Annotated in this window: 67 protein-coding genes, 1 tRNA gene and 2 pseudogenes (2 of these 70 cut by a window edge); 23 read left to right on the top strand and 47 right to left on the bottom strand. The window is 45.5% G+C overall.

Going from position 1 to position 56,627, the window contains the following annotated elements:
• The 9 genes from gmk to alr all read left to right on the top strand — a co-directional run.
• Positions 1-254, top strand: partial view of a guanylate kinase gene (gmk, locus tag A4E54_RS15680; RefSeq protein WP_240082852.1) — the end only. It extends 364 nt beyond the left edge of the window; 254 of the gene's 618 nt are visible here — the last part of the coding sequence; its start codon lies beyond the left edge, outside the window; its stop codon occupies positions 252-254.
• A gap of 23 nt (positions 255-277) precedes the next feature.
• Positions 278-484, top strand: a complete 207-nt coding sequence (rpoZ, locus tag A4E54_RS15675; RefSeq protein ID WP_240082853.1) for a DNA-directed RNA polymerase subunit omega — start codon at positions 278-280, stop codon at positions 482-484.
• A gap of 16 nt (positions 485-500) precedes the next feature.
• Positions 501-1,718, top strand: coding sequence for a bifunctional phosphopantothenoylcysteine decarboxylase/phosphopantothenate--cysteine ligase CoaBC (gene coaBC, locus A4E54_RS15670; RefSeq protein WP_240082854.1), 1,218 nt, complete (start codon positions 501-503; stop codon positions 1,716-1,718).
• A 179-nt stretch (positions 1,719-1,897) separates the two neighbouring features.
• Positions 1,898-2,743, top strand: coding sequence for a sensor histidine kinase (locus tag A4E54_RS15665; protein WP_312038067.1), 846 nt, complete (start codon positions 1,898-1,900; stop codon positions 2,741-2,743).
• Positions 2,718-3,539, top strand: coding sequence for a LytR/AlgR family response regulator transcription factor (locus A4E54_RS15660; protein WP_286726668.1), 822 nt, complete (start codon positions 2,718-2,720; stop codon positions 3,537-3,539). Before A4E54_RS15665 ends, A4E54_RS15660 begins: the two co-directional genes overlap by 26 nt.
• Before the next feature lie 150 nt (positions 3,540-3,689).
• The gene (gene acpS / locus A4E54_RS15655) at positions 3,690-4,106 is read left to right on the top strand and encodes a holo-ACP synthase (protein ID WP_286726665.1); all 417 of its coding nucleotides are present in this window, start codon (positions 3,690-3,692) and stop codon (positions 4,104-4,106) included.
• Between the two features lie 3 nt (positions 4,107-4,109).
• Positions 4,110-5,666 carry an NAD(P)H-hydrate dehydratase gene (locus A4E54_RS15650; protein ID WP_240082857.1) on the top strand — a complete coding sequence of 519 codons (1,557 nt, stop codon included), beginning with the start codon at positions 4,110-4,112 and terminating at the stop codon, positions 5,664-5,666.
• Between the two features lie 28 nt (positions 5,667-5,694).
• Positions 5,695-6,810, top strand: coding sequence for an alanine dehydrogenase (ald, locus tag A4E54_RS15645; protein ID WP_240082858.1), 1,116 nt, complete (start codon positions 5,695-5,697; stop codon positions 6,808-6,810).
• A gap of 45 nt (positions 6,811-6,855) precedes the next feature.
• A complete protein-coding gene (gene alr, locus A4E54_RS15640; protein WP_240082859.1) occupies positions 6,856-7,980 on the top strand; it encodes an alanine racemase in 1,125 nt (374 codons plus the stop codon).
• Between the two features lie 322 nt (positions 7,981-8,302).
• On the opposite strand, the gene A4E54_RS15635 is transcribed toward alr, so the two are convergent.
• Complete coding sequence (locus A4E54_RS15635) at positions 8,303-8,695, bottom strand: TIGR04086 family membrane protein (RefSeq protein WP_240082860.1); 393 nt, start codon at positions 8,693-8,695, stop codon at positions 8,303-8,305.
• 101 nt (positions 8,696-8,796) lie between these two features.
• Here A4E54_RS15635 and A4E54_RS15630 point away from each other — a divergent pair, with 101 nt between their 5' ends.
• On the top strand, positions 8,797-9,402 hold the full coding sequence (locus A4E54_RS15630; RefSeq protein WP_240082861.1) for a TatD family nuclease-associated radical SAM protein: 606 nt from the start codon (positions 8,797-8,799) through the stop codon (positions 9,400-9,402).
• Here A4E54_RS15630 and A4E54_RS15625 read toward each other — a convergent pair.
• Positions 9,392-9,526, bottom strand: coding sequence for a hypothetical protein (locus tag A4E54_RS15625; RefSeq protein WP_282442300.1), 135 nt, complete (start codon positions 9,524-9,526; stop codon positions 9,392-9,394). The genes A4E54_RS15630 and A4E54_RS15625 overlap by 11 nt on opposite strands.
• Before the next feature lie 204 nt (positions 9,527-9,730).
• Between A4E54_RS15625 and queD the strand changes: the two genes are divergently transcribed.
• From queD to surE, 7 genes are read left to right on the top strand one after another with little or no spacing between them, the layout of a single operon-like run.
• Positions 9,731-10,120 carry a 6-carboxytetrahydropterin synthase QueD gene (gene queD, locus A4E54_RS15620; RefSeq protein ID WP_240082862.1) on the top strand — a complete coding sequence of 130 codons (390 nt, stop codon included), beginning with the start codon at positions 9,731-9,733 and terminating at the stop codon, positions 10,118-10,120.
• Between the two features lie 5 nt (positions 10,121-10,125).
• On the top strand, positions 10,126-10,815 hold the full coding sequence (queC, locus tag A4E54_RS15615) for a 7-cyano-7-deazaguanine synthase QueC (RefSeq protein ID WP_286726701.1): 690 nt from the start codon (positions 10,126-10,128) through the stop codon (positions 10,813-10,815).
• On the top strand, positions 10,815-11,378 hold the full coding sequence (locus A4E54_RS15610; protein ID WP_240082864.1) for a DUF366 family protein: 564 nt from the start codon (positions 10,815-10,817) through the stop codon (positions 11,376-11,378). Before queC ends, A4E54_RS15610 begins: the two co-directional genes overlap by 1 nt.
• The gene (locus tag A4E54_RS15605) at positions 11,379-12,116 is read left to right on the top strand and encodes a 7-carboxy-7-deazaguanine synthase QueE (RefSeq protein ID WP_240082865.1); all 738 of its coding nucleotides are present in this window, start codon (positions 11,379-11,381) and stop codon (positions 12,114-12,116) included.
• Between the two features lie 31 nt (positions 12,117-12,147).
• Positions 12,148-12,708, top strand: a complete 561-nt coding sequence (gene folE / locus A4E54_RS15600) for a GTP cyclohydrolase I FolE (protein ID WP_240082866.1) — start codon at positions 12,148-12,150, stop codon at positions 12,706-12,708.
• Between the two features lie 58 nt (positions 12,709-12,766).
• Positions 12,767-12,955 carry a YpmA family protein gene (locus tag A4E54_RS15595; RefSeq protein WP_240082867.1) on the top strand — a complete coding sequence of 63 codons (189 nt, stop codon included), beginning with the start codon at positions 12,767-12,769 and terminating at the stop codon, positions 12,953-12,955.
• Positions 12,956-12,969: 14 nt separating this feature from the next.
• Positions 12,970-13,728 carry a 5'/3'-nucleotidase SurE gene (gene surE, locus A4E54_RS15590; protein ID WP_286726657.1) on the top strand — a complete coding sequence of 253 codons (759 nt, stop codon included), beginning with the start codon at positions 12,970-12,972 and terminating at the stop codon, positions 13,726-13,728.
• On the opposite strand, the gene spoVB is transcribed toward surE, so the two are convergent.
• A complete protein-coding gene (spoVB, locus tag A4E54_RS15585) occupies positions 13,725-15,290 on the bottom strand; it encodes a stage V sporulation protein B (RefSeq protein ID WP_240082869.1) in 1,566 nt (521 codons plus the stop codon). The two genes, surE and spoVB, sit on opposite strands and share 4 nt — an antisense overlap.
• 329 nt (positions 15,291-15,619) lie before the next feature.
• Here spoVB and A4E54_RS15580 point away from each other — a divergent pair, with 329 nt between their 5' ends.
• From A4E54_RS15580 to A4E54_RS15570, 3 genes are all read left to right on the top strand, one after another.
• Positions 15,620-17,635, top strand: coding sequence for an elongation factor G (locus tag A4E54_RS15580; RefSeq protein WP_240082870.1), 2,016 nt, complete (start codon positions 15,620-15,622; stop codon positions 17,633-17,635).
• Positions 17,636-17,743: 108 nt separating this feature from the next.
• Entirely contained in the window at positions 17,744-18,262 is a 519-nt protein-coding gene (locus A4E54_RS15575) for a DedA family protein (RefSeq protein ID WP_286726654.1), read from the top strand.
• 756 nt (positions 18,263-19,018) lie between these two features.
• Positions 19,019-19,234 carry a hypothetical protein gene (locus tag A4E54_RS15570; protein WP_286726652.1) on the top strand — a complete coding sequence of 72 codons (216 nt, stop codon included), beginning with the start codon at positions 19,019-19,021 and terminating at the stop codon, positions 19,232-19,234.
• 84 nt (positions 19,235-19,318) lie between these two features.
• On the opposite strand, the gene A4E54_RS15565 is transcribed toward A4E54_RS15570, so the two are convergent.
• The 11 genes from A4E54_RS15565 to A4E54_RS15515 all read right to left on the bottom strand — a co-directional run bounded on the left by A4E54_RS15565 (position 19,319) and on the right by A4E54_RS15515 (position 24,258).
• A tRNA-Pro gene (locus A4E54_RS15565) sits at positions 19,319-19,395 on the bottom strand.
• Positions 19,396-19,552: 157 nt separating this feature from the next.
• The gene (locus A4E54_RS15560) at positions 19,553-19,954 is read right to left on the bottom strand and encodes an iron-sulfur cluster assembly scaffold protein (RefSeq protein ID WP_240082873.1); all 402 of its coding nucleotides are present in this window, start codon (positions 19,952-19,954) and stop codon (positions 19,553-19,555) included.
• 47 nt (positions 19,955-20,001) lie between these two features.
• Complete coding sequence (locus A4E54_RS15555; RefSeq protein ID WP_240082874.1) at positions 20,002-20,235, bottom strand: hypothetical protein; 234 nt, start codon at positions 20,233-20,235, stop codon at positions 20,002-20,004.
• A gap of 296 nt (positions 20,236-20,531) precedes the next feature.
• Positions 20,532-20,738, bottom strand: coding sequence for a 4Fe-4S dicluster domain-containing protein (locus tag A4E54_RS15550; RefSeq protein WP_240082875.1), 207 nt, complete (start codon positions 20,736-20,738; stop codon positions 20,532-20,534).
• 150 nt (positions 20,739-20,888) lie between these two features.
• A complete protein-coding gene (locus tag A4E54_RS15545; RefSeq protein ID WP_240082876.1) occupies positions 20,889-21,254 on the bottom strand; it encodes a C-GCAxxG-C-C family protein in 366 nt (121 codons plus the stop codon).
• 287 nt (positions 21,255-21,541) lie between these two features.
• Positions 21,542-21,784: a hypothetical protein gene (locus A4E54_RS15540; protein WP_286726649.1), complete on the bottom strand. Its 243-nt coding sequence runs from the start codon at positions 21,782-21,784 to the stop codon at positions 21,542-21,544.
• 24 nt (positions 21,785-21,808) lie between these two features.
• On the bottom strand, positions 21,809-22,021 hold the full coding sequence (locus A4E54_RS15535) for a permease (protein ID WP_282442304.1): 213 nt from the start codon (positions 22,019-22,021) through the stop codon (positions 21,809-21,811).
• A gap of 4 nt (positions 22,022-22,025) precedes the next feature.
• Positions 22,026-22,214, bottom strand: coding sequence for a hypothetical protein (locus tag A4E54_RS15530; protein ID WP_240082878.1), 189 nt, complete (start codon positions 22,212-22,214; stop codon positions 22,026-22,028).
• A 187-nt stretch (positions 22,215-22,401) separates the two neighbouring features.
• Entirely contained in the window at positions 22,402-22,680 is a 279-nt protein-coding gene (locus A4E54_RS15525; protein ID WP_240082879.1) for a lipoyl synthase, read from the bottom strand.
• A gap of 109 nt (positions 22,681-22,789) precedes the next feature.
• Positions 22,790-23,854: an ACR3 family arsenite efflux transporter gene (arsB, locus tag A4E54_RS15520; protein ID WP_240082880.1), complete on the bottom strand. Its 1,065-nt coding sequence runs from the start codon at positions 23,852-23,854 to the stop codon at positions 22,790-22,792.
• A 5-nt stretch (positions 23,855-23,859) separates the two neighbouring features.
• Positions 23,860-24,258, bottom strand: a complete 399-nt coding sequence (locus tag A4E54_RS15515) for an ArsR/SmtB family transcription factor (protein WP_240082881.1) — start codon at positions 24,256-24,258, stop codon at positions 23,860-23,862.
• Between the two features lie 119 nt (positions 24,259-24,377).
• Here A4E54_RS15515 and arsC point away from each other — a divergent pair, with 119 nt between their 5' ends.
• Positions 24,378-24,809, top strand: a complete 432-nt coding sequence (gene arsC / locus A4E54_RS15510; protein ID WP_240082882.1) for an arsenate reductase (thioredoxin) — start codon at positions 24,378-24,380, stop codon at positions 24,807-24,809.
• A 134-nt stretch (positions 24,810-24,943) separates the two neighbouring features.
• Here arsC and A4E54_RS15505 read toward each other — a convergent pair whose 3' ends face one another.
• The 28 genes and pseudogenes from A4E54_RS15505 to A4E54_RS15365 form a co-directional block, all read right to left on the bottom strand.
• Positions 24,944-25,459, bottom strand: coding sequence for a methylated-DNA--[protein]-cysteine S-methyltransferase (locus A4E54_RS15505; RefSeq protein WP_240082883.1), 516 nt, complete (start codon positions 25,457-25,459; stop codon positions 24,944-24,946).
• Between the two features lie 127 nt (positions 25,460-25,586).
• Positions 25,587-27,236 carry a chaperonin GroEL gene (gene groL, locus A4E54_RS15500; RefSeq protein WP_240082884.1) on the bottom strand — a complete coding sequence of 550 codons (1,650 nt, stop codon included), beginning with the start codon at positions 27,234-27,236 and terminating at the stop codon, positions 25,587-25,589.
• Between the two features lie 22 nt (positions 27,237-27,258).
• Complete coding sequence (gene groES, locus A4E54_RS15495; RefSeq protein ID WP_240082885.1) at positions 27,259-27,546, bottom strand: co-chaperone GroES; 288 nt, start codon at positions 27,544-27,546, stop codon at positions 27,259-27,261.
• 279 nt (positions 27,547-27,825) lie between these two features.
• Positions 27,826-28,329 carry a MogA/MoaB family molybdenum cofactor biosynthesis protein gene (locus tag A4E54_RS15490; RefSeq protein WP_240082952.1) on the bottom strand — a complete coding sequence of 168 codons (504 nt, stop codon included), beginning with the start codon at positions 28,327-28,329 and terminating at the stop codon, positions 27,826-27,828.
• A 21-nt stretch (positions 28,330-28,350) separates the two neighbouring features.
• Entirely contained in the window at positions 28,351-28,836 is a 486-nt protein-coding gene (gene moaC, locus A4E54_RS15485) for a cyclic pyranopterin monophosphate synthase MoaC (RefSeq protein WP_240082886.1), read from the bottom strand.
• Positions 28,837-28,882: 46 nt separating this feature from the next.
• Positions 28,883-29,491, bottom strand: a pseudogene (locus A4E54_RS15480) (substrate-binding domain-containing protein); the annotation flags it as partial.
• A gap of 255 nt (positions 29,492-29,746) precedes the next feature.
• Entirely contained in the window at positions 29,747-30,133 is a 387-nt protein-coding gene (locus A4E54_RS15975; RefSeq protein WP_240082888.1) for a molybdopterin-binding protein, read from the bottom strand.
• A 20-nt stretch (positions 30,134-30,153) separates the two neighbouring features.
• The gene (locus tag A4E54_RS15465; RefSeq protein ID WP_240082889.1) at positions 30,154-30,327 is read right to left on the bottom strand and encodes a hypothetical protein; all 174 of its coding nucleotides are present in this window, start codon (positions 30,325-30,327) and stop codon (positions 30,154-30,156) included.
• Positions 30,328-30,657: 330 nt separating this feature from the next.
• Positions 30,658-31,083, bottom strand: a pseudogene (locus A4E54_RS15460) (MOSC domain-containing protein); the annotation flags it as partial.
• Between the two features lie 30 nt (positions 31,084-31,113).
• Positions 31,114-32,091: a GTP 3',8-cyclase MoaA gene (gene moaA / locus A4E54_RS15455; RefSeq protein ID WP_240082890.1), complete on the bottom strand. Its 978-nt coding sequence runs from the start codon at positions 32,089-32,091 to the stop codon at positions 31,114-31,116.
• Positions 32,092-32,135: 44 nt separating this feature from the next.
• Complete coding sequence (locus A4E54_RS15450) at positions 32,136-32,357, bottom strand: hypothetical protein (protein WP_286726641.1); 222 nt, start codon at positions 32,355-32,357, stop codon at positions 32,136-32,138.
• Positions 32,347-32,538 (bottom strand): hypothetical protein, encoded by a 192-nt coding sequence (locus A4E54_RS15445; RefSeq protein WP_286726639.1) that lies wholly within the window; start codon positions 32,536-32,538, stop codon positions 32,347-32,349. Before A4E54_RS15445 ends, A4E54_RS15450 begins: the two co-directional genes overlap by 11 nt.
• A 100-nt stretch (positions 32,539-32,638) precedes the next feature.
• Positions 32,639-33,421, bottom strand: a complete 783-nt coding sequence (gene larB, locus A4E54_RS15440) for a nickel pincer cofactor biosynthesis protein LarB (protein WP_286726700.1) — start codon at positions 33,419-33,421, stop codon at positions 32,639-32,641.
• Between the two features lie 42 nt (positions 33,422-33,463).
• A complete protein-coding gene (locus A4E54_RS15435; RefSeq protein WP_286726637.1) occupies positions 33,464-34,390 on the bottom strand; it encodes a polysaccharide deacetylase family protein in 927 nt (308 codons plus the stop codon).
• A 151-nt stretch (positions 34,391-34,541) separates the two neighbouring features.
• The gene (locus A4E54_RS15430) at positions 34,542-35,126 is read right to left on the bottom strand and encodes a 5-formyltetrahydrofolate cyclo-ligase (protein ID WP_286726635.1); all 585 of its coding nucleotides are present in this window, start codon (positions 35,124-35,126) and stop codon (positions 34,542-34,544) included.
• Positions 35,127-35,161: 35 nt separating this feature from the next.
• Complete coding sequence (locus A4E54_RS15425) at positions 35,162-36,442, bottom strand: DUF512 domain-containing protein (protein WP_286726698.1); 1,281 nt, start codon at positions 36,440-36,442, stop codon at positions 35,162-35,164.
• Positions 36,443-36,662: 220 nt separating this feature from the next.
• Positions 36,663-37,712 (bottom strand): tRNA (adenosine(37)-N6)-threonylcarbamoyltransferase complex transferase subunit TsaD, encoded by a 1,050-nt coding sequence (gene tsaD / locus A4E54_RS15420; protein WP_240082897.1) that lies wholly within the window; start codon positions 37,710-37,712, stop codon positions 36,663-36,665.
• A 188-nt stretch (positions 37,713-37,900) separates the two neighbouring features.
• Positions 37,901-38,662 (bottom strand): lipase family protein, encoded by a 762-nt coding sequence (locus A4E54_RS15415; RefSeq protein ID WP_286726632.1) that lies wholly within the window; start codon positions 38,660-38,662, stop codon positions 37,901-37,903.
• 97 nt (positions 38,663-38,759) lie between these two features.
• On the bottom strand, positions 38,760-38,930 hold the full coding sequence (locus tag A4E54_RS15410) for a hypothetical protein (protein ID WP_240082899.1): 171 nt from the start codon (positions 38,928-38,930) through the stop codon (positions 38,760-38,762).
• Between the two features lie 192 nt (positions 38,931-39,122).
• Positions 39,123-39,746, bottom strand: coding sequence for a rhomboid family intramembrane serine protease (locus A4E54_RS15405; RefSeq protein ID WP_240082900.1), 624 nt, complete (start codon positions 39,744-39,746; stop codon positions 39,123-39,125).
• Positions 39,747-40,021: 275 nt separating this feature from the next.
• Complete coding sequence (locus A4E54_RS15400) at positions 40,022-40,147, bottom strand: hypothetical protein (RefSeq protein ID WP_286726630.1); 126 nt, start codon at positions 40,145-40,147, stop codon at positions 40,022-40,024.
• 17 nt (positions 40,148-40,164) lie between these two features.
• Positions 40,165-41,523, bottom strand: coding sequence for a diguanylate cyclase (locus tag A4E54_RS15395; protein WP_240082902.1), 1,359 nt, complete (start codon positions 41,521-41,523; stop codon positions 40,165-40,167).
• A 48-nt stretch (positions 41,524-41,571) separates the two neighbouring features.
• Positions 41,572-43,857: a hybrid sensor histidine kinase/response regulator gene (locus A4E54_RS15390; RefSeq protein ID WP_240082903.1), complete on the bottom strand. Its 2,286-nt coding sequence runs from the start codon at positions 43,855-43,857 to the stop codon at positions 41,572-41,574.
• A gap of 18 nt (positions 43,858-43,875) precedes the next feature.
• Entirely contained in the window at positions 43,876-45,516 is a 1,641-nt protein-coding gene (locus A4E54_RS15385; RefSeq protein WP_240082905.1) for a methyl-accepting chemotaxis protein, read from the bottom strand.
• Between the two features lie 40 nt (positions 45,517-45,556).
• A complete protein-coding gene (locus A4E54_RS15380) occupies positions 45,557-46,153 on the bottom strand; it encodes a chemotaxis protein CheW (RefSeq protein ID WP_240082906.1) in 597 nt (198 codons plus the stop codon).
• A 55-nt stretch (positions 46,154-46,208) separates the two neighbouring features.
• Complete coding sequence (locus tag A4E54_RS15375; RefSeq protein WP_240082907.1) at positions 46,209-47,678, bottom strand: CheR family methyltransferase; 1,470 nt, start codon at positions 47,676-47,678, stop codon at positions 46,209-46,211.
• Positions 47,675-48,133: a chemotaxis protein CheW gene (locus A4E54_RS15370; protein WP_240082909.1), complete on the bottom strand. Its 459-nt coding sequence runs from the start codon at positions 48,131-48,133 to the stop codon at positions 47,675-47,677. The genes A4E54_RS15375 and A4E54_RS15370 overlap by 4 nt, the downstream gene beginning before the upstream one ends.
• Before the next feature lie 4 nt (positions 48,134-48,137).
• On the bottom strand, positions 48,138-48,890 hold the full coding sequence (locus A4E54_RS15365) for an SIR2 family NAD-dependent protein deacylase (RefSeq protein ID WP_286726624.1): 753 nt from the start codon (positions 48,888-48,890) through the stop codon (positions 48,138-48,140).
• 226 nt (positions 48,891-49,116) lie between these two features.
• Between A4E54_RS15365 and A4E54_RS15360 the strand changes: the two genes are divergently transcribed.
• Positions 49,117-49,968, top strand: coding sequence for a polysaccharide deacetylase family protein (locus A4E54_RS15360; RefSeq protein ID WP_240082911.1), 852 nt, complete (start codon positions 49,117-49,119; stop codon positions 49,966-49,968).
• A 53-nt stretch (positions 49,969-50,021) separates the two neighbouring features.
• Here the strand turns inward: A4E54_RS15360 and A4E54_RS15355 are convergent, their stop codons facing one another.
• Positions 50,022-50,960 (bottom strand): restriction endonuclease, encoded by a 939-nt coding sequence (locus A4E54_RS15355; protein ID WP_240082912.1) that lies wholly within the window; start codon positions 50,958-50,960, stop codon positions 50,022-50,024.
• Positions 50,961-51,108: 148 nt separating this feature from the next.
• Between A4E54_RS15355 and thrC the strand changes: the two genes are divergently transcribed.
• Complete coding sequence (thrC, locus tag A4E54_RS15350) at positions 51,109-52,608, top strand: threonine synthase (RefSeq protein ID WP_240082913.1); 1,500 nt, start codon at positions 51,109-51,111, stop codon at positions 52,606-52,608.
• 112 nt (positions 52,609-52,720) lie between these two features.
• Here the strand turns inward: thrC and A4E54_RS15345 are convergent, their stop codons facing one another.
• The 4 genes from A4E54_RS15345 to thrB all read right to left on the bottom strand — a co-directional run.
• Positions 52,721-53,047 (bottom strand): hypothetical protein, encoded by a 327-nt coding sequence (locus A4E54_RS15345; RefSeq protein ID WP_240082914.1) that lies wholly within the window; start codon positions 53,045-53,047, stop codon positions 52,721-52,723.
• Between the two features lie 405 nt (positions 53,048-53,452).
• Positions 53,453-54,517, bottom strand: coding sequence for a C40 family peptidase (locus A4E54_RS15340; protein ID WP_240082915.1), 1,065 nt, complete (start codon positions 54,515-54,517; stop codon positions 53,453-53,455).
• A 269-nt stretch (positions 54,518-54,786) separates the two neighbouring features.
• Positions 54,787-56,010: an aspartate kinase gene (locus tag A4E54_RS15335; RefSeq protein ID WP_286726621.1), complete on the bottom strand. Its 1,224-nt coding sequence runs from the start codon at positions 56,008-56,010 to the stop codon at positions 54,787-54,789.
• A gap of 70 nt (positions 56,011-56,080) precedes the next feature.
• Positions 56,081-56,627, bottom strand: partial view of a homoserine kinase gene (gene thrB, locus A4E54_RS15330; RefSeq protein ID WP_240082917.1) — the 3' portion only. The gene runs 356 nt beyond the window's last position; only the last 547 of its 903 coding nucleotides appear in the window; the start codon falls outside the window, past its right edge; its stop codon occupies positions 56,081-56,083.

The following is a 56,627-nucleotide window of genomic DNA, read 5'->3' as shown; positions in this document are numbered from 1 at the left end:
CGGTGCTGGTTTTTATTGCGCCCCCGTCCAAATCCGAGTTAAGGTCGCGTCTTATTTCCAGAGACACCGATTCAAGGGAAGAAATTGAAAAGCGTTTAAGTTGCGCCGTAAGTGAGATGGAATTAGCCCGCCAGTATGACTTTTTTGTTATAAATGACGATATCTCTCGCGCGCTGAAAAAAATCCATGCGGTTATCACAGTTGAAAAATTACGCCCCCGGTATCACGAGTTGTTTATCACGCAGTTCAAATAGTTATATTTAATTGGAGGGTGGATATGAACCAACCAACTCTCGATGAGCTTATGGAAAAGGTAGACAGCCGGTATACCCTGGTAGTGGTTGCGGCGAAGCGGGCCAGGGTACTCACCGAGAGGGGAAATATTAAGCTCGACATGGCTAGCGACAAGCCAGTAACAACCGCGCTTAAAGAAATAGCCCTGAACAAGATTATTTATAAAAGAAACAGGACCGGAATCAAGTAGCAGGGAGGATTGCTAAATGCTGGCGGGTAAAAATATTACCGTGGGAATAACCGGCGGTATAGCGGTTTTTAAAGTAGCGCAATTAGTAAGCAACCTCGCTTCCGGCAAGGCCAGGGTGCGAGTGATAATGACCCGGGCCGCCCAGGAGTTTGTAAGACCGCTGACCTTCCAGACACTATCCGGGCACCATGTGTATACTGATTTATTTGAAAGGCCGGCAGGTGGTATAGTTCAGCATATAGAACTGGCCACCGGCTCGGATCTGATTGTTCTTGCGCCTGCGACAGCGAATGTTATCGGCAAGGCCGCCAACGGTATTGCCGACGATTTGATTTCCACCGTGGTTATGGCTGCAACGTGTCCTGTTCTCATATGTCCGGCAATGAATGTAAATATGTATAATAACCGGGTTGTTCAGCGAAACTTGTCCATACTGCGCAACCTTGGTTACCATTTTGTCGATCCCGGTGTGGGACGTTTGGCTTGCGGCACGGCAGGACGCGGCAGGTTGGCGGAATTGGATTTAATAATGGATAAGATTAATTCCGTTCTTTCCAATAATGAGGATTTGCGCGGGCTGTCGGTAATGGTAACGGCAGGTCCAACTACAGAACCCGTCGATCCGGTGCGGTATTTGACTAACAGAAGTTCGGGCAAAATGGGTTATGCCGTTGCGGATGCCGCGGCAAAAAGAGGCGCCCGTGTTTTATTAATTAGCGGGCCGGTTGCGTTGAATCCGCCGCCGGGGGTTGAAGTAATCTATGTGCAAACGGCAAACGAGATGTATGCCGCGGTGATGGAGAGTTTTTCAATGGTTGACGCTGTAGTTATGTCCGCGGCCGTGGCAGATTACAGGCCGAAAACAGCGGCAAAGCAAAAAATAAAAAAACATGAGAGTTCTCTAACAATAGAGCTTGAAAAAAACCCCGATATTCTCGCTGAATTGGGTAGAAAGAAAAAACAGCAGGTGCTTATTGGCTTCGCCGCTGAAACTGAAAATTTGGAAAAGAATGCTGTATTGAAAGTGGAAGGCAAAAATTTGGACATGCTGGTGGCTAATGATGTCACTCTGCCCGGCGCCGGATTTGGCACAGACACAAACATAGCGAAACTGGTCTTCCCCGGCGGCAGGATTGTTTCCCTGCCTAAAATGGACAAGTTATCGCTGGCCAATCATATTTTGGATGAACTGACGGTTTTAAGAAAAGGTGAAGAAAATAATTTGAAAGTTTAGCTCCAATTCAAGAAATGTGAGTGAAAGGGCCTGCAAAATACCTGAATATTGAAAATATTTTAACAGTAATCCGGTAATCCATGAAGCTTGATTTCTTAAATATTTCAAGAGGAATCTATTATTACATGTAGAATATTTATAGTATTTAATTAATTATTAACTCGGGCAGGAGTTAATTTATGGTTCATTTAAATAACATTCTCGGTGTTTTTTTACGTTGGGGACTTGTCCAGATAACGGCTGTTCTGATAATATTTCTAGTCAGTCCGGAGCCCCGGGAGATTGTTATTTTAATGATTATTTCCAGTTTAACGGCTACCTGCCTTGTTGCCGCCTACATCTGGAAACATCAAAATGCCAAAATAAAAAAAGCGGAACTAGATTTCCTGCATGCCCAGATAAACCCGCACTTTTTATTCAATACCCTGAACACCATAGTATCTTATTGCCGGACTAACCCCGAAACGGCACGCCGTCTCTTAATACGCCTGGCTTCCTTTTTACGCCATGCGTTAAAAAGACACGGGCATTTTAACAGTCTAAAAGAAGAGATTGAATATATAAACACATATCTGATTCTTGAAAAGGCGCGTTTTCGCGAAAAATTAATAATTCAAAGAGATATTGACCCGGATTTGCTTGGTTGCCGGGTACCTGCGTTAACGCTGCAACCTATTGTTGAAAATGCCATAAAACACGGTATCCAGCCTAAAATTGGGGCGGGGACGGTGCATATAAAAATAAACGCGTCAGCAAAAGAAATGTTTTTTGCGGTAATGGATAATGGTATCGGGATGAACAATGATCAGTTAAAGAATATACTGCTTCCCGGTTTCGGCTCCGGTAACGGAATTGGTTTAAGCAATGTTCATGAACGACTGATCAGTTTGTTCGGCAAGGATTGCGGTCTCCGTATTGAAAGTAGTGAAAATAAAGGCACCTGTGTATATTTTAAGGTTCCTTTGATAATGAATGAGGATTTTGAAGGGGGTCTCACCGGTGAAGCTCAAAGCGCTAATCATTGATGATGAGTATCCTGCCAGGCAGGAACTTCGCTTAGCCTTGAGCGACTTTGGCAATATTGAAATAGTAGGTGAGGCAACCAATGCCAACGAAGCATTGGAATTAATCAAGGCGCTCAATTATCAGGTTCTTTTTCTTGATGTTTCCATGCCCGGGATGAGCGGTTTGGAAGTTGCGGCGGCAATTCAGGACATGGACCCTAAACCATATATCATATTTGTAACTGCCTATAAAGAGTATGCTGTTTCCGCTTTTGCGGTAGATGCCGTCGACTATTTATTAAAACCCGTTGAACCGGGACGGTTGAAAAAAGCAATCAGTAAAGTAAATAAGATGGCACAGGATAATATTGTGCTGACTGAGTTGGCGGCAACGGCGGACAGTTCCCCCGGCAAGCAAACCGGCGGGCAGAATCGCGAAAAAAAAGCGGATGCCTGTCAGCGTCAACTACAGGATCACATAAAAATAGACCGTATTCCGGCGGGCAAACAAGGTAAAACTATATTGGTCACTGAATCTGATATATTTTATGCATTTACTCTGCAGGATAATGTTTATATTAAAACGGAATCCGATAAACTTTTTACGCGTTTCACATTAAAAGAGCTGGAGGTAAGACTTAATCAGCAATGTTTTTTCCGGACCCACCGTTGTTATTTGGTTAACCTGCACAAAGTAAAAGAAATAGTGCCCTTTTTTAACGGCACATACAACCTTATTGTTGCAGATAAGGAAGGTAGTGAGGTTCCAGTTAGCAGGGCTCAAGCAAAAAAACTTAGAAGGATTTTAGGATTTTAAATTATTAATAGCTTGAAAAAGCTTATATGCACTGCCTAACGTGTTTAGAAACGGGTAGGTTGACCCGTTGTTAAAGGAATATCACTATTGGCAGGTTTTTTCTTTTTACTGACGAAAGATTAAGGTAAAAAAATAGGAGTTGGGTACTTTTTGGGAGTTAATTGCGTTAAACTGCCGGCGGAAGGTTTGGCCGGCATTGGGGTGGACATTGTGGAAATTAACCGGCTGAAAGATGCGGTGGAACGTATCGGTGACCGGTTTCTCAACAGGATTTTTACACCTTCTGAACAATGCTACTGCAACAAGAAACGGGATCGTTATGCCTGCTATGCTGCGCGATTTGCCGCCAAAGAGGCTGTTTTCAAAACTATGGGTACTGGTATCGCCGGCGCCCGCTGGACCGATGTCGAGGTCTGTAAAAAAACAGGCGGTTGTCCGACTGTGCGTTTGCAGGGCAATACGGCTATTCTGGCTAGGGAGAAAGGGATTTGTGAGATACTTATAAGTCTATCGCATGACCGGGGCAGGGCAATGGCTTTTGCCGTTGCTATAAGAAAGGAGGCGTAATAAATGCGGGTTGTTACTGCCGAGGAAATGAAGAAACTCGATCAAACCGCTATCAAGGATTATGAAATTCCAGGTATGGTTTTGATGGAAAATGCCGGCCGCCAGGTGGTGGAAGTAATAAGAAGAGTGCTGGGTAGTGTGCGCGGTAAAGTGATCACTGTATTTGTAGGTAAAGGCAACAATGGTGGTGACGGCTTCGTAATAGCGCGTCACCTGCTTAATATGGGTGCGGAAGTTAAGGTGATGGCCGTCGCAGAACTGGAAGAGGGCACCGGTGATGCTGCTAATAATCTTAACATCTGGCGGAAAATGGGGCAGAAGGTGTACTCTTTGCAGCATGGGGACGGGATTAATATTGTCCGTTTAGTTCTCATGAACACGGATCTAATCGTTGATGCTATTTACGGAACTGGCTTTCGAGGGAAAATGGTTGAAAAAACGGGGCGGATAGTAGAGGTGCTGAACGGAAGCGGCAAACCGATAGTTGCCGTGGATATACCGTCGGGTCTTGAAGCGGATACCGGTAAGGCAAACGGACCCTGTATTCAAGCTGCTCACACGGTTACCTTCGCCCTCCCCAAATTAGGGTTGATTCTGGAGCCCGGCGCTGATTACACCGGCGAACTGCACATCGCCGATATTTCTATACCGGCCGTTCTTATAGAAAAAGAAGCGCCGCAAAGATATTTAATTACCAGAGAAATGATTAAGGAATGGCTGCCTCCCCGCCTGTCGGCCGCACATAAGGGCAACTTCGGGCGGGTGCTGGTTGTGTCTGGTTCGCGTGGAATGACCGGAGCGGCTTGCCTGGCAGGTGAAGCCGCCCTGCGGGCGGGAGCCGGGCTGGTCACCGTGGCGGTGCCTGAATCGCTTCATGATATAATGGAATCAAAGCTGACAGAAGTAATGACTGTGCCTTTGCCTGACACCGGAAAGGGAAACTTGAGCCGTGGCGCGCGCCAAAAGATTCTATCCTTGCTGGAAAACGCGGATGTGTTGGCTTTAGGTCCAGGTCTGTCAACTGTGCCCGAAGTTGTTGCCATGGTTAGAGAACTCTTGCCGTCAGTGCGAATTCCGTGTGTGATTGATGCCGACGGTTTAAATGCCCTGGCTGGAGAAGTAGAAATCCTAAGGAAAATTCAGGCCCCGGTAGTAATCACCCCACATCCCGGTGAAATGGCCCGGCTTATGGGTGTTACGACAAGGAAGATTCAAGAGGATCGTCTTGCGGTGGCGGCAAAAGCGGCTACTCTTTGGAATGTGGTCTCGCTGCTCAAGGGTGCCCGGACAGTGGTGGCCGCTCCGAACGGAGCAATTTATATTAATCCTACCGGCAATCCTGGTATGGCCACCGGCGGCAGCGGCGACGTCCTGACAGGAGTAGTTGCGGCGCTTATCGCACAAGGCCTGAGTCCGGCCCAGGCGGCTTCCGCCGGAGCTTATGTGCACGGCCTGGCCGGTGACATGGGAGCCAGATTAAAAGGAATGATCGGCTTAACCGCGGGAGACATATTATTTAACCTACCGGCGGCAATGATGAACGTTCTTGACACCGAATGAATATTTTTTTTCAGGAGGTGTTATTATTGTGATTATCGGAGTACCCAAGGAAATAAAAATAAATGAGGACCGTGTCGCGCTTACCCCGGCCGGTGTGCAGGCATTTACCGGAGCCGGACACCATGTTTTGATAGAAGAAAAAGCCGGTCTTGGCAGCGGTATTACAGATGAAGCGTATATTTCGTCGGGAGCTGAACTGGTTGCCACCGCCGCCGAAGTCTACAAACGGGCAGCTATGATTCTGAAAGTGAAAGAACCGCTCCCCAGTGAATTCCAGCTATTAAGAGAAGGCCAGATTCTTTTTACTTATCTTCACCTTGCACGTGAGCCGGAGTTAACGGCCGCTTTAATTAATGGCAAAGTGACAGCCATAGCCTACGAAACCATCCAGCTGGACAACGGTGTTTTGCCTTTGCTCACCCCGATGAGTGAGATTGCGGGAAAGATGGCTGTCCAGGTTGGCGCTCATTTCCTGGAAAAGCCTTATGGGGGTAAGGGAATATTACTGGGCGGGGTACCAGGGGTGGCAGCTGCGGATGTGGTGATCATCGGCGCCGGATCGGTGGGTGCCAGTGCGCTCAAGGTGGCGGTTGGCATGGGAGCGCAGGTTACCATTATCGAGCAAAACGCCGAACGGCTTCACTACCTTGATGATCTGTATGGCGGGAGAATTAACACCCTGGTGTCAAACCAATACAACATCAGGCAATCTGTTCGTTACGCGGATCTTTTGATTGGGGCTGTGCTCGTGGTTGGTGCAAAAGCGCCCAAGCTGGTAAGTGAGGAAATGGTCAAAAAAATGAAGCCTGGAGCAGTCATTGTCGATGTTTCCGTTGACCAGGGAGGCTCAATTGAAACGATCGACAGGGTTACCACTCATAATGATCCTGTTTACATTAAATATAACGTGCTTCACTATGCAGTTGCCAATATGCCTGGCGCCGTCGCAAGAACCTCCACCTTCGCCTTGACCAATGCCAACCTTCCTTATGCTTTGGCGCTGGCGAACAATGGTTTTTCTGAGGCCGTCAAGAATAATAACGCTTTAATGCGCGGGGTAAACACATATAAAGGCAATCTCACCTGCCGGGCGGTAGGAGAATCCTTGAAAATAAATTATACTGATATAGCTGATTTATTGTAATCATTGACAATTAATATTAACTGCTTTTTCAGGAGTGGAACTTGAATGTCTGCATATCCGGTTTGGGCTGAAATCGATTTAGATGCGATTGCCAATAATGTAAGGGAAATTCGCCGGGTTACCAAGTCTACAGCTAAAGTATTGGCAGTGGTTAAAGCTAACGGCTACGGTCATGGCGCCGTTGAGGTAAGCCGGGTCGCTTTGGCCAACGGCGCCAGCTGGCTTGGTGTCGCCAGAATATCGGAAGGAGTGGCGCTTCGTAAAGCGGGGTTGGAAGCGCCGGTGCTAGTTTTAAGCTATATCCCCCCGGAACAGGCCGGTGAAGTTGTGCGCCACCGCTTGTCTCAGGCAGTTTATACCCGCGAGATGGCCCTGGTACTGGCGGAAGCTGCGGCGCGGCGCGGGACGCGGGCAAAAGTGCATATAAAGGTTGATACCGGTATGGGGAGAATCGGCTTAATGCCAGGTCCGGATATTGTAGAAGAAATATTGCGAATGGCCAAAATACCAAATCTTGAAATAGAAGGCATATTTACACATTTTGCTGACGCGGACGCTGCAGATAAACATTATACTAATATGCAATTGGAACGTTTTCTCGGCATAACCGAAGAGCTGCGCAGGGGCGGCCTTGATATCCCGCTGAAACATGCCGCCAATAGTCCGGCGTTGATGGAAATGCCGGAAGCCCACTTGGACATGGTAAGGGCGGGAATTATTGTCTATGGGCTTAGTCCCTCTGACAGATTTAAGCAAAGCAGCTTGAAACTTATTCCGGCCATGAGCTTAAAGGCTAAAGTCGCTTATGTTAAAAAGGTGCCGGCTGGTTTTAAAGTAAGTTACGGGTGCACCTTTACAACTGTTCAGCCAACTGTTATCGCCACTTTGCCCCTGGGCTACGCCGACGGCTATCCGAGGTCGCTTTCTTCAAAAGGGGAGGTTTTGTTGAATGGACGCCGGTCGCCTGTAATAGGCAGGGTTTGCATGGACCAAATTATGGTTGACGCCGGCAGCGCCTCAGATATAAAAATGGGTGATGAGGCTGTCATCATTGGACGACAGGGTGACGAAGAAATCACTGCTGACGAGACAGCGATGAAGTTAGGCACGATCAATTATGAAGTTGTCTGCATGATTAGCTTGCGAGTCCCTAGAATATATGTGAAGTAAAAAAAGGAGTGAGAATTCAGGAGTCAGGAGTCAGGAGTCAGAATAAAAGATTATTTATTGTCTTTATATATTTTGAATACTGACTCCTGACTCCTGAATACTTGAATGGTTATTGACAAATAAAGTTTCGAGTGCCATAATGGTAATGTTTACCAGGGGGGAGTGTCGGGAACACAGCGAGGTCCGGAGCCCGCTACGCGGTTCGATTCCGGTTCTTCCCTAAAAAGGAAGCCCTGGCTTTTAGCTGGGGCTCTCCGATTACACCGGCCACTTCCGGTTATTCACATGTCATACTCATAATAGTATTTTTAATATGGTATTCTTAAGAAAGCCCTACCCCGAATACTCCCCCAATCGTACCGCTACCCAATATTATTAATAATTTGTAAAAGATATTAAGTCCGGCCTGCCCGGGTACAAATAGTGCCGCTGCCGCCCAAACGACTATGAAAAACAGGAGACCTACGGCTAATCCATGATAAAGTCCCTTATTCCCGGCTTGCCTGCCGGCGGTTAGAGAGCCGCCGAAAGCGCCTGACGCCAGGATTATTGCCGCAAGCAGGGGAAGAGTTTTTTCAGAGAGTGGTGATAAATGATAAATCAGACCGGCGCACAAGCTTAACAGCAAGGCAATGGACAACGCGAAAAGAATACCTTTTACCACCGGACCAGCACTAATAGGAAACTCAAAGTTATCCATATTGACGGATGGCATTGCAACACCCCCGGAAAATTATTATAATTATTTTTATGTAAGTATTTGATGTATTATGAATAATTGTATCTTATTAAATAAACAATTAGGAGATTATTCTATTGACTGAGAATGTTTATGCTTATAAAATTGGTGATTCGTTATATCTAAATATAACCAACAAATGCACAAATGAATGTGTGTTTTGTATCAGGCAGACCAGTAATAAACTCACTGAATACAGTCTCTGGCTGGATAAAGAGCCGGATCTGAATGAACTATTGTCAGCCGCGGGGGATGTTAGCCGGTACCGGGAAGTGGTTTTTTGCGGCTATGGCGAGCCGTTGATTAAGGCCGATCTGGTTATTGCGGCATCCCGTGCGTTAAAAGAGCGGGGGGCGGCGGTAAGGATCGATACAAACGGCCAGGCCGACCTTATCCATGGCCGTGATATCGCCTTGGAATTAGCCGGTTCGGTTGACGCTGTTTCGATTAGCCTGAATGCTTCCGACGCCATGCAATATGTGTCGATTTGCCGGCCGCAGATGGGAGAAAAGGCTTATTGGGCAATGCTTGATTTTATCGCCAGCTGTAAAACACATATTCCCAAAGTTACATTGTCGGTAGTCAGATGGCCGGGTGTGGATATCGAAAAGTGCCGTGCGATAGCACGTAACCTCGGAGTGGAATTCAAGGTAAGAGAATATTTCGGTACGTTTACTTATTAGATGTTTTTGGGGAGGGCGGTATTTTATTTTTCTCCGATTCTCCGTCTAGATTAACCATTGGAGCTGAACCTGTCATTTCGCGCAAGAAGGCATCGCCTTTTTTATTCTTGTTTTTTTTGCCCATGATTAAACCTCCATGTCTTTGACCCTAGCTTTCTCTATCTGGTTTTTTTTATGTATGGCACATATAGGAAGAATACTCCTGGGTGGTAACGGAAAAATTAAGAAATATAGAGAATAAGCAGCAGCAAGTACCGGTTATAAAGTCGTGATATAACACAGGTTGTCTGTGACGGCACTAAATAGAGTGAGGGAGGATTACACCGCTATGTATGAGCTAACTGTACGAACACGTTTCGCGGCGGCGCACTCATTAATGAACTATGATGGGCCATGTGCCCGGCTGCACGGCCATACATGGCAAGTAGAAGTTGTTTTTCAGGGGCACCAACTGGACCAGAGAGGCATGCTGGTTGATTTTAAAGAATTAAAAAGTAGTGTAAAAGACGTAATCGATGAACTTGACCACCAGAACTTGAATATGCTGGAACCATTTAAACAAAACAGCGAGAACAACCCCACTGCGGAGAACCTCGCCAGGTACATATTCAATAGTTTGAAAACTAAATTTACTAACTCGCTAATGGAGGCGAAAATAGCGGTAGTACGTGTTGGTGAATCTCCGGAAGCCTCGGCTGCGTACCGGGAGGAGGATTGATTGTATTGAAAGGCATTGTGCTTCTTTCCGGCGGTTTGGATTCGGCCGTGTCCCTCGCCTGCGCTTTGCGGGAATCTGATATTGTTTTATGTCTTACTTTTGATTACGGGCAGCGCGCCTCGCAGAATGAAATAAAGGCAGCCGCGTCCCTGGCGGGCCATTATCGTTTGCGTCATCAAGTTGTTGAAGTTCCTTTTTTGCGGGATATCACCGGTACGGCACTGGTAAAAAGCGATTTGGAACTGCCGGAACCGGAAATAACAGCTCTTGATGAAAAAACAGCGGCCGGCGCTTCCGCCGCCCAGGTATGGGTGCCAAACCGAAATGGTCTTTTTATCAACATTGCCGCCGCTTTTGCCGAATCCAACGACGCCCAACTGGTTGTAACCGGTTTTAACAGTGAAGAAGCGGCTACATTTCCTGACAACAGCGCCAGCTTTGTAAGAGCAATAAACGACTCCCTGTATTATTCCACTCTTAACCATGTTGGAGTGGTCAGCTACACTCAAAGGCTTGACAAAGCAGATATCTTGAAACTCGGCATCAAAATGTCGGTTCCTTTTCAGCACATTTGGAGCTGTTATCGCGGGGGAGAAAAAATGTGCGGCCGTTGTGAAAGCTGCCTGCGCCTAAAACGAGCCGCCGACCTGGCCGCTTTTGATTTGAGCGGCATGAGTATATTGAGGGGGATCTGATGAAAGAACTTTTTATTAAGGAGACAATTACTTATGACGGCACGCAGCTGTCATCACATTGGGCTTACCGCAATTTCGGCATGCAGGGGGATAGCGTCGTTTCGTTCAGGGGGCCCTGCCGGGTTGAGTTGACAGAAATGGTCGACATTAAAGACGTTTTAAGCAATTCGCCCATATTTAGCAAGGACATGCTCCATTTTATCATTGAGCACTTTGATCTTGATTTGGAGAAGACGATAGTCAGGCAGCGGCTGCTGATTGCTATCTTAAAAGACATCATTATTGAAAAATCAGGGGCCGCTCTGAGCCGTTCCGGAGATGACCTTTTTTTTCACGATCGTAAGCTGACCGTGTCGATAGCCACTCTTACCCCTGTTTCGACCATGATTCACACAGGTGTTAACGTTACCGGCGAAGATGCGCCCGTACCGGCCATTGGACTGGCGGAAATTGGGCTAAAACCGGGAGAAATCGAGGCTGTCGGCAAGTCGCTGTGTAGTGAGTACATCAAAGAGTATCAGCAGATCAAAATGGCGCGCTGTAAAGTGCGGGGGGTAAAATAAATGCCCTGTCAGGTCGCGGAGATTTTTTCCTCAGTGCAGGGTGAAGGACTGCTGGTCGGCTGCCGTCAGGTATTTATCAGACTGCTTGGCTGCAATATTAATTGCTCATACTGTGACACGCCTGCCGGCGAGTCCGGTTTCTGCAGAATCGAGCAGCATCCCGGGCACAAGGATTTTAAACAGCTTCCCAATCCCTTGTCGGCTGCAGAAGTTGCCGCCGCGGCACACGCATACGATCTTTCTTTACACCACTCTGTCAGCCTTACCGGAGGAGAGCCGCTGTTATGGACATCATTTATCAAGGAATTGGTTCCGCTGCTCCAGGGCACCAGGCACGGAATATATCTTGAGACTAACGGCACTTTACCTGAGAAACTTTCAGAGGTAATCGAGCTTATTGACATAGTCGGCATGGATATAAAACTGCCAAGCATTAGCGGTCAGCCTCCTTTTTGGGAAGAACATAGATTATTTTTAAAAGTAGCTGCCAAGAAGCAAGTTTTTGTTAAAGTGGTTGTCGGAGAAGATACCACTGGGGAAGAAATCGAGCAAGCCGCCGGTTTAATCAGCGATTTTGGCACAGGTTTGACCATGATAATCCAGCCGGTCAGCCCGGCAGCTTGCGGAATAAAAAGTGTTTCACCCGGCCAGGCGCTGTATTTGCAGCAGCTTGCGCTTAAAAAACTGGCAAATGTGCTTATTATTCCTCAGACTCACAAGATAATGGGCCAGCTTTAGCTTGACTACAGGTGGCATTAGGAGGGAAATTGTGTACGATCGGCAAAAAATAGAAGCAGCGGTAAGGATGATTATTGAAGCTATCGGAGAAGATCCGGAAAGGGAAGGTTTAAGGGAAACGCCGGCAAGGGTCGCCCGTATGTATGAGGAAATATTTAGCGGACTCTGGGAGGAACCGGATGCCCATTTAGAGAAAAAATTCTCAGGAGATCATGAGGAGATGGTTATCGTAAAGGATATACCACTTTATTCGATGTGCGAGCACCACTTGCTGCCGTTTTACGGTAAAGCGCACGTAGCATATATTCCACGCAAGGGAAATGTGACCGGTTTATCAAAACTGGCCAGGCTGGTGGAAGGTTTCGCCAGGCGGCCCCAGCTCCAGGAAAGGCTCACTTCCCAAATTGCCGATTCGATCATGAAAAGGTTGAACGCCCAAGGCGCGCTTGTAGTTATCGAGGCTGAACATATGTGCATGACCTTTCGCGGTGTAAAAAAACCCGGATCAAAGACAGTCACTTCGGCGGTCAGGGGCATCTTTCAAAAGAGTGAAGCGACCAGGGCGGAAGCGTTTTCTTTAGTTAAAGATTGAAGCACGTCACAGAAATACTTTTATAATCTTTTAAGAAGTTGATATCAGGAGGAGTAAATTGGATAATAATGAAACCACCAACACTGGGAAACTGGAGCTAATCGCCGCCAAATCATTTAAAGCCAATGACGAAATGTACAAGATCATTGATTTTCTGAACAAGACATTAAAAGGCAAGAGTATTATTTTGGGCCTGACCAAGGATGTCGCCAAGGATTCCATGAAAATATCAATTTATGAGACTTGAAGACGGAGACATTTATGAGAATATTAATTAGTAATGATGACGGTATCAATGCGGAGGGAATTATACAACTCAGAAAGTCTCTGGAGGATCAAGCGGAAGTCTTCGTAGTCGCCCCGGACCGGGAGAGAAGCGCCACCGGTCATAAAATTACCATGCATAGGCCGCTAAGGGTGAAAGAACAGTCATATCCGGGTACAAATTCAAAAGGTTGGGCGGTTGACGGCACTCCTTCAGACTGTGTCAAACTCGGTTTGGAAGCGTTGCTGCCGGTCCCTCCGGACTTGGTTGTCGCGGGCATTAACCTGGGTCCGAATCTTGGTACTGATGTCTTATATTCCGGCACGGTTTCCGCTGCAATCGAGGGGATCATCAATGATGTTCCCGCTATCGCTATATCGCTGGCCAGCTATGAGTTTCAGGACTTCACGTATTCAGGCAAGTTTATAAAAAAACTTGTGACAAAGTGTAAAGAACTGCACGGAGGCATCCTTTTAAATATCAACATACCACCCGGGGTGCCACGCGGTATAAGAATAACCAAGTTGGGAAACAGGCGCTATACGAATGTTTTTTATAAGAGAACCGACCCGAGGGGGGGAACTTACTTCTGGATGGCAGGGGAGCCCTTTGACGTTGACGGGAACGACCCTGACACTGACGTATGGGCGGTAAATGAAGGTTTTATATCGATTACGCCGGTTCATTACGACCTGACCAATTACACGGTATTGGATGATGTGAAAAATTTAGTTAAGGAATTCAACACGTTCTAATTTCGGTTTTTTAAATTTATTATCGATTTTAGCCTTCTCAAATCGTTGGTACTAATACCTTCATTTAATATCAATATCAGGATATAAATAACCAGGCCGCTAATTACAGCTCCAAAAGTTACCAATAATAAAGATTCTGTGTAGACATGCAGGTAACTTTGGGAGAGCAAAATCACGAAGCCCATTCCCACCCCTGCCAGCAACGGTTTAAAGAGTAATTTGCACAATTCTATTTTTAGGCCGGTAAACCTGCGCACGTCAATCAGATTAAGCAAAGACATAATTATGAAATAAATAACAAAAGCCGCAGATGTGCCTTGCACGCCTAATTGTGGCATTCCTGTAAGGTAGTATATGCCGGCAATTTTAAAAAAAGAGGCGATTACCAGGTTTCTAAACGGCCGGGAAGCTTTGCCGAGCCCTTGTAGAATACCGGTGGTAGTTTGCACGAGGTACAGGAAAGGTCCCCCCAGAGCAATTACGCTAAGACTTGCTCCCGCTTTTGGATAGCCGAAAATCAATCCGCACAATTCTTCTGAAAGCATCATATAGACAACGGTGCTAGGTATCCCGGCTATTAAGGTAATTCTAACGGCGTCTGCGCAGCGAGTTTTGACAAGTTTTATATTATTTACCGCCAGCGCGCCTGATATTGCCGGGAGCAGGGCGGTGGCAAGTGAAATAGTAATAATCGCCGGGGCAAACAGCAAGCTTTGGGATATGCCCACAAATTGACCATAATCAGCAGTAGCTTCAGATAATTCCATGCCGTTTGCTAAAAGACGCTGGGGAATTAAAACAGCATCTATCCATAAAAGAGTGGTAGACACAATACGAGTCAATGAAACTGGAAAAGCCAGATTAATAACCCTGACAGCAATTGAACGAAGCGATTCAAAATGCTCTGCCTTCAGGCCGGATGGTACATAAGGACGATTTCGCGCATAAATCAGCAGAATGGATACAAATCCGGCTAATTCTCCTGTCACTACCCCTAGTGAAGCCCCGGCCGCCGCATATTCAATACCTTTCGGCAGCAGTATGCAGGCAAATATCAGACCGGAAACGCACCTGATCAATTGTTCCAGAGATTGGGTTAAAGCTGTCGGCTTCATTTGCTGAAGTCCCTGAAAAAAACCACGGAAGGCAGAGCAAAGAGATACTATTATAATACCGGGAATGAGAAATAAAAAGCTGTAATATACTTTGGGATTGACAAAAACATATTTTAGCAGCAAGGGTGCTCCGAGGCAACACGATACGGTGACAATAGCGCTGCTTGCCATAAGGGTTAACAAGCAAAATCTAAAAATGCGGTATGCCCCGGTTAAATTGCCGCGGGCCACCTCTTCCGAAACCAATTTGGCTATAGCTACCGGAATACCTGCCGTGGCCATTACCACTACCAAAACATATGCAGGATAAATCATGTTAAACAGGCCAATACCCTCAGGCTGGACCAGGCGAATCATAAAAACTTCGTATATGAAGCCCATTATTCTGTTGAATAGACCGCTTAACAATAGGACCAACGCCCCGTTGATTAATGATTGGCCAGCCATATTTCACCTGCCCTTAAGGTAATTTATAGTAATATAATGTTAATATCTATGCATCCTTCTTTTTCCTATGAGGTAAAATTTATAGCACACATCTTTTCACCTAAAAAAAGTCCAGGTTATTTTATAAATAACAAGGAATTTGCCCACCTGCTGTAGAATAACACTTAATATTTGTGCCATTTATTTGTACCATTGGCCTGGGGTACCGTAATAATTGCTCCTGAGGGGGGGTTCTTTTTGTTTTCATCCAGAAAATCCCTGCTTGGGCTCTAAGTGGTATAGAAATAATGCTTTAAGGAAACCATTATTTACAAAAGGGGGAACACGATTTGAAGAATTATCAAACCAGTCAGATACGCAACGTGGGTGTGGTTGCGCATGGCGGAGCCGGGAAAACATCTCTCGTTGAAGCCATGCTTTATAATACTGGGATTCTTTCCCGGTTGGGCAGGGTAGAAGACGGCACCACGACTGCCGACTATCATCCGGAAGAAGTTGCCAAACAAATAACCATACATACCAGCCTTGTTCCTTGCGAGTGGAACGGCGTGAAAATTAACTTGCTGGACACACCCGGTTTTTCTGATTTTATCGGTGAAGTAAAGGGAGCGTTGAGAGTTGCCGACTGCGCCATGTTTGTCATATCCGCCGTGGACGGCGTGGAAGTGCAGCATGAAGTAATTTGGGATATTGCCGAAAAATATAACCTGCCGAAAATAATTTTTGTAAATAAAATGGACCGGGAAAATGCCAGTTTTAACAAAGTCATAGATGAGCTAAAAACTAAATTCAAGGGTAATTTTGCGCCGCTCCAGATCCCCAACGGTTCATTTGATACCTTTACCGGTGTGGTTGACATCATTGACAATAAAGCATATACCGGTGACGGCAAGGGCAAAGAAGCGCCGGTACCGGGAGAGCTTGCCGGTGAAATCGGCCAGTTTCATGAATTGCTTGTTGAAGCGGCGGCTGAGGGAGACGACGACCTGACCATGAAATATTTGGAGGGAGAGGAACTCTCTCTGGATGAAATAAAGGATGGTTTAAAGAAAAGTATCGCGCAGGCAAAGGTTGTTCCGGTAATGGCCGGTTCAGCAACAAAGAACATCGGCGTGGTTCAGTTGATGGATGTCATTGTAGACTACCTGCCGGCTCCCAAGGAAGACAACGGTCCTATGTCGGCCCTGATATTTAAGACAATAGCGGACCCCTACGTCGGCAAGATGAATTTCCTTCGCGTTTTCAGCGGTATTTTTAAGAGTGACACGGTTGTATATAACAGCAAGAAAGAAAAGACTGAAAAAATCGGCAATGTTCTTTATGTCAGAGGTAAGAATACAACCCAAACCGATGTGGTTCCCACCGGTGATTTGGCTGTTGTTGTGAAATTGCAGGATACCGCTACAGGCGACACTTTATGTGATAAGGACAAACCGGTTGTCCTGGAAGGGATTGATTTCCCGGTACCAACACTGTCTGTGGCAATCGCTCCCAAGAGTAAAAACGATGAAGACAAACTAGGTGACGCGCTTAACAAACTGCTGGAAGAAGACCCGACTATGAAGGTTGAGAAAAATACCGAAACAAAACAGACTCTTATTACAGGTATGGGCGAGTTGCACATAAATATTATGATTGAACGGCTGAAACGCAAGTTTGGCGTTGATGTAGTTACGAATGATGCCAAAGTACCATATCGTGAGACCATCAGGGCAAAAGTTGAAGTGGAAGGAAAACATAAAAAACAATCAGGTGGCCGCGGCCAGTACGGTCACGTGTGGATACGATTTGAGCCAAATCCTGAGGAGGATTTTGTTTTTGAAGAGGATGTTTTCGGTGGTTCTGTTCCCAGAAACTATTTCCCCGCCGTTGAAAAAGGTCTCCGGGAAGCAATGACGGAAGGAGTGCTGGCCGGTTATCCAACAACAGGAGTGAAGGCCACCCTTTATGATGGTTCTTACCATACGGTTGATTCTTCGGAACTGGCTTTTAAAATCGCCGCTTCACTTGCGTTTAAAAAAGGAGCCATGCAGGCTAAACCTGTTCTCCTGGAGCCGATGATGGATGTTGAAGTTTTAGTGCCCGACAACTTTATGGGTGACATAATCAGTGATTTCAATACAAAACGCGGCCGGGTATTGGGCACCGAACCCCAGGAGAAACAAACCTTGATAAAAGCACATGTTCCGCTATCTGAGATGTACCGTTACGCCATTGATCTTAAGTCAATGACCCAGGGACGCGGTTCTTTTACGATGGAATTTACCGGCTACGAAGAAGTGCCGGGACGCTTGGCGGAAGATATTATTAAAAAGGCTAAAGCAGCTCAAGAAGCTGACAAGTAATAAAGCATTATATTTGCCTGTGTTTACTACTACCGCAGGGGTGAAGATAAAGGAGAGCGCAAGCTCTCCTTCTTTATAAACAGAAAACAGTTGATACATGAGGAGGGAATGGTTCTGGACTTGAAGGAATTGGCCGCGCAGTTTATATCAAGCCATGGTTATACCGGATTATACCTGTATTTCGTATTGGACACCCTGGGGGTGCTGCTTCCTTCCAAGTCAATCCTCACCTTAATAGGTTTTTTCGTGGAAAGGGGCATATTAAGCTTTGTGCCAGTAGTGATTACGGCTGTTCTGGGAAGCCTGACCGGCGTGTCCGTGAGCTATTTTATCGGGAGGAAAATAGGAAACCCCTTTTTTGAAAAGTATGGCCGCTTTATTAGTGTAACGCCGGAGAAGCTTTTAAAGGCAGAGGCATGGGCGGGAAGATACGGGGCGCCGGCCATCGTCCTGGCCTATTTTGTGCCAGGGTTAAGGCACATAACGCCTTACCTGTCTGGAATCACCAGGTTGCCTTATTGGAAGGTAATGTTTTTTTCAGCTGCCGGAGCATTACTGTGGGTGACTGTTTTTATTAACCTGGGGCTTTTTCTCGGTGATATCTGGGATAGGAACGCCGGCAATTAACGTGATTGAACATGCCAACGGCCTTTGTCAACAGCACCTTGTATCATGCCGTGGCTGGCCTCCAGCCATGATCAATTCTGAGTAACCTGCTGCAGAGCCCGCCCGATAGGAAGGAAGAAGAGTTCCTCCTGCCTAACTTTCGGGTTAGTGTTTGAACTCAGGAGGGATGCCAACCTACCCCTTGGGTTTACCATTATTTCTTGTGGTTGTAAGTTTCAGGTAAAAGTGAAGTCCCGAATGACCGTTTGGATGTGGGTTCAGTAGGACAGGGAACAAATGTTTGACTACAGTAATTCTCTTTAAACAATGCTAATGCGTAACCTAACAAAAAAGATAAAATTAACCAGTTTTGAAGGGGTGAGTTTACATAATATCTATTATCGGAACATGAATTTATATTAAAAAGTAGTGATGCTCAATAACAAGATGCAGCAATTTTTATTCAAACTCGGTTTTTTGCGAGAGTTAAGACCTATGTCTTCCGTCAATGTTCCTCTTTAGCGGCCAATTTGTCCCATATGGACACACTGGGACACACCAAAAATTTTTATATCATATATTCCAAGCCTCCGCCCTGGATTTATTATACAAATTACCAATCTTATTATATAAGGATTGCATATAATTAGGTTAAAGGGTTATTATGGAACATAAGTTAGACACCTTTACTGTGAGGAACAAAAACGGGGTATAGAAAACGCCAAACAGATATATGCGGTTATAGGTGACGACTCTGAAATTGCCACCAACAGCGGCGTGCAATTTTTTATAACGATCAATAACAGCATTGCCGCCAATCCCCAACTCAAAGAGCTGATAGAACAGGGCGACCTGAAAGCGGAGCAATATACGGGTAAAAAAATTGAATTTCTGATTTATCAGATAAACAATTTTAAAACCGATAACTATACATTCTACTGTTTTGCTTTTGACGATGATAAAATGATTGCTTATACGCCCAAAACCGCATAAGCAAAAGACTTCAATGCAAAAAAAGAAAGTTGATGTTTGGACATTCCAAAAGAAGTGTTCCAAAACATCAACCGTCGTTCATTATGGTCGGGATGACACGACTTGAACGTGCGACCTCACGGTCCCGAACCGTGCGCTCTACCAAACTGAGCTACATCCCGTCAACAAACTATATTATGCAATAAGTTATAGGCAAAGTCAAGTTTGATTTAAGTCAGGATGATAAACGGCTTACAGTAGGCCAACCTCATTGTTAATCCGCTTTGCAGCCAAAGAAATGATGCGGATGAGAAATTGCTTCAGGGCATTTGAGCAAATCTATTCAGTTTGTGCTTTATAGTGAAGGATTTCCCCGTTGAGTAATTCCAACAGGAACTTGGCTTTTTCCCGCATTAATTCGTCCTCGCATCCCAGAAATTGAGAAAACGCATCCTCCTTTATAAGGGAGGCCTCGTCCAAAGTCTTCCCTTTCACCAATGTACAAAGAATCTCTATGGCTACTTTGGTTGCTGGATCACCGATACATTGATACTTGATATCAGAAATGAGGTTGTTGACCACCTGGATGTAGAGATTCATAAAATCGTCCGTGCTTGCACCACAGGCTGCGCTGACTTCTCCTAAAGCTCGCAGGAATATGGATGGATTTTCGAGTTTACCGGTATACTCGGATCCCGTTTTTAATAATCCCTGGTAATACGCTATAATATTTTCGTGCATTTCGTTCTCCTCCTTTGTTCGCTTGACTTGTTCGCTTGACTTAAATCTCAGATATAGCCGCGCTCTTTGAATATCTCATCCAGTGTTTCCAGGAATATCCGACATTCATCCATGGTATTGTAGAAGTAGCAGGAAACCCGATACACCATTCTATGCTCACTGTGCGATATGGGGCGGGTCCATTCCGGTCCGAACTTCTCGTTAAAATAGGAATGCACACAGAAAACACTGTCCCTGATCATGACGTCATTCTTTTCGCTAAGCTCAACGGCTATCCCCACCGCATTCGGCCGTTTGACCTCCCCGTATCCCCATAACGGTTCATCAGTTCCTCGGTCAGAAAACGGTTCAAGCTGGCCTCATGGTCCTTTATCCTGCCCAAATTGGGTACTGTAAAATCAACCTTGATATGCCCTGCTTTCTGCAACTTCAGCCAGGGAAGCAAATTCGAATTGTGTTCCTTGTCGGTCAGTAAAACAACATCCCTGGGCTAAAAAGGGAAACCAAGCGCCACCGTGTTATATTTATGGTATAGAAGGCTCTCTGATGATGGGCGATGACATTGTGATTCAGATGTCTACTCGGTTAATATTATTGAGTTAGTTGGGCAACTTTCTTCACAGGCGCCGCAATCAAGACAGGCATCGGGGTAGACAACTGTGGAAATTTCTTTGATTTCAAATACCCTGGGTTCTGCCGGGCACAATTCATAGCATGTTGCGCAAGCAACGCACGTCTCACCATTTACAACTGGATAAATGCTGTAACCCCAAACATGCGGCATATTAATGCCCTCCCTTTTTCTACTCTTATAAATTTGAACCTTTATTACTGTTAGCCTCGGCACAAAAACAACTTTACTTTGTCCTCCTATCGGCGGCAGGTCGACTACACGCTTGTGGCTGAAATGCTACGTAAAAAACTTTCCAAGATCTCAGTCTTCCTTAAATAACTCTTCAAATAACTCTTCCAAGATTTCAACAGAATTCCGTACGAATTTAGGGCACACGGAGGTAAAGAGGTTCTTATCTATAGCATACTTTATCCCTTCAGAAGTACTAATGTCACATTTTATTAAATCCTTGCAAATTGTAGATCCGTTCAGTATTTCAAATTGCTTAATAAATTCCCGCGCAACAGCATAAGACTTTTTCATAGCTTTATAATTTTTTGCGTCTGTATCCGCATATTTTAGCCCTATTACCATGAAAGCGCCATTAACAGCACCGCATGTGCCGCCTGTATGGCCTACTCCACCCCCAAAAGCGCCGGCTACCTTTATAGCTTTTTCTTCCTCCATACCTAATAATAAACCCTCCTTAAAACATCTCGGCTAATTAATATAACGGCTGTCCCCTACAGTTTTTTCTTAGATAATTGCTTTCTTATTGTGATTATTTTTTCTCATCATCAGGAACAATTTTAAAATCACAACAGTCTTCTTTATTTTTTTCTTCTTTGTCCACCTGGACAATTTTCATGTCACATCATGACGTCTTCAGCTTTTTAAAGAAGCCAAATAACCCTTTCTTCTCATCTTTTTCTTTACTCATTTTCAAAACTCCCCCGGCATTACCTGCCTTATTATTAAGATCTGGCTATATAGTTTTTATATTCATTGTGCAGAGCTATCTTATATTCCCTTTCAGCGCTTTCTGGGATATAATTTCTTCGTTCCACTATTTCCAATAGTTTTTCAGCAGCTTCTTGACCCGTTAAATCAAGTTCTTTTACATCCAGAAAAGCCTGCTCAACTCCGGTCAATCCAACTACTACGCCACCAACGTTCAGCTTATAGATCTTGGGTGCATCAGGATCACAACAGCCCATATTTTCAGCTTACCCCCTTTCGTCTTATAATATCGGCTGGAGAATTTGAAATATGAATCCGGACAGTATGGCTACGGCAAAAATAGTTACTGTAAAAATGGCTACCAGCTTAGGTTTAAATATGGATGCGAGTAATGTTAATTCAGGAATACTGGCCCCGGCACCACCGATTATCAATGCCATTATCGCTCCCAAACTCATGCCTTTCGCCAGCAACACCGTACCAATGGGAATCATGGTTTTAAAAACCACCGTGGAAGCGGGGCTCGCCGTTAATCACAGTCAAAGGAAGCTTTACTCTATCCAGGATTTTTATAATATCCGGATAATTCTCTATCTCTTTACTTTGCACATCCACGTAAGCATATTGGATGGCTTCGACAAAATTTTGCACAAGAAATTCTTTTAAATCCTCAGCTTCTTCTTGCATTGGCTTTGCAGGGCCGCAACATGCGGCCTCCGGGGATGGGCCTCAGCAACTACCGGAAGGCATAGGTGCATTAGTTCCGAATATGGCTATACTGACTTCTTTCACTTTAAATCGACCTCCAACTTTAAAATAGTCCGCAGTAGCGGAAAGTAATTTTTATATAATTTGCTGTTATTATAGCTTTGTTTTACCATCGTTCCGGCACGGGCTCTTTGCGCGGCTTCAGCCAGCAGGCCAAGAAACCCCGGCGGGAAGAAGCCCCGTGGCGATACTGGGGTAAAGGGTAAAGCCGGGGTATGGTCTCTATATTGTGTGGGGTTACGGAAGTAACCACGATATGCTTTAACCCCGAGACATTGACCGCTTCTTTTAACCGAACCGGCTCTTCCTGGTCTGCCTCACCCGCCTTGCTGTGGCTGACCGCACAGAAGGCGCAGTTCCTCGTACACACGTTGCCGAGGATCATAAAGATGGCGGTGCCTCGTGAGTAGCAACTGCCCCGGTTAGGACACCTGGCTCCCTGGCAGACGGTCGGGGTACTTCATCCATAAGATGGCAGGACTCCAGTCCAGTCGTTACTTTGCCTCCTGCAGTTCATTTGCAAAATATTTGCGTTTGAACCCAAGGGCAATGTTAACCAAACCGATCATTACAGGCACTTCAATGAGGGGACCGATAACCGCGGCAAAAGCCTGACCCGAATCAATGCCAAATACCGCTACAGCCACCGCGATGGCCAGCTCAAAGTTATTGCTGGCAGCCGTGAAAGCAAGTGTTGTGGCCTGGCTGTAATTAATTCCGGACGATTTACTGAGGAAGAAGGACAGGAAGAACATGATTACAAAGTAGACTAGCAGCGGTATGGCGATTCTAGCTACATCCATCGGTAAGGTGATGATATAGTTTCCCTTCAAAGAGAACATCACGATAATAGTAAATAAGAGGGCGATTAGCGCAAGTGGGCTGATTTTGGGGATAAATTTTTTCTCATACCATTCTTTGCCCTTGACCGGCATCAGGGTAAGTCTGGTGATCACTCCGCCAAGGAAGGGAATACCGAGGTAAATCATTACGCTTTTAGCCACTTCCGCCATGGAAATATGGATGGCCATTGACCTGATCCCCAGCCACTGGGGCAAGAGGGTAACAAAAAAGTAGGCGTAAACTGAAAAGAAAAGCACCTGAAAAATTGAGTTTAAGGCCACTAGTGCTGCCGCGTACTCTGAATCCCCTTTGGCCAAAGAGTTCCAAACAATGACCATGGCAATGCACCTAGCCAGACCGATAATAATTATACCTACCATATATTCAGGATAGTTTTGCAAAAAGATGATTGCCAAAAAGAACATCAACACCGGCCCGATAATCCAGTTCTGTAGCAAAGAGAGTCCCAGCACCCTGACGTTTTTAAAAACTCCACCGATTTCCTCGTACTTAACCTTGGCCAGAGGCGGGTACATCATCACAATTAGGCCGACGGCAATGGGAATCGAAGTGGTGCCAACCTGGAATTCTCTTAGCAGGTTCGCCACTTCCGGCATAACATAGCCCAATCCCACACCGAAAAACATGGCCAGAAATATCCATACCGTTAAATAGCGGTCGAGCAAGGAGAGTTTTGCCGCAGCTTTTTCCGACATACTGTTTACCGCCGCTTTCTCTTTATAATGATTTTTTCTTTATCAATCATTTTTTCGCAACATTCCGGGTCGAAACCCATTTCTGTGCAGAGATTAGGATTTTGTCTGAGCGGCGATGGTTTCGGCGGGGAACAGGAAAAACAAGCCAGATCGTCAAGAAAACCGTCCATCTGCTTGTAAAATTCCCTGATACCTTCTTTATTCAAAGTATAAAAGACAATTTTACCCTCCTTCTCACTATTAATCAGCCCCGCTTGTTTTAAGATTTTTAAATGGTGCGCAATGGCCGGTTGCGACAAGCCGATGGCCTGGATAATCTCACATGCCCCCATTTCCTGGCAGGTCAACAATTTTAATATATTTAGCCTGTGCGAGTCTCCTAACGCCTTGAAAATGTTGATCATCGTATACCACCTAAACTTACATATTTAAATAATTAAATGTTTATGTTATATTGTAAATATTACTGGATTTTTAGTCAAGTAAGCTTCCTAAAATATATTGAAAGGCGGTTGACCTAAACATGGAAACTAAGCCGTTAATTTATTTTCTTTGCACGGGCAATTCCTGCCGCAGTCAAATAGCGGAAGGTTTTGCGAAATATTATGGTGGTGAAAAATTTAAGGTTTTTAGCGCTGGAATAGAAAGCCACAGTGTTAACCCGACAGCCATACAGGTGATGGCGGAAGTTGGCATAGATATATCTAACCAGACTTCGGATTTAATCGATGAAAATATTTTAACAAAAAGTGACTATGTAATTACTCTGTGCGGTGATGCCAATGATAAGTGCCCGGTAACTCCCCCCGGTGTAAACAGGGAACACTGGAATTTACCCGACCCGGCAAAATCGTCCGGTAACGAAAAAGAAATTATAGAAACTTTTCGAATGGTTCGTGATGCTATAAAAGAAGAAGTAATGGATTTACTGAAGAGGAGCTCACCCACAGAGTAAAGTACCACCGCCCCATATCTAGTAATTATTTATGGGGGGAGTTAATGAGTTAGTTTACAGTTAACCAAAACTTCTCTGTTAGGGCTTTAAGAAAGTAGAATTTTTCGTGAAATGGCTAGAAGATCCTCGTTTAATCAAACCGCAGGTATCGATTCTAATTCTAATAATAATTTTTTCGCGTCAAGTCCACCACTGAAACCGCCCAAGGAACCATCGGAGGCAAGTACCCGGTGGCACGGGATCACTAGCGGTGTGCGGTTTGAACGCATAACCCCTCCCACAGCCCTTGCCGCTTTTGAAAAACCGGCTTCAATGGCAACTTGTTTATAAGAACTGACTTTACCATATGGTATTTGTTGTACTACTGCTAAAACTTGTCGTTGAAAAGAAGTGTAACCGGTCCAGTCTATTGAAGCGGTGAAGTTGACCAATTCTCCTCGAAAATATTTTTCAATTTCTTGGACAAGTTTTTTTTCAACATCTTGCGGCTGTTCAGGTAAAAGCATTGAAGAGTCAACCCGTAACTGAACAGCTAATTTCGCTATTGCTTCTTCATAACTTTTTTGAGGCAATACTAAACCTCTCAATCCTGCCTCGGACCATCCGGCAGCCAGCCAGCCATGTTGGGTGCAAATAGTAACGACCCTCATAAATTCACACTCCCAGTTAAAAAAACTAAATAACAATACCTGCATAAAATTAAGGAAAGGAAGGGTAAATTGCACCCTTCCTTAATTATAACTGATAATTAACAAATCTCATATTAATTAAATCATCTTACATCATGCCGCCCATGCCACCCATGCCACCCATGCCGCCCATAGCCGCCGCGGCCGCCATGGCGTTATCCTTATCAACTTTTTCAGCTACCAGTGTCTCGGTTGTTAAAATCATGGCCGCGATGCTCGCTGCGTTTTGGAGAGCTGACCGGGTCACTTTGGCGGGGTCTACTATACCAGAGTCAATCATATTAACAAACTCGCCAACAAGGGCGTTAAATCCCACACCTGCTTCTGAGTTCTTCACTTTTTCAACAATTACCGAACCTTCGAGACCGGCGTTGTTGGCAATCTGACGCAGAGGCTCTTCCAAAGATCTGCGGACAATATCTATGCCTGTCTTCTCGTCAAGGTTATCGGATGTAAGGTTTTCCATACCCTTTACAGCGTTGACAAAGACTACGCCGCCGCCGGGCACGATTCCTTCCTCGACTGCCGCTCTGGTAGCGTTCAGCGCGTCGTCGATACGGAGCTTTTTCTCTTTCATTTCAGTTTCCGTGGCAGCGCCCACCTGGATTACCGCTACACCGCCGGCTAGTTTAGCCAAGCGCTCCTGTAGCTTTTCTCTGTCGAAATCAGATGTGGTTTCTTCTATCTGGTTTTTAATTTGGGCAACCCGCTTGGTAATATCGTCAGTATTGCCCGCTCCGCCAACGATAATTGTTTCTTCTTTCTTGACGCGGACTTTGCTGGCCCGGCCAAGTTGTTCAATCGTAACGCTATCGAGCTTCAAGCCAAGATCTTCTGTAATCACGCCACCACCGGTGAGGATAGCGATATCCTCCAACATTGCCTTGCGCCTGTCGCCAAACCCCGGGGCTTTTACCGCAACACACTGGAATGTGCCGCGCAGTTTGTTCAGAACCAGGGTAGCCAGCGCTTCGCCTTCCACGTCTTCAGCAATAACCAGAAGCGGCTTGCCTGTCTGTACGATTTTTTCCAGAACCGGCAGGAGATCCCCAATGGCCGAGATCTTTTTATCGGTGATCAGTATGTAGGGATCACTTAAATTAGCTTCCATCTTGTCTGTATCAGTAACCATATACGCGGAAGTATAACCCCTGTCAAAGTTCATGCCTTCAACAACTTCCAGGTTGGTTGTAGTCCCTTTTGATTCTTCAACGGTAATAACGCCGTCTTTACCCACTTTTTCCATCGCGTCGGCGATCAAGCTGCCGATAACTTCATCATTGGCTGAGATGGTGGCAACCTGGGTGATTGCCGACTTGCTCTCAATAGGCTTAGCCTGTTCTTTAATTACTTCTATCGCTTTTTCAACAGCTTTTTCAATACCGCGCTTAATAATCATCGGGTTGGCGCCCGCCGCCACATTCTTTAAGCCTTCTCTTACGATGGCTTGAGCCAGCACGCAAGCGGTTGTAGTGCCGTCACCGGCGACATCGTTAGTCTTGGTGGCAACTTCCTTGACTAATTGGGCGCCCATATTTTCAAATGGGTCGGCCAGTTCTATTTCTCTGGCAATGGTAACTCCGTCGTTGGTAATCATCGGAGAACCAAATTTTTTCTCCAGTACGACGTTGCGTCCTTTGGGACCTAAAGTAACCTTGACGGCTTCCGCCAGTGCGTTAACACCTTTTTCCAGAGCACGCCTGGCATCTTCCCGGAAAATTATCTCTTTGCCTGCCATTTTTCGAACCTCCTTTTAATATCTACTTCTCGATAACACCGAGGATATCGGCTTCACGCATAATCAAGTATTCCACATCATCGATCTTAACTTCGTTTCCGGCATATTTGGAGAAAAGGATTTTGTCTCCCGGTTTTAAATCGATCGATACACGCTGACCGGTTTCAAGCAATCTTCCATTACCGACTGCTACGACCTCGCCCTCCTGTGGCTTTTCTTTCGCGGTATCCGGCAACACTATACCACTTTTTGTTTTTTCTTCACTCGGCATGGGCCTAACTACAACCCGGTCACCTAAAGGTCTGATCACATAAACCCCTCCTTACTGGTTAGTCTGTTTATTGTTAGCACTCATTGTTGGCGAGTGCTAATACCAACGTAAATATAATATTAAATAAGAAAATCAAAAGCAAACAACATCATCGCATAATTTCAATGAAAATATACAAAATAAAGAAATTAGCTTGATAAGCCTTTGATTTTCTCCCTCTGTTTCAAGATTACCTCAGTTTCTGGTATTATTTTTATCTGCCTAGAAATATTTTCCCACTGATAATATTTTTTATACATAAATTTTAAAAATTACCTTTTAATTCCCATTATTGCCGCTATTGCCGCAATCACCGGCCTTGCCGGATAGTATTTCAAGCCCATGCGGCAACACGGGCAGGATTACTCCCAGGCACTCCCGGACAGCCTTGACGCTGCCTGGAAGATTGATAATCAAGGTGCTCCGGCGCACTCCCGCTACAGCCCTGGATAGCATAGCCCGGTTGGTCTTTTTTAAGCTTTCCATTCTCATGGCTTCGGCCAGTCCGGGGACTGCCCGCTCAATTACCGCCAGGGTGGCTTCCGGCGTGTTATCGCGAGGGCTTAAACCTGTACCGCCGGTAGTCAAGATCAAGTCAACTTTTTCAATATCGGACAGGTTAATCATTAATTCTTGAATTAAGTCAAGCTCATCAGGAACCATGTGACAGCTTACCACTTCACCCAGGGATTCAATCATTTCGCAAATTGCCGGACCACTCTCGTCCTTGCGCTCTCCGCGTGAGCCCTTGTCGCTTACCGTAATAACAGCAATTTTATACAGATTCATTCACCTCTTCATAATTCAGCTTTCGTGCTCCCGCTCAAAAATACCGCTTTTGCCGCCGCTCTTATGAATCAACCTGATTGCGCGAATCGTCATTTCACGGTCGACTGCTTTGCACATGTCGTATATCGTTAAAGCAGCAATTGAAACAGCTGTAAGCGCTTCCATTTCCACACCGGTTTGCCCGGTGATTCGCACACTGGCTTCTATTTCTACTTTATTATGTTCCTGGTCGGGGCGGAATTGAACATCAATTCCGGTTATGTTCAAGGGGTGGCATAGAGGAATCAGGCTTGAGGTTTGCTTTGCAGCCATAATCCCAGCCAATCTGGCCACGCCAAAAACTTCTCCCTTGGCCACCTTGCCGGAGATGATCATTGCCAGCGTCTCCGGACGCATTACTATCTCACCACGGGCTACCGCCAGCCTGCGGGTTATTTCTTTGCCACCGACTTCGACCATCCTCGCTTGTCCCTGTTCATCCAGGTGAGTAAGATTATTCAATAATACGCCCTCCATCTATAATAAACTGTACTATATTTCCAAGTTATTAGCTTTGCCACATTACTTTGCCGCAGTCACGAAGGTCATATAAAGACACCACTTCCAGCAGCCTTTGTATATACGGTGTATCAAAATATTCTGCAGGTATACATAAATCATAACGCTCTTGGGCAATGCCAATATACTTCAGTCCAAGAGCCTGCGCTGCGGCGCGAATACCCAAACCCACGTCGGCCGCTCCTGCTTTCACGGCCGCTGCCACGGCCATATGGGTATATTCCTCATGGTCGTACCCGTGGATAATATCTGTATCAACTCCAAGTTCCGCGAGGCGGTAGTCAAGCAAGATCCTGGTGCCGGACCCGCGCTGGCGGTTGACAAAGGTGAGCCCGGGCCTGGCCAGATCTTCAAGCGAGCGAATATTTTTCGGGTTCCCTTCGCCTAGAATCAGCCCTTGCTCACGGTATACCAGGTTCACCAGCAAAACTTTACGGTCAGGCAGCTTTTAAACATGTAATATTATAAGAGCCAGTCTTCTCGTCCAGTAAATGCATGCCGGCGCAGTGCGCTTCACCGCGCTTAATAGCTGACAAGCCCCCAAGCTCCCGACATGGGCGGAGGAAAGTGATGAGGAAGGGTATTTTAAACGCAGGTAATAAATACCGAGCACGGGTTCGGCGCAAAGCCTGCCTTCCCGTAAAAAAAGCCTTACGCGGATAAAATCCTCACGTCCGGCCGCGGAACGGAGATTACGTACAATCTCCGCTTGCAAGGGGTACTCTATTAATGTATCTTTTTTTGATACTAAATATTCACCGGAACGAATCAGCGGCGCTACCAGGAGATCAAAAACCAAAAACCACCATAGCCAAAGCATGATGACCGGGCAGACCGAAAACCGGTCTGTCACCTACCATGGCTCCCAGGGCCGGCTTTCCCGGCTTGATGGAAATCCCGTGGAAGAGTACGCCCGGTTTACCCATCGAATCAATTGCTTCCATGGCAACATCGCGCGCCCACGGAACTTCCCCCGGAAAAGCAGCACGATATCATTTTCCGCAATTACACGTTCTAAAACGTTTCTTAATTCTTTATAATAGTCTCCTACAATACCATAGCAGTGTGGTTCTCCGCCGCATGCCGCCACTGCTCCGAACAAGGTATAAGAGTTTATGTCACGCACTTGTCCCGGCGCGGGAAATTTAGACGGCGCAACCAGTTCGTCACCTGTGGATATGATTCCGACACTGCGGGGAGGGATTACAGCTACATGCGTAACGCCGATAGATGACAGCATACTCCACCATCACCACCGCATCAGCGCCGGATGGCAGCATTCCGTCCGTAGATATTGCGCCAAGCCTGCCCGGCGCTCAATCTACCTTGCGGCATGCCACTTCCCATCAACACCTCGCCGCTGATATCCACGTATGCAGGCAGACTCTCCGAAGCTCCGTATGTATCCTTAGCCCGTACTGCAAAACCATCCATGGTTGATTTGAGCCGACAGGTAGCGGGTTAATGCCGCCTTTGCTTCTTCCACAGTCAAAGCTTTAAATAATTCAGCCACATCTCACCTTGTTAAAGGTTGCTCCTTCCTTAAAAACATCCCAGTTCACAAACTCTGATTTTTATTTTTAGCTTGTCGGCGGCATCACCGATAAGCTTGGGAGATACTTTTAGTTCCTCTGCCAATTTCCTTGCCTCAGTGCATGTTAAAACCTTTTCTCTAGAAGCTTTTTCAACAGCTTCTAGAATCTCTGAACTCACTTCCAATAATGACACATCCTTTACTACTTTTTTATAACATTTTTTTTCATAAACATTAATCGGGTCACCCACTTTAATTTCTCCGCCAAGCAGGATGCGCACAAAAATACCCTCTCTGGGCATAACACAATCTCCGGCCTGGTAGTATATTGCGCAATGATCATGGCATTCCTTGCCGATTTGCGTTACCTCACCTATCGCTTCGCCGCCTATTTTAAGGCGGGTGCCCAGGGGGAGACTAACCAGGTCAATACCTTCGGTGGTCAGATTTTCCGCAAAGTCGCCGGGCCCCACTTCCAGCCCCAGCGCCCGCATTTTATCGATGCTTTCGACAGCAAGCAGGCTGACCTGGCGATGCCAGTCGCCTGCGTGCGCATCGCCACACAAACCGTGTTCTTGAATTAACTGCCCCCGGCCGATATTCTTCTTGCGCATTCCTTTATCAGGGCTTGTACATATTGCCTTTATTATTCCCATAATATCGCCGTAACCCTCCTCTAATATTTGTTATCCGCCGATTTGAGACATTACCCGCTTGTCCTGCCAACCGTCAAGCATGTGGTGCCGATCCGCTTTTAAACTAACCGCTTTTCTAATCAGACCGGCTATCTCTTTGATACCCGCCCCGTCGCGCAGCGGGGTTCTCAAATCTATCTCGCATCTATCATATAGGCATGGTCTCAAACTTCCAGTTGAAGTCAGTCGCAGGCGGTTGCAATTACTGCAAAAATGATCGCTCATTGATGTGATAAAGCCAACCGTACCTTGGGCGCCTTCAAGGCGGTAGTACTTGGCCGGCCCGCTGCCTTCGGGTATTTTGGCCGGAATAAGCTGCCCAAGCTTGGCGCCGATCCGAGACATTATTTCTTCCGCGGGCACGAAACGGCCCGTAACCCAAGAGTTAGAGGAGCCTATGGGCATAATTTCAATGAAACGTACATGCAATGGTTTTTCCATGGTTAATCTGGCTATGTCCACCACCTCGTCATCGTTGAAACCACGAATGACGACTGTATTCAACTTAACTGGATGAAAACCGGCATCCAGAGCGGAAATGATCCCTTCCCAAACTCTGGACAACTTACCATAACGGGTAAATTCGTGGTATCTGTCACTATCAAGGGTATCAAGACTGATATTTACTCGCCGCAATCCGGCTTCTTTCAAAACCTCAGCATATTTTGGCAGGATCAAACCATTGGTAGTCAGAGCTATATCGTCTATTCCGGGGATGTTGGAAATGCGCCCGACCAGTCTCTCCACCCCCCTGCGCACCAAAGGTTCTCCCCCTGTCAAGCGCACCTTTTTTACACCTATATAAGCAGCCGCTCTAATAACGACCTCGATTTCTTCAAAGCTCAGGATCTCTTTATGAGGAACAAATTTTACACCTTCCGGCGGCATACAGTAGACACAGCGCAAATTGCACCGGTCAGTCACAGAAACACGCAAATAATTAATCTCCCGCTGGTACTTGTCCCGCATACTACTACTCACCTTCTCGTCTTTATGCCAATATTGTTATTTAGTCAACTATAATAAATTGCAGGTATTACCTTCCTCGCTGCTGCGCCGCTGAATCCGGTAATTATCGGTGCCGCGATGATGACCTGGGCCGTAATCATTGCCGTGGGAGTATAAAGCAGTCCTAGCAAGCCCAGAGTACCATAGCGGCTTAAAGTCAAGCATACCCACAGGCCTACGACAACCGGAGGCAATCCCATCCCTAAGTTGATCATGCTAATCGCCAAGCGTCGTCCCGGAAAGGAAACGAGGGCTATTTAAAGTACCCAAAGGAACGCCTATCACTATTCCGATAATTGTGGCCGTGCCGGATACATGAAGGGTTCGCAGTATTACCTCCAGGACATCACGATCCCCGCTCATTAACAAATGGATTGCTTCCACCAAGCCCTGCCAATACACACTCAATAAAATCACCTATAAGCATAAAAAGAACTAATTCAGCAGGATATTTTTATTATATCAAACTTCTTCTTAAACAGGCAATTTGAATAAATTTCTGTTTGGGTTATCTTATTAAGCTGTTTTCTTTTGTTGCCCTTTCAATCATCCTCGTAATCGTATTGGCCATTGCGCCGGCGCCAAAACCATTATCAATGTTAACAACACTAACACCTGACGCACAACTGTTCAACATCCCTAATAAAGCCGAAAGTCCGTTAAAACTGGCGCCGTAGCCCGTACTGGTCGGTACGGCGATTACCGGTTGGTCTGCCAGCCCGCCGATCACGCTGGGGAGTGCCCCTTCCATACCGGCTGCGACAATAATTACATGCGCCCAACGTATTAATTCCAGTTTGTCCAACAAGCGGTGGAGTCCTGCCACCCCGATGTCATATGCTTTCCTGACATGACTCCCCATCACCTCGGCGGTTACGGCAGCTTCCTCCGCCACAGGCAAATCAGCAGTACCCGCGCTCAAAACCAAAACGTTGCCTGTTTTATTTGGATTCTCACCGTGACTAACCACTATCGTCCTGGCTAACTCGTTGTATACAGCCGCAGGATATATTTCCCGCACAGATAAATATACTTCCCTTGAAGCCCTGGTTCCCAGGATGTTTTTATTTCCAGCGCCAAGCCTGGAAAATATCTGGACAATATGCTCAATTGTCTTTCCCTGACAGAAAATCACTTCCGGAAAACCCTTGCGCAGGGTTCGATGGTGGTCAATCACCGCGAAGCCGAGATCTTCAAAAGGCAAGTCTTTCATTTTGGTTAATGCGGCATCCACACCAACGGTGCCGTTTTTTACGTCTTCCAGGAGCTGGCGCAATGTATTCCGTTCGATTACCATCATCCCCGCTTAATTAGCGAATGTTAAACAATATTTTTAATTATTGCCCTGCGCGAAGTATTTTTCCAAAATAGCTATAGTTTCTTTGGCGCAGCGACCGGCGCCGATTCGACGAATGCATGAAGGATCCTCGCCCGGTCCGTTCAGACCTTGATTATTTGTAAAAAGGTAGGTATAGCCGGCCTCATTGAGCAATTTAACCAGGTCTTCGTTATAGGCGCCGTAAGGAAAGGCGAAATCCTTCGGCTCGCTCACGCCGGCCAGTTTTAAGGCCATGGTGTTTAGATTAATATCCTGCCAAACCCTGGCCCGGTATTCCGCTTCAGATTCCAAACGAAAATCTCTTTCCATCAAGCTGCGGGTTGTTAAATAAGCGCCTTCTTGATTATGTGCCCCCCGAATCAAACGGTGTCCGTCATAGCTGTGGCCGCCAATCTGCCACAGGCCTGAGCTTAACAACTCCTTCGCTTCTTCTACACTCAGGTGTTCGCGGCTTTTCTCCGGTCTCGGGTACCGGTCGAACCACTTTGTGACGGCAAACGACACAGCGGGGTAGTTGTAACGCTTTGTCAGCGGGAAAATCATACTGTAGACATCGCTGTACCCGTCATCGAATGTAAGTAAAACCGCCCGTTGGGGCACTTCAGCCTGTCCGTCGATAAATGCATGAAATTGTTCCAAGCTGATCGGATGGTAATCACTATCCTGCAGCGCCTGAAATGTTTCCTCCAGATCTTTTAGAGGCATCGTGTTCGGATTAGACGGTTCTTCACCAACCGCGTGAAAAAATAATACCGCCACCCGCTGGTCTGCAGGCACGGATTGCTTTGCCTGCGCGCTGGCTTCGTGTGAAACGCCTGAGCCTGGCCAAGCAAAATAGCATATAACCGTCACCAAGCAAAAAATAAATAATCTGGCTGCCGTAAAGATTGTCTGATTTTTTAATAATTTAATTGTTAACATTAAGTATACCCCTACCTCATGTATAATACCAGGCTCATAGACCTGGTATACTCTTTTATAACCTTAAATAATTCATATTTCGCTAAATAATTAAATAACCCTTTTCAAATTGTCATTTTTTTTAGGCCAACCATTAATTGGTGCGATAAGCTCATTTCTCCCGCGGCAAAATTTTGATTAGCCTTTTTTCTGTAACCAGGTAGTGCATCGCTATATCATGAACGGCAGGATATACATATCGCCGCACTTGCATCTCGAAGGCCAGGGCGATAAAAACCGAGCGGGAACTAAGTTTGGCTAAAAAGCGGTCATAATAACCGCCGCCGTAGCCTAAACGGTTGCCCCGGAGATCAAAAGCGACTCCAGGCACAAATACTAAATCAATATCGCCCGGTTCAACCGGCCGCAGGCAATGCGGTTTAGGCTCCAGAATACCCCAGTTGCCGGGCTGGAGGTCGCCGGGGTAGTCCACAATTAAAGAAGGTATCAACACGCTGTCTTTTTTTTCGGTAGCAGGAACAACAACCCGCTTACCGTCATCCATAGACCGCGACACTAGGGTTCCTGTTCGCACTTCGTTGCGAAAATCCAAGTACATCATTACAGTTTTTGCCTGACAGTACTCTTTCATCGCCATTACTTTATTTATAATAAGCTTGCTGTTCTCTGTCACTTCAGCAGAGCTTAAAGCCATCCTCTCCTGGAGTACTGCTTTCCTTAACGCGCTTTTGGACACTCCCCCACCCCGTCATGTTTTCTTTGCTAAAAGACTTATAATATATCGATGACCGTGCCGTACTTTTCTCCTAAATCCATATATGAAAGATCTGTAAGGTCCCTGCCCTGGTGGTCGAATGCCAATCCCGGCAAAAGAACCAGCTCCGGCTGCCATCCCGGATGCTCATTGAAGAAATCCGCCAGGGCGATTTGAAAATCTTTTATAGTTAGCAGACCGGCTGCTTTAATTGAGCCTCCAAAAAACCTGTTGCGCACTACTACTACCCGGATTTCCGCGGCTCCTTGATAAAATTGCTTCAGCGCCATATTAATCACCGGTCCGGCAAGTTCAGAAGTGAGGACAAGCGCCTTCGACACCCGCCGGCGTCGGATCACCCGGTTGATATCCTTTATTAGATCCGGGTCTATATCATAATCCATCACCAGACCAGAACGTTCACGCGAATTTTTATCTAACCGGACATATTTCTGTTCATCTCCTCTTTTTATTTTTAGCACCGGTGAAGCTGTTTTATAAATTTCATTAAATGCCTGCACGCGGGTTAAAGGTCTAACTTTGTTTACAGAAACAATTAAATCGCCCGGTCTAATATCTGCCCGCCCGGCGGGTGTACCGTCGATTACTCCGGCGATACGCGGCTCCAGATCTTGGATTGCCGGGGGTTCGCAGATTAAGGGAGTGGATAATTCTTTCCTCAGCCGTGTTACCAATAAACGCAATTCAGGCAAAACAGAAGGCCCAAACTGTAAAGCAGCAGGCGCCAGCCTGGAATAACCGGGCAGCAATATTCTAATGGTTTGAGCGCCGCATTCGGATAGATATTTTATTGTTTTGCAGACATCCTGCCACCCGACCAAATGAGGCATGGCCACAACACTGCCATGAAAAGGAACTTTGTGTTCTTGCAACAAAATCGGGCATTTTATTGAGCTGAGAGCACTTTTATCACCCATTAATAACGCACGGCCTGCTTCAGTGGCGCTGTTCAAAGAAAGGTTGATCACAACTTTGCCCAGTGTTTTCAACATCTTTACCATACTCTCATCCAGCAGACTGCCGTTGGTAGTGATCTGTATTGTCGTACCGGTAAACCTGTCACGGACCAGTTGCAGAATATCTTCTATGCCTGGATGGGTAAATGGTTCTCCTTCAATAATCCTGGTAACCGATTCGCCGATTACCACCGGATAGGCCCGATCCATAAATGATAGTGTTCTTGCGACCTCCGCCGCGCTGCGGGGCGCGATCCGGTAGACTCTCACACATGATGGGTTTTGGCTGTGTGAGCAAAATATACAGCGCATATTGCACATTGATGTTAGAGGTAAAATATTGCCGTTTACAGCTCCATGCAATATATAATTTTCAACTTGGTTTTCATTCATATCTCAAACTGATTTCCCACAGGGCAACCCCTTTATTTATAAGTTATTAACAGACTTATGCACATTATCCACAGCATTATTAATTAACATAACTATTTTCCTGGCAAAATATATAACAAAAATACATAATAGCAAAATTATTAATCTATTACATGATTTTACCTCTGAAATTACCTTCGTACCTTTCCTCGCCAAGTTTTAAATCAGGAACTGCGTTTAAAGTCAAAGGGGCGAAAGCACTTCTTAGATATTTATAATAGGCCGCCGCGGCAATCATTGCCGCGTTGTCGGTACACAGCACCGGCGGCGGACAGATTACCCGGCGGTTTATTTTAGCGGCCTTACCGGTCAAATCCGTCCGCAGCAGGGTATTCGCGGCCACTCCTCCGGCCAGAAGAACAGTGGACACTCCTGCTTTTTGGGCTGCATCCAATGTTTTATCAATTAATACATCTGTCACCGCCTTTTGAAAACCGGCAGCCAGATCCGCTCTATTCACCTCTTCACCGTTTTGCTCCTCCCGGTGTATATAGTTAATTACCGCTGACTTCAAACCGCTAAAGCTGAAATCAAAACTACCTTCTTCCAAATAGGCTTTGGGGAAAGCAATCGCGTCGGGCTTACCTCCCCTGGCCAGGCGGTCAATTAAAGGTCCCCCCGGATAACCGAGTCCCAAAGCTCGCGCTACCTTGTCGAATGCCTCACCCGCCGCGTCATCCCGTGTCCTTCCTGCAACTTGATAATAACCATGTTTCTTAATCATTACCAAGTCGGTATGACCTCCTGAAACAACCAAGCAGATCAGGGGAAAAGCAATATTGGGCTCGGACAGAAAGTTTGCATAAATATGTCCTTCGATATGATTAATGCCAATCAAAGGCAGATCCAGCCCGTAAGCGATGGCTTTTGCGGCCGACACTCCTACAAGAAGCGCGCCAACCAGACCTGGTCCATATGTTACCGCAACTGCATCCAGTTCCTTGAAGCCAAGTCCGGCCACTGACAACGCTTCAGAGATCACGTGGTTAATCAGTTCCAGGTGTTTACGGGAAGCCTCTTCAGGTACCACTCCGCCAAACTTACCGTGCACATCCACCTGAGATGAAATTATATTCGACAGTATCTTTGTACCGTCAACTACCACCGCCGCCGATGTATCATCGCAAGATGTTTCTAAAGCAAGGATCACAACACTCAAAAGAACACCCTCTTTACGACATAACTTACTTGCTGGAACGGCTAAGCTTTTATTAACCTTAACTGCTTGCCGGAAAATCATGCATTTTTTTAATAATTATATCATAAAAAAAGCGGAGCATTTTTCCAGACAATAAAGAAAACCGCCTGTTTTTACTAGGCGGCGTATCTCATCCGTGTCGCATATAATTAGCTCCATCCCTTTACTACTTCAGACGCAATCGCCTGCAAGCCTTCCTCCCTGTGGAAATACTCCTGGTGGCCTTTTATCGGATTAAAGGGATTTATTATAAAATCAATATTTCTGTCAAGACCCGGAAGTATTTTCGGCACCATTTGCGGCCAAGCTATATCCATAACTCCGGCGATATTGGTAAAGCGTCCAACTGCCGGTCTTGATTCTAGATCAACGTGTCTTGCCACTCCCTGTTTAAACCAGAAAAGCGGGCTGCCAAGCAGCAGCAGATGGCTTACCTGCCGCGCGGCAGCCGGATTCTCCACGAGGGCGCAAAAACTGACAATCGAACCCAAGCTGTAGCCGACTAAGTGCACAGGCTCATTACTTTGGTCAATTGCCTCGTATAGACGTTTATTAACTTCCTGATAAGTTTTATCCCAGTACAAATAAGCGAAAATATCTCCGAAATTGTCTACGATTGAGTCTGAAAGCTTACGGATTGCGCCTGTCTCTTTGGCGTAAGGCGAGCGAAGTGAACCTAGTTCTTCTTCCGCTCGCTTTTTTAAACCCATTATTTGAATTTGCAGCACGCCTTCGGTTTGCCCCTTACCATATTTGGGGCCGGGAACAAGATCATAGTAATAAACTCCGCCAAACTGCTCATCCTTTAATGCCAGGCTCTGTTTCGCCAGTTCATTCTGAAGAGGAACCGCCCAATCCTTCCAATAATCTCTATCGCTGCTGAAGCCCATGCCGTGTACAAATAATATCATCCCAATATCCTTACCCCCGTATATAAATTTAATACATTATATTCCGGGGATTACCATACAGCTACGTTCAACAGGCGATAAATACGTTTACCCAATATCAATCAAATAAAGTTATTGTATCTCTGTTGCTCGCCACAAATTCCACTTTCGTACAGCCGCACTGTCTGCATATGACAGTAAGCACATCACACAAGTCAATTTGTGACACGTAGACATCGAAGCCTCCCTGGTCGTCATCATTTCCGCAATCACATTGGAACCGGATCATGAATAATCACCGTCCCTTAATATGCAGCTTATATAAAACCATTGATTTTAATCAATATATTTCTAGACGCTGATCAGCAATTCCTTTTAACAATAAATAGCACGTAATAAACAAGCAGGAAACCCTCCAAAAATCAGAGTAGTTTTCTTGCTTGTTTATTGCTGAAGCATAACACCGCTGGGTTATTTGTTCCTAATAATTAACATAATCCCTATCTTTACTCCGGGAAAAAAGCTTTACAAGCAGTATTCCGGCAATAAACCCGCCGATATGCGCCCAGAAAGCGACACCCTGGGCGGTCTGATCCGTTAAGCCGGCAACGCCGCTGAGGATTTGCAGGACGAACCAAAGTCCCAGAAATATTACCGCCGGGATAGGTATGATTTGAATAAATATAAACAGAAAGACTAAGGTAAGCACTTTAGCCCGCGGATATAGAATCAAATAAGCCCCAAGAATTCCCGCGATCGCCCCGCTGGCGCCAATCAATGGCGAATTCGAAAACGGGTAGTAAAAAATGTGGGCTATGGTGGCAATATAACCTGTCAAAAGGTAAAACACCAGGTAACGGAAATGTCCCATGCGATCTTCAACATTATCCCCGAAAATCCATAAATAGAGCATGTTGCTCAATACATGAAACCAACCTCCATGTAAAAACATGGCCGTAGTAAGCCTCACCAATTGATCTGCGGTCATACCTACAGATGAAAGCTGGATCGGGATTACCGCATGAGAAAAAATAAACTCGTCCAAATACCTTCCCAAATATACTTCATACCCGAATACTGCCAGATTAATAATAATCAATAGCATATTTACTATCGGGAAACCCCGGGAGGGTATATTATCTTTTAAAGGAATCGTGGCCAGTTTCCTCCTTATATTCAGGTACTAGGAATTCAGCAGTCGTAAATACAGAATATTTCCAGATGATAAATCTTTTCTCATTCTGTCTTCTGACTCCTTTTATTTATTGTATGACTATTTACCAATTTTCGTTTTAGCAATTTTTTTTTATTTTTTCCGTATTAAACGCAGATTAAAGTAGGTGAATATTGGTTAATAATTTTTTTAAGAGAAAAGCAGGATTAGGAAATGTGCTTATCTTCGATAAGGTGGACTTTGTCCGGGCTGAAACGAATCCATACATCACTGCCGATGGTTAGTTTGCCATGCAAGGCCTGGTCATGGCTTATGGCAGCGGTTAATGGCATCCCGCAATCCACTACTGCTAATGCCTCTTATCACGTTTCTGCTCATACATAGATTTATCAGCCTCGACTAACATTTGCTCAATAGTGTAGTTTGATTCCGGATCATAATGCGTTATCCCAACACTGATTGACAGCTTGTAGTAATTTTTATGAGCGTTGCGGACATCCAGCTTCTCACGCAGACGTGCTATCAGCGCTTCAGCGCTGGACACAGGTACTTCGAGCATAAGAATAGCAAACTCATCTCCACCTATGCGACCAATGATGTCAGAATCCCGGAAAGTGTTTTTTAAAATATTGGCGGTCTCGATTAACGCGCGGTCACCTTCGTGATGGCCTAAATTATCATTGATCCACTTCAGGTTATCCAAATCTCCATATAGCAGCAATACTTCCCTTTTTGTGCGGCTGGCTAATGCCAACTGCTGTTGGGCAAGGGTTAAAAATCCACGCCTGTTGCATAGGCCGGTAAGTTCATCGGTAAGGGACATACTGATCAATTTTTCTCTTAACTGCACATTATCAGTAACATCCCGCAGTGTTGCAATGAGGGCGCTGTTGCCTTCCCAATTCGTATCAGCCACACGCACCTCAGCGATAAGCTCAACTCCATCCTTGCGGGTGATGTTAACCTCTTTTGTTTCACCAGCCATAACAGGAAAATCAAACAATTCACCCAGCAGTTCTTCCTTATTGCGGCCCAGAAGAATTTCCGCAGCCGGATTGAGATAACGAATCACTCCTTCAGTATCCACGACAACCATGGCGTCGGCATTCCTCTCGAGGAGCGCGCGGTAATCAGCTTCCAGAATCTTTATGGTTTCAAGCGCCTTTGTCAATTCTTTGTTTGATTGCTCAAGTTCAATGTTTTTTTGAACGGCATTTTCAAATGTGGAAAGAAGCAAGTCCAAAATCTGGATACGTTCTGAGTTAAGATAATGCTTTTGGCCAGCGAAAAAAACCTCGATGCCCATTTCCGCCGCAATCCCGTTTTTTCTCAGTTCCATGTTTGCCAGGATGTGGCGGATGCGGGAGAGAAGAAATTGCTCGTTGTAAGGCTTAATAATAAAGTTGCTTGTGCCGCACTTTAGCCCGTTGATAACATCAACAGGTTCCGACAATGATGTCAAAAGTATAACTGGAATGTCCTTAAATCTTTCATCAGACTTGATCTGCCGGCAGAGTTCATAACCATCCATTTCCGGCATGACCACATCACTGATCACTATTGTCGGTTTTCTTTTCTTAATATTTTCAATAGCTTCTAAACCATTATACGATACTGTTACATGATAGTCGTACTGTTCAAGGGTATATCTCAGTTGCTCTGCCTGGGTCAGACTGTCTTCCACAATCAGAATATCGATGTCGTTCATACCATTCCCTCCCAGATGACAAAACAAAAAGGATAGTATCTCAACTAGTTAGATAAGTTTATCAATGACCTCTAATAAATTGCCATGGTCGAAACTACTTTTCACAATATAAGCGTCAGCTCCCGCATCTATGCCGCGCTCCCGGTCTTCCCGGGAATCAAGACCAGTCACCAATACAACAGGCAGCCGCGCATATTTCTTATCCGCACGCATCCTGGATGTGAGCTCAAACCCATTCATCCTCGGCATTTCAACATCTGACACAACCAAATCAAAATCCTCAGTTTTCAGCGCAGTTAACGCCTCAATACCATCAACGGCGGTTTTGACACTGTACCCGGATGCCTCCAAAATATTTTTTAATAACATTCTTGAAGTAATTGAATCTTCCACAACTAAAACTAATTTTTTATTTGCGCTCAATGTTTCGGCTGCCGAGACAGTTCCAGCGGAGGTATTAATCTTTAGCGTTGATTTCAGTAAATCTGGAATATTTAGAATAGGAACTACCCTTCCGGAGCCAAGGACAGTGGCGCCGCTGACATTCCTCACCCGGGGAAGCTGCTTGCCGAGACTTTTGACCAGCACCTCCTGCTCACACACAATTTCGTCAACAGCGAAGGCAATCCGCTTTTCAGCAGTGCCAAGAAGCAGCACCAGGATATATCCTGAACTCTTATCTTTATTATCTTGCCGGGCAAGCTCCAATACATCAGCAAGCCTGACGAAGGAAACGGCGCAACCCTTCAGGGATACGAGCTCCTTGTCTTCGGCTGTTTTTATCTCCTCTTGTCTGATTCTCGTAACTCTTTCCACGTTAGTTGAAGGTATTACAAACAACTGCTCAGCCGCTCTAACGAGAATCCCCCTGAAAGTAGCCAGGGTCACCGGAATAATGATGCGGAAAGATGACCCGGTTTGAGGCCCGGTTTCCACTGAGATTATTCCGCCAAGCTTTTCCACCTTCTCTCGTACAATGGCAAGTCCGAGTCCTCTGCCTGAGATATCGGTAATTATCGGACTTGTAGATACTTCCGACTGAAATATCAGCTCCAGCGCTTCTTGCTTGCTGAGTTTATTATAATCCTTTTCAGACAATATCCCCTTCTTTACAGCAGATTCTTTAACTTTATCCAAATTAATTCCAGTTCCGTCATCAGAAACAAGGATCTCAACCTTGTGGCCGGTTATCTGTGAAATAGTCACGGTAACTTTCCCGCACCGCGGTTTTTTGTTTTTTTCCCGCTCTGCCGGTGTCTCTATTCCGTGATCAACACAATTCCGCAATAAATGGATAAAGGGATCCTTCATATCTTCGAGGATGCGTTTGTCGATTTCTTTCTCACTTCCCTGCAAAATCAACTCCACTTCCTTGTTTTGAACCCTGGACAGGTCGCGAATCATTTTGGGGAAAGTTGCCAGAAGTGAGGAAAAGGGAAGCATCAGTGCTTTTCTTATATTTTTTTGGAAATTATCCACGTTTCCGCCAATCGAACGGCGATCGTTTTCCGTTAATTTTATCAGCGTATTTACTTTGCTTTCCATTAATTTAACACAATTATGATTCCAATCAAGAAACTCCAAAAGTTTGGCAAACTGCAAGTTGTCTTTACCAGTTCGTATAGCTTGATGATTTTTCGCACATTCCTTATCCCAGCGGCCAAGCATATCCTGAAGATCCTGCAAGTCGGTGACATACCGGTCCAGTGCCAGTTTTATGGACAACATTTCCTCGGCTTGCCGCAAAAGGGAGTCCAACTTTTCCGTGGAAATCCTCACCGTTTCTGATACGGCCGGCCTTTCTCCAATATCTGGAGCATCTTGACCGGCGGTGCCGATCCCGGTGTCGTGACCCGGCGGATCCGCCGGGAAGCTTATTTGCAATTGTGGTATTGGTTCCTCAGTTGTTGTGCCGCTTGTCTGCTTGCCGGTCTCCAGGTCGGCTAACTGTTGAATGAGTTTTGTTATTGGGACTTGTCCTCCTGCGGCAGTGTAAAGCAGCTTGTTTATCGTGTCGACTGCATTATGGAGCTTGTCAAAAAGTTCAGGCGACGGGTTAATCTCCTTGCGCTTCAAAATAGCCAGAACACTCTCCAGTGACTGGCAAATCGTTTCAATATCCGTCATGTTGACAGCCCGCGCCGCGCCTTTTAAGCTGTGCGCCTCCCGGAAAACAGCTTCAACAAACGCCGTTTGCTTTTCAATAGACGTTGTTTTCTCTAATTCAAGCAATCCGGCGGACATTGCTTTAAGACGCTCTTCTGCTTCAATTTTAAACAGTGACCGAAGTCTTTTAAGCAAGTCGGTTTCTTTTTTATTTTCTTGCATGGGCATGTTGGCTCCCCCGATTCTTTATACCTGGTACTGCTCAACCAACTCCTTCAACCTCCGTCCCAGTTCGTCCAATTTGAGCGCTGCTGTTTCCAGCTGTCTCGCGCTGTCAACGTTCTGATTGCTTGCTTGCTCGATATTATTCATCGCCAAAGCCACCTGATCAATTCCGGTTAACTGCTGCTGGGCGGTTACCGCAATTTGTGTTACCGCATGCGTTGCTTCAGAAATTGTATTTGCCATAGTCTTGATCGACTCGCTCGCTTCAGTGGATTGTTTTACACCGGCATCCACCGCTTTGCTTCCTTGTTCCGTAGCCATTACTGCCGCGCTGGTGGCTTTTTGGATGTCGTTCAAAATTCTCCGCACCTGGGCTGTCGCTTGCTTCGATTGTTCCGCCAGGCTCTTGATTTCATGGGCCACCACGGCAAACCCCTGCCCGTGTTCCTCTGCCTTGGCCGCCTCAATCGAGGCGTTGACCGCCAAAAGGTTTGACTGTTCCGCCACGTCGTCAACTATGGAAATTAGTTCCCCTATAGCCTGGCTCTGTTCACTGAATTGCACAATACTCTCAGCGATAGAGGCCATCTGTTCTTGAATCAGATCCATTCTCTTGATCGTCTCATTGACCGACTCCTGACCATTTTGTGAAACCTGCATTGCTTTTTGGGCAATCTCCGAAATATATTTGGCTTTTTGACTGGAAACCTGAACTATCTGTCTAACTTCTTCCATAGTTGCAGTTGTCTCACTAACCGAAGCCGCGGATTCCGCCGCGCCGGAAGCAAACTGAACGGTTGAGACTGATATCTCGGTGGCGGAGGAAGCCAGAACGCTTACCCCTTCCATAATCTGCCTGATTTCCTCCCTTAAATTCTCCACCATCTTGTGGAATGATTGAATCAGAAAACCTATTTCGCTCCGGCTCTCATTTGCAGGCACATTGACTCTCAAATTCCGCGCCGCGATCTGTTCGGCGACGCCCACTGCTGTTTTTAAGGGATTTGTGATGCTGCGCGTGATGAAGAAAGTGATCAACCAGGAAATAAGTATCCCCAATAATATCGCTGTGCCGCCGGTAATTAACATAAACAAACGAGTCCTGGTGTATTCATTCGCCGCCTCATTAAAACGTGTTTTGCTGCGCTCCTCCTGGTAATTGACAACTTTTTTCAATGAATCCTCTATCTTAGCCATCCCAGGCATAGCATCTCTGTTAATTTCAGAAACTGCTTCGGCGCTTTTACCGGCCAGGCCTAAACTAACCACTTTATCGTTGGATATCTTGCCTGAGTCGATAGCGTTCTCCACATTTGCCAATAGAGCCTTACCTTCAACAGTGTTGTCCAGCTCCTTAAGACTGGCAAAGTCCTTATTGTATCTCGCCCGGGCTTCTTCGATCTTGCTGCTGGATTCTTGTTTGGCGTTAAAATCCTCCAACAGCAGAATAGTTCGGGTTTCACGCGAGATGATGGCCATCGAATCCAACATATCATAAGCTAATTCCATACTGACAACGTTAACGTTATAGATCTGATTCATTTCATCTTGAATCTTCCCCATACTTCTATTCCCTACCAGCGTGGAAATAACGAGCAGGACCAGGACCAGCCCGAAGCCTAGACCAAGCCGCGTACCTATTTTCATGTCTCTAAAATTCATTTTGTCACCCCTGTGTATTTGTTTTTCCTCCGTTTCACACTTATGCTTCTTCGCTAACGACAATCCGCTTGTCGGATAGAATTCTTGCCATATCAAGAACAATGAACTGTTCTCCGGTCATACCTCTCAGATATTCCGCGCGTATGTTGGTCAAGGTTGGCGGCAATGGTGGAATTTCATCGCGTGCAATATACCCTACGCCGGTGATGGTTTCCGCCGGTATGGCAAACTCCATTTCAGATGTGTGCACAATAATGGTTTTATTGAGGACGTTAGCTCCTTTTCCCGGAATGCCAAAAAATTTATTTATATCAACGACCGATAATATTTGTCCCCGGACATTGATTATTCCAAGAACAAACGGCGGTGTACAGGGCAGCGGTGTTATTTCCTTTAGTGAGCAGACCTCACGGATAAATGCCGAGTCAACCGCATATTTCTCACCGTTCAAAAGAAACTTGACGATTTTCAGATGCGTTTCAGTAGATTCTTTATTTTTTGGTGCTTGAGCAAGTATTTTCGCTCTGGCTCTGAGGATCATTTTTTTTTCTTCATGAGAAGGTGTTAATCCCCTCTCGGCAGCCGTCCTGGCATTTTCCAGACGGTTATAAATTTCATTCCAGACAATCTTCTTCATTCTCGCACCGTCGCCTGCTCATTAATTGGATAGCACATACTCAGGCCTGTCTTCCTTATTTCAAAATCTTTCTTCCAATTATATTAGTGATAACCTCCGAGAGCCTGCCGGCGGTAATACCTTCGGATTCCGGCAAAATATCTTCTTGAGCATAGTTGTTTAAAACTATAAGAGCATTCTCATAGTGTTTCTCCGATTCATGATAATTTCCCTGCCGCATGGTGATATTTCCAAGCGTAAAATGTGCAAGAACAAATTTGGGGTCAAGATAAAGCGCGCGTTTTAATGATATTATCGCTTCTTCGACTCGCTCTTGTTCTTGCAGAATTGTAGCAAGGAGATAATACAAAACTGAATTGAGTTTATCGGCGCAAATAGCCTTTTCACACCATTCCCGCGCTTCAGCCAGTCTTCCCTGATTAGCGCATGCCCGTGCTGACTGAATCAATGTTATGTCGTTGCGGCACTCTTCGTTGAAAGCCTGCGCGTCATGTAATAAACCGTTACCAACTGGTTGGTCGGCTGTTTTTTCCGACAGCTCAGTTCGAATGATATCTGCGCGCTCAGGCAGATATTCAAGACCGGAAATAAAATCCGGTTTATTGTCGGATATTGAAAACATTGTTTCTGCATTATTTATCATATAATTCTGTTTGTTATCTTTTTTAAACAAAATTGTTCCACCAAAATTTATCTTAGTAAATTGCGGAAAAAAAACGGGCGAGGTTTCGGAAGGACTGGTGATCAGCCAACCACCAGGCTTAAGAGAGTGGAAAAGACGTTTAATGACTTTTTTCTTTTGTTCAGGCGAAAGGTATATGAGCACATTACGGCAAAAAATCACATCCATCTCATTAGTACTATTTACCATCGACGGATAAATATCATCTGCCAAATTAAGATGAAAAAACCGAACCATTTTTTTAATATGGGGCAGAACCTCAAAGCGGTCATCCTCTGACCGCTTAAAAAATCTTTCTTTGATCCATGGCGGTGTGCCGCGAAACGACCATTCACTGTAAATACCCGCTAGCGCTTTTCGAATAAAGTAAGAATTAATGTCCGTGCCAAGAATAGTAATATGCCAATCCTTTAAATAATAAGCCATTTTATCAAGCAGGATCGCGATAGAATATGGCTCCTCGCCGGTGCTGCAACCGGCGCTCCATATTCTCAATCTTTGCTCTTTTCCACTATAGGTACGTGAATCAATTAATTCGGGGAGAATGAGTTTCTCAAGCGCCTCAAAAATTTTCATATTACGAAAAAAATAGGTTTCACCGACAGTCAGACGGCCAGCCAAAATTTCGATCTGTTTTTTTGATAATTGTGATGACATTAACCAGCGGATGCACGATTCGGTATCTCCAAAACCGAAGTCTAGAGCGGCGGCGCTAATCCCTCGCTCGAGCTCATGACGGCGCTTTTCCGGAAAGTCCAGACCCATTTGAGCGGCAAGAAATTCATTGAGTTGTGAAAGGACGATATCCGGTATACCGGCGGTCATTTTTCTTCCTTCTTTCATATCTCCTTTATTACTTCGTTCAAGGCTTGTTCTTCTTCGTGGAACAGCAGCCTGCCAAGATCAAGGATCATGATCATACCGTCTTCAAGTTTTATTACGCTTTCAACGTACTCAATACCGGGCATGATCTCTCCGGCTGCAATGACCTCTTGTTCCGGCCGTTCAACAACACCGCCTACCGCGTCTGCCACCAGGGCTATAGTTCGCCTTGACGTATTGGCAATGATGAAATGGTCGCTCAAAGATATTTCCCGGCAGGGCAACCCGAATCGGTTCCTTATATTAACAACTGGAATAATCCTGCCCTGCATGTTGATCACACCAAGTACAACTTCCGGCGCTTGCGGCAATGGGGTTACTTCTACCGCTCGAATGATTCTTTCTACGTGGGAAAGATATAATCCAAACAATCGTTCTTCTAATTTAAAGGTAACGTATCTATTCAAACTGTTCATTAAATTACTGTCCCTTTATCCCCAGCGCCGCCAGGGTGTCAATAAATACTTGCCCGGATTTCTCGTTAATGACCAGATCTGCCTGGCTGTCCCAGGGAGTCTCATCCTGATTGATGATTACCAGTTGTCTGGCGTAGTCCGGCAGCGAAGCGACCGGGTAGACCTGCAGGCTGCTTCCGACAACAATCAGAAGCTGGCAGCCGGAAATAACCTTTGTTGCTTGCAAATAGTCATCACCCATTGAATCCTCGAACAGTACGATGTCAGGGCGCAACACACCGTTGCATTTTTCGCAGCGTGGCGGGTTTTTCCCGCTTTCAAACTGATTAATCAAAATTTCAAAAGGATAACTGTTTTTACAATCAAAACAATGACAGGTCCGCAAATGACCATGCACCTCCCATACCCTTTTGGAACCGGCCTTCCGGTGCAGTCCGTCAATGTTCTGGGTGATTACCCCAATTAATAAGCCTTCCCGTTCCAGTTGGGCCAGGGCATAGTGCGCCGGGTTAGGTTCAGCCCCGGAGTAGGTTGTCCAGCGTTTTAAATTATTCTGGTAAAATGCCGCCGGATCACGGCGCAACGCCGAAACGCAGGCAACTTTCATTGGGTCGAACTTATTCCAAAGACCTGTACCGGGACTGCGGTAATCCGGTATGCCGCTCTCTGTGCTGATCCCTGCGCCAGTCAGGGAGAAGGTGCGGGAAGAATCTTTTAAAAGATTTACAAAAGCATCAATTTTTTCTTCGTATTTCATTTTCTCACCCCACGTTAAATATTTTATAAAATATTTGCGTTGTCAAAATAATATTACATCTTTTGCCGTCATGTTTATATTATAATAATCAAGTCTTTTCATCAAGACAAGTCCCACTGGACCGGTGTTATTTTTACCTTCATGCTGGAAATATTTTATTGCATGATTCGACAACAGGTAGTATATTCAATATATTACTAGATGACTAGCTCACAAGAGGCACTAAATGTTTTATAAATGTTCCATACCATTATTCATCGTCTTAATACTCCTGGCTAATTGCACAAAAAGCCCGCTGGTTGCCATGGATAGCCGGACAGGTAATTCAGCCCAAGTAGAAGTGTCAAACCAACTCATGGTCCTTGAGCAAGCTGCCGCCGACCGGCAACCTGTTGATAATTCATCAACTGAGCCGGCTAAATACGTTTATCTTACTTTCGACGACGGACCTAATTCACATTATACGGGCATAATTTTAGATATTTTAAAGAAATACGATGTAAAAGCAAGCTTTGTAGTTATCGGCAGTAACATAGAAAAAAACCCCGAGGTATTAAAAAGAATTGTTAATGAAGGACATGGCTTGGTTAACCACACTTTCAGCCATGATTATAATAAAATCTACGCCAGTCCAAGAGCCTTCTTGGAAGATCTGCAAAAGTGCGCTCAAGCTATTACCGCGTTAACAGAAAAAAACGTGAAAGTATTTCGCGCCCCCGGAGGTCCTGCTAAACTAAACAAAAACATTGATGAACTGCTTAGCAAAAATGGTTATCTATCGTTGGGATGGAATGTATCCGCCGCCGATACCGATCCCAACGGCGCCACGCCGGAGCAGGTTTACGGCAATGTCGCAAACGGGGTTGTAAATATGGAAAGAATGAAGCGGGTGCCAATCATTCTCATGCATGACGGTACAGAAATCAACCTCAGTCAGAGTTCGCCCGGAACAGCAACGCTGAATTATATTAAGAACCGCGAAAGCGATGTTGCCGCCCTGCCTAAAATAATTGAGTTTTTACAGGCGAGGGGCTACTCATTTGCCATAGTCGACGAAAAAACACCTTCAGTATGGTAACACATGGTAACACGAAAAATTAACCCCGGAGCTCTGCGACTGACAAATGCGGCTTATGTTTTATCCGGCCCGAATCCTTTTAGAGGGTCGGTATTCACGATACTCCTGCCCAAGTAAAGGCATATAGTGCCCATGAAGATGTTTAACAATGCAAAAGACAGGTAAAAATAGCTTAAAAAAGTTGTGCCGCGCATCAAAATATATCCTCCATACAACATCAGACCGAACAAATAATAACTCTTAGCCTTTTCGAAACGAAAAACAGAGTCCCAAACAACTGGAAATGTCGTCCGGCTCTCATCCGCTGCCGACAGGGAAATCCCCTGCTGAGCATCTTTTTCCCGCAATGATTCTAAACCGGCGCGCAACGCTATGTTCACCAGCCCATACCGGTCAATCGGTTTTATATTGATCCCTCTGCGGAAAATTTGCTTGACTACCCGTGTCACGCCTGGACTGTGTTCCCCAGTTGTAACCAATAAGCCGTTTTTATAACCCCCAAGGCTAAGCGCGCCGGCAAATGACTGGATGTCAGAACGCTTTATTTTTCTATTTCCTTCCGGGCACGCACACAGTATTGCCACTGGTGCCCCCTGATAAACGCCTATTAAATCGATTTCCTGTTTTTCGCTGCTGTTTAAGCTTATAGTCTGGAAACCAGGTATCCTTCTAAATAATTCCAAAACGATGAGTTTTAATTCATGCCGGGAATTCACCTTCGTTATATCATCAAAAATCTTTTTACCAGCCAGCCGGAACTTCCGCCGCAGTTGCCGCTTTCGCTCTATGATGAAAAAAAGCTTTCGCAGCAATACGGCTTCCAGAACAAGCAGCGGGACGGAAAATATGAAAGCCGTTTGCAATCTTTCCATTAAGCTTGCCAAAAGCAGAAAACTTGCCAGCCAGATAAGGAACAGCCCGCACAATTGATCAAACCGGCGGCCTAAAGCACTTCTTGCATCTTTTTTTGACTTGCCCGTAGCATAGACCATTAATAGCACCTCAGCGTTTTTTACTATTTATTTTTCCCAGAATATTGGAAATAATAACATGTCAACTTTGCTAAACTTGTCAGGTCAGGCCATTTGGGTTACAATTCGTTATATGACGGTGTAACCAGTTATTATGGGAGGGCTAACCATGTTGTACGAAAGCACCAGGGGCCAGTTCAAAAAAATTTTATCAGCGGAAGCAATCAAACTGGGCATTTCACCTGATGGAGGTTTATTTGTTCCTTTTGAAATACCACAGATTACCATAAACTGTTTAAAGGAAATGGCTGGTCAAGGTTATCAAGCCCAGGCCGCTGTCGTTTTAAAAAAATACTTTACAGATTATAGCGGAGAAGAAATAGATGAGTGCGTTTCTTTGTCTTATAACCGGGAAAAATTCGATTCACCCCTAATTGCGCCGGTCCGCCAATTAAACGATTCACTATATGTTTTAGAGTTGTGGCATGGACCGACTTGCGCTTTTAAAGACATGGCCCTGCAAATTCTACCTCATTTATTAACCAAGGCGGCGATAAAAACAGGTGATGATTCAATCATTGTGATTCTTGTGGCTACCTCCGGCGACACGGGCAAAGCCGCCCTGGCAGGTTTTAAAGACGTACCGCGCACAAGGATTATTGTTTTTTACCCGGAACAAGGGGTAAGCGCGATGCAGCAACTGCAAATGATCACTCAGGAAGGAGATAATGTAGATGTAGTCGCCGTCCGGGGCAATTTTGACGACGCTCAGAACGGGGTTAAAGATATTTTCGGCGACATTGGGTTTAACCATGACCTGCAAAATAAAAACTATCGTCTTTCTTCAGCCAACTCAATTAACTGGGGACGCTTGGTGCCACAAATCGCGTATTATTTTTCCGCTTACTTGGACCTGGTAGCCAAGGGAAATGTGACCTTGGGAGAAAGAATTAACTTTGTAGTGCCAACAGGCAATTTCGGCAATATTTTAGCTGCCTATTACGCTTTAGAGATGGGCCTGCCGGTAAACAGGTTGATTTGCGCTTCCAATGCCAACAATGTACTCACCGATTTTATCCGTACCGGTGTGTATAACCGTAACCGGCGGTTCTGGAAGACTGTTTCTCCATCGATGGATATCCTTATCTCCAGCAACCTGGAACGTCTGCTATATCATCTGAACGGCAGCGACCATATAAAAACCAGAGAATGGATGGCTAATTTAAAAGATTCGGGAATATTCCAGGTGGACGAAATGACTTTAGCGCGCATTGATAGACTTTTTTGGTCTGGATTTGCGGATGATAACGAAACAATTAAGACAATTCGCTCAATATTTCAAGAATATAGCTATGTAGTTGATACTCATACCGGTGTGGGCATAAATGTATATAATAAATATATCAACTCCACAGGCGACCATACCAAGACAATTATCGCCTCAACAGCCAGTCCTTTTAAGTTTAACGCCAGCGTGGCCCGGGCCATCCTGGGGGACGACGCGGTGCGGGGCAAAGACGAGTTCGAACTGTTAGAACTGCTCTCTGTTTTAAGCGGCATGGAGATCCCCCCGGGTCTCAAAGACCTTGATAAAAAAACCATACTGCACCGGAGAACGGCATCTAAGAATACTATGCGTGAAGAAGTCAAAAAAATCTTGACCGTATAATTAACCGGGTTAATTTCCTCAAATATATTACAATTTCTTTATAATAATGCATTAATTAATAATTATATGATGAATTATGACAATATATACAAGTTACAATTAAGGACCCTCATTATTGAGGGTCCTTAATTGTCTTATTAATATTGACATACAAAGCCCTTTCTTTTTCGTCATATTCAGCATGGAATTTACCTTTCGCTGCAATTCCAAAGTGGTTAAAAAATCCTCTGCCAAACACTTTAGTCTTTTTTATATTTTGGCCTTCACTGCTGGCTTTTATCCTAATAACACTAGAATCAGGATCAAAGGCCAGTTCAACTTTACTGACATTCAATTTCCCCCGGGCATATTTGTTCAACACTATTGAATTCTTTGAAATTGTTACCAATGGTAACTTAGGTACTCGTTCGCCACGTGGTTTATAAACTTCAAATGCCATATTTCACACTCCTATTTTTGACATCAACTAAATTATAAATTGAAAACTTGTAATTGTCAATCATTATGTCAAATAAAGGAATTAATTATTTTAAAGCTTAAGTATCAAAATATTTGCCAGCGCTTAAATAGTTCTTTTTCAATGCAACATATATTATGATCGTCAAAGTTTATCCGGTCATGTATTAATTTACAGTTTTCATTATTAGCAGAAACTTGACAAAAACAAAGACTATTTTAGATATTAGCAGGGATTTAGACCTTTTCGGGGAAACGTTATTTAACAGAGGTGTAATTCATGCATAGGGTTGCGAGTAACGCGCTCCTGCCTGGAATGGGAATAGGTCATACGATATATAACAGCAATGGCGAAATATAATTAACAGTAACATTGTTCATTTAAAGCTTACGGACAATAACGTTTTGCCCCCCAGTATTCTCCACCGTAAGCTCTACTGTCAATTGCGCTGATCTGTATGGACGAACCGCTGTTGGGTGAATGAATCATCATACCGTCGCCGATATACATAGCCACATGGTGGATTTGGCCCTGTCCCCCTTTAGCCGCGAAAAACAACAGATCACCCGCTAAAAGAGCGTTTTTATCCACCATCTGACCTTCTCTTGCTTGTTCGTCTGCATCTCTCGGAATGGATATGCCTTGTGACTGGTAGAGCCGCATGGTATACCCGGAACAGTCGAAACCATAGGAAGACGTACCGGCCCATATGTACCGCAGGCCCAAGAAGCTCATTGCTTCATTTACAATTTCCGCCCGGGAAAAAGCTAACTCATTTGTAAGCTTAACATCCTGCCGCGGCAGGTAACCGGTACCGCCGTCGGGCAGCCGAACCGCAACGGCGGTTGTTTCTTCCTCCAGCGCCGGAAGTCTGGTTTGGTAACAAAGCTCGGTAATTGTCTCAGTTAATTCTTGATTTGCATAAAGTTTCGTGAACGGTTTTACAACAACAATATTAGGCTGGGTTTCCAACTCGCTTAAAAAAACCTGTCCGTTAACTATATGGGCCGCCGGCACCCAACCAGGATAGCCTGCATTATTAAGGTTGCTTTTTTGTTTAACAGCCGCCACTTTTAACCATTCACCGCGTCGTTCCAAGACTGTTACCGGCTCTCCATAAAGAGCCTGGGTCTCAGTCTTGCCAACCAGCCACAACCTCATCTCAGTGTCCATGCCGGCAGCCCAGGCGGCCGGATTACTCGGTTTTTCCAAGAGAAGGTGGTCATAGTCGCGGAGTGGACCGGGTTCCGACCAAAACATCGTTACCGGCTCAGTTACCACTCCTTGGGAAAGCACCGCCGGCGCGCCGGTTCCCGTCGATTCAGCCGGCGCTGCCGGTTTGGCCGGTGTAGCTTCGGGGCCGGACTCCAGCCCTGAAGTTAACCGGCATGACATCAACATCAATAATGTCATGGTGGACAATAAAAGAACGCAGCTGCGGGAATAGTTCATTTAATTCAGCTCCTACTTTTCTTCAGGTAGTCAGTACGATTCCTTTATTCTGACTCCTGACTTCTGAGAGTTAATAATATTATATCCCTTAAAATGTGTTTCAGACCTAAACCTCATCTGCGTTTTATAAATCCATTCCGGCTAAACGCCGCAGCTTAATTGCTGCGGCGCTGTCCCTTACGTTTATTTTCATTGGCAATCTATTACTACTCAGGAGTTAGAATGAGAGGATTGTTTATTGTCTCGAAACTCGTGAATACCTAAATACTTTAGAGACTTTTTTCATTTGCCAGGTTAAATTTATTATGCAAGGTATGTACGGCCTTTTCCGCCTCCGCTGCTTCGATGACACAGGACGTTTTAATCTCGGAAGTGCTAATCATTTCCAGGTTAATTCCTTCTTCCGCAAGCGCTTCAAACATCATGGCGGCTACCCCGGGGTTGCTGACCATGCCGGCACCTACAATGGAAACCTTGGCCACACTGTCTTTACTGGTGACTCCGCTGGCGCCAATTTCCGGCAGGAGGTCTTGCACGACAGACAACGCTTTTTTCAAATCGCTCCGTGAGCATGTGAAGGATATATCATTCCTTTCGTCACGTGTCGCGCTTTGAATGATCATATCGACGTTTATTTTTTCATCGGCTAGCGATTTAAATAATTTATAAGCAATGCCGGGCTTATCAAAAACATCGTACAATCCTATCTTGGCAACATTTAAATCGTATGCCACACCGGTAACCACAAGCGACCTTTCCATACTGTCTACCTCCCTTACTATCGTTCCCAAATTAAGATTAAAGCTTGAGCGCACGTGCAGCGGCATCCCGTATTGCATGGCCAATTCCACCGAGCGGGGGTGCAGCACAACGGCGCCGAGGTTGGCCAGTTCCAACATTTCATCATATGAGACCACATCAAGCTTGCGGGCTTCGGAGACAATCCTTGGATCCGTTGTGTAAACCCCGTCAACGTCTGTGTATATTTCGCACAGATCAGCTTTCAACGCGGCGGCAAGAGCTACGGCGGTAGTGTCTGAACCACCGCGGCCCAGAGTGGTAATGTCGTTTCGTTCATTTATTCCTTGAAAGCCGGCCACAATAACGATGTTGCCCTCGTCCAATTCTTTTTGCAGGCGGGCGGTATTAACATTTAATATCCTTGCTTTTGTATGGGCATTATCAGTCAAAATACCTACCTGCGCCCCGGTGAGAGAAATTACCGGCGCTTTTAGTTCCTTGATGGCCATAGCCAGAAGCGCTATTGAAACTTGCTCCCCGGTTGACAAAATAACATCCATTTCCCTTTCCGGCGGGCTGTCGGTTATTCCTTCAACCAGATTAATTAAATCATCAGTCGTGTCACCCATCGCTGATACTACTACTACCACGCTGTGACCTTCAGCCCGCACATCATTAACCCGGCGGGCAACCCGCCGGATCCGTTCAGCGTCAGCCACGGAACTGCCGCCGTACTTCTGCACAACTAACAATAATATCGCCTGCCTTTTCAGTCCGGACGGTTTCGCCGGACATTAAATGATTTATTTCCATAATAAAATTTTATTTTACTTCAAGTGCTCTAGCACCAATCGGACTGGGTTTAAGAACCAAGGTTCTGCACTTTACGCCATTTTGACGGAATGTATCGCCCATCACCCGGGCAATTAAATCAAAGTTGCTGTCAGCAAGAGCAATCACTGACGGTCCCGCGCCGCTCAGAGTAACACCTCTGGCTCCGGCCAATTTTGCCGCGGCCAGCACCTTTTTCATACCCGGAACCAGAACTGAACGGAAGGGCTGGTGAAGGTGATCCTCCATCGCTGTCCCCAACAAGGTAAAATCACCCTTTTGCAAGGCGGCAACCAAAAGAGCAACCCTGCCTAAATTAAAAATAACGTCTTGAAAAGGCACCTGAGACGGCAGAACGTCCCTTGACGCTTTCGTAGCGAGAATGAAATCCGGAATAGCCACAACGCATTTAATGCCTTGAGGCGGTTGTATTTTCATGTTCTTTAATTCACCGTCGGCCTGAACCGAGATCACTATACCGCCCAGGACCGCAGGTGCTACATTATCCGGATGGCCTTCCAGCAAACTGGCAAGGCCA

This window comes from Pelotomaculum sp. PtaB.Bin117 (genome assembly GCF_002067195.1).
Taxonomy (GTDB): domain Bacteria; phylum Bacillota; class Desulfotomaculia; order Desulfotomaculales; family Pelotomaculaceae; genus Pelotomaculum_D; species Pelotomaculum_D terephthalicicum.
Note: the sequence above shows the minus strand (reverse complement) of the source record. Positions and strands in the feature narration are given on the sequence as shown.

What these genes read in the sequence shown, in the direction of transcription:
- A4E54_RS15360 (WP_240082911.1), top strand. Translation starts at nt 49,117, where the DNA reads ATGTTTTATAAATGTTCCATACCATTATTCATCGTCTTAATACTCCTG.
- A4E54_RS15525 (WP_240082879.1), bottom strand. Translation starts at nt 22,680, where the DNA reads ATGATCCTCGGCAACGTGTGTACGAGGAACTGCGCCTTCTGTGCGGTC.
- A4E54_RS15410 (WP_240082899.1), bottom strand. Translation starts at nt 38,930, where the DNA reads ATGATCCGGTTCCAATGTGATTGCGGAAATGATGACGACCAGGGAGGC.
- A4E54_RS15415 (WP_286726632.1), bottom strand. Translation starts at nt 38,662, where the DNA reads ATGATATTATTTGTACACGGCATGGGCTTCAGCAGCGATAGAGATTAT.
- A4E54_RS15975 (WP_240082888.1), bottom strand. Translation starts at nt 30,133, where the DNA reads ATGCTGTCATCTATCGGCGTTACGCATGTAGCTGTAATCCCTCCCCGC.
- A4E54_RS15425 (WP_286726698.1), bottom strand. Translation starts at nt 36,442, where the DNA reads ATGTGCAATATGCGCTGTATATTTTGCTCACACAGCCAAAACCCATCA.
- A4E54_RS15405 (WP_240082900.1), bottom strand. Translation starts at nt 39,746, where the DNA reads ATGCTATTGATTATTATTAATCTGGCAGTATTCGGGTATGAAGTATAT.
- alr (WP_240082859.1), top strand. Translation starts at nt 6,856, where the DNA reads ATGTCTGCATATCCGGTTTGGGCTGAAATCGATTTAGATGCGATTGCC.
- A4E54_RS15505 (WP_240082883.1), bottom strand. Translation starts at nt 25,459, where the DNA reads ATGAGGGTCGTTACTATTTGCACCCAACATGGCTGGCTGGCTGCCGGA.
- A4E54_RS15635 (WP_240082860.1), bottom strand. Translation starts at nt 8,695, where the DNA reads ATGCCATCCGTCAATATGGATAACTTTGAGTTTCCTATTAGTGCTGGT.
- A4E54_RS15575 (WP_286726654.1), top strand. Translation starts at nt 17,744, where the DNA reads ATGGTTCTGGACTTGAAGGAATTGGCCGCGCAGTTTATATCAAGCCAT.
- A4E54_RS15380 (WP_240082906.1), bottom strand. Translation starts at nt 46,153, where the DNA reads ATGAAGAAGATTGTCTGGAATGAAATTTATAACCGTCTGGAAAATGCC.
- A4E54_RS15370 (WP_240082909.1), bottom strand. Translation starts at nt 48,133, where the DNA reads ATGAACAGTTTGAATAGATACGTTACCTTTAAATTAGAAGAACGATTG.
- A4E54_RS15355 (WP_240082912.1), bottom strand. Translation starts at nt 50,960, where the DNA reads ATGGTCTATGCTACGGGCAAGTCAAAAAAAGATGCAAGAAGTGCTTTA.
- A4E54_RS15365 (WP_286726624.1), bottom strand. Translation starts at nt 48,890, where the DNA reads ATGAAATACGAAGAAAAAATTGATGCTTTTGTAAATCTTTTAAAAGAT.
- arsB (WP_240082880.1), bottom strand. Translation starts at nt 23,854, where the DNA reads ATGTCGGAAAAAGCTGCGGCAAAACTCTCCTTGCTCGACCGCTATTTA.
- thrC (WP_240082913.1), top strand. Translation starts at nt 51,109, where the DNA reads ATGTTGTACGAAAGCACCAGGGGCCAGTTCAAAAAAATTTTATCAGCG.
- A4E54_RS15545 (WP_240082876.1), bottom strand. Translation starts at nt 21,254, where the DNA reads ATGGAGGAAGAAAAAGCTATAAAGGTAGCCGGCGCTTTTGGGGGTGGA.
- A4E54_RS15530 (WP_240082878.1), bottom strand. Translation starts at nt 22,214, where the DNA reads ATGCAAGAAGAAGCTGAGGATTTAAAAGAATTTCTTGTGCAAAATTTT.
- A4E54_RS15385 (WP_240082905.1), bottom strand. Translation starts at nt 45,516, where the DNA reads ATGAATTTTAGAGACATGAAAATAGGTACGCGGCTTGGTCTAGGCTTC.
- spoVB (WP_240082869.1), bottom strand. Translation starts at nt 15,290, where the DNA reads ATGGCTGGCCAATCATTAATCAACGGGGCGTTGGTCCTATTGTTAAGC.
- A4E54_RS15550 (WP_240082875.1), bottom strand. Translation starts at nt 20,738, where the DNA reads ATGCCGCATGTTTGGGGTTACAGCATTTATCCAGTTGTAAATGGTGAG.
- A4E54_RS15375 (WP_240082907.1), bottom strand. Translation starts at nt 47,678, where the DNA reads ATGAAAGAAGGAAGAAAAATGACCGCCGGTATACCGGATATCGTCCTT.
- A4E54_RS15560 (WP_240082873.1), bottom strand. Translation starts at nt 19,954, where the DNA reads ATGCACGAAAATATTATAGCGTATTACCAGGGATTATTAAAAACGGGA.
- A4E54_RS15395 (WP_240082902.1), bottom strand. Translation starts at nt 41,523, where the DNA reads ATGAACGACATCGATATTCTGATTGTGGAAGACAGTCTGACCCAGGCA.
- A4E54_RS15605 (WP_240082865.1), top strand. Translation starts at nt 11,379, where the DNA reads ATGCCCTGTCAGGTCGCGGAGATTTTTTCCTCAGTGCAGGGTGAAGGA.
- A4E54_RS15345 (WP_240082914.1), bottom strand. Translation starts at nt 53,047, where the DNA reads ATGGCATTTGAAGTTTATAAACCACGTGGCGAACGAGTACCTAAGTTA.
- surE (WP_286726657.1), top strand. Translation starts at nt 12,970, where the DNA reads ATGAGAATATTAATTAGTAATGATGACGGTATCAATGCGGAGGGAATT.
- A4E54_RS15535 (WP_282442304.1), bottom strand. Translation starts at nt 22,021, where the DNA reads ATGATTCCCATTGGTACGGTGTTGCTGGCGAAAGGCATGAGTTTGGGA.
- groL (WP_240082884.1), bottom strand. Translation starts at nt 27,236, where the DNA reads ATGGCAGGCAAAGAGATAATTTTCCGGGAAGATGCCAGGCGTGCTCTG.
- A4E54_RS15625 (WP_282442300.1), bottom strand. Translation starts at nt 9,526, where the DNA reads ATGGGCAAAAAAAACAAGAATAAAAAAGGCGATGCCTTCTTGCGCGAA.
- A4E54_RS15340 (WP_240082915.1), bottom strand. Translation starts at nt 54,517, where the DNA reads ATGAACTATTCCCGCAGCTGCGTTCTTTTATTGTCCACCATGACATTA.
- arsC (WP_240082882.1), top strand. Translation starts at nt 24,378, where the DNA reads ATGGAAACTAAGCCGTTAATTTATTTTCTTTGCACGGGCAATTCCTGC.
- A4E54_RS15390 (WP_240082903.1), bottom strand. Translation starts at nt 43,857, where the DNA reads ATGCCCATGCAAGAAAATAAAAAAGAAACCGACTTGCTTAAAAGACTT.
- rpoZ (WP_240082853.1), top strand. Translation starts at nt 278, where the DNA reads ATGAACCAACCAACTCTCGATGAGCTTATGGAAAAGGTAGACAGCCGG.
- coaBC (WP_240082854.1), top strand. Translation starts at nt 501, where the DNA reads ATGCTGGCGGGTAAAAATATTACCGTGGGAATAACCGGCGGTATAGCG.
- A4E54_RS15650 (WP_240082857.1), top strand. Translation starts at nt 4,110, where the DNA reads ATGCGGGTTGTTACTGCCGAGGAAATGAAGAAACTCGATCAAACCGCT.
- queD (WP_240082862.1), top strand. Translation starts at nt 9,731, where the DNA reads ATGTATGAGCTAACTGTACGAACACGTTTCGCGGCGGCGCACTCATTA.
- A4E54_RS15665 (WP_312038067.1), top strand. Translation starts at nt 1,898, where the DNA reads ATGGTTCATTTAAATAACATTCTCGGTGTTTTTTTACGTTGGGGACTT.
- A4E54_RS15515 (WP_240082881.1), bottom strand. Translation starts at nt 24,258, where the DNA reads ATGATCAACATTTTCAAGGCGTTAGGAGACTCGCACAGGCTAAATATA.
- A4E54_RS15435 (WP_286726637.1), bottom strand. Translation starts at nt 34,390, where the DNA reads ATGTTAACAATTAAATTATTAAAAAATCAGACAATCTTTACGGCAGCC.
- moaA (WP_240082890.1), bottom strand. Translation starts at nt 32,091, where the DNA reads ATGCGGGACAAGTACCAGCGGGAGATTAATTATTTGCGTGTTTCTGTG.
- A4E54_RS15400 (WP_286726630.1), bottom strand. Translation starts at nt 40,147, where the DNA reads ATGCCATTAACCGCTGCCATAAGCCATGACCAGGCCTTGCATGGCAAA.
- A4E54_RS15465 (WP_240082889.1), bottom strand. Translation starts at nt 30,327, where the DNA reads ATGGATGGTTTTGCAGTACGGGCTAAGGATACATACGGAGCTTCGGAG.
- A4E54_RS15610 (WP_240082864.1), top strand. Translation starts at nt 10,815, where the DNA reads ATGAAAGAACTTTTTATTAAGGAGACAATTACTTATGACGGCACGCAG.
- A4E54_RS15540 (WP_286726649.1), bottom strand. Translation starts at nt 21,784, where the DNA reads ATGGGCTGTTGTGATCCTGATGCACCCAAGATCTATAAGCTGAACGTT.